This window comes from Marinobacterium sp. MBR-109 (assembly GCF_040547565.1).
Lineage (GTDB): Bacteria > Pseudomonadota > Gammaproteobacteria > Pseudomonadales > Balneatricaceae > Marinobacterium.
This window is the reverse complement of sequence record NZ_JBEPPZ010000004.1, coordinates 230,687-288,357: the sequence shown is the minus strand read 5'-3', so window position 1 is coordinate 288,357 and position 57,671 is coordinate 230,687. Positions and strand designations below refer to the sequence as shown.

The 57,671-nt window shown below is 56.8% G+C and carries 43 protein-coding genes (2 of these 43 running past the window's edge); 27 read left to right on the top strand and 16 right to left on the bottom strand.

Annotation, left to right across the window (positions count from 1 at the left end; all coding sequences use genetic code 11):
* Positions 1–408: the beginning of a BatD family protein gene (locus tag ABIE60_RS07870; RefSeq protein ID WP_354468888.1), read on the bottom strand. It extends 1,254 nt beyond the left edge of the window; the window shows 408 of its 1,662 coding nt (coding positions 1–408); the start codon lies at positions 406–408; its stop codon lies off the left edge, out of view.
* 203 nt (positions 409–611) lie between these two features.
* On the opposite strand from ABIE60_RS07870, the gene ABIE60_RS07865 reads away from it, so the two are divergent.
* From ABIE60_RS07865 to ABIE60_RS07855, 3 genes are all read left to right on the top strand, one after another.
* Positions 612–5,471 carry an NAD-glutamate dehydrogenase gene (locus ABIE60_RS07865; RefSeq protein ID WP_354468887.1) on the top strand — a complete coding sequence of 1,620 codons (4,860 nt, stop codon included), beginning with the start codon at positions 612–614 and terminating at the stop codon, positions 5,469–5,471.
* Positions 5,472–5,693 (top strand): DUF2835 domain-containing protein, encoded by a 222-nt coding sequence (locus ABIE60_RS07860; RefSeq protein ID WP_354405890.1) that lies wholly within the window; start codon positions 5,472–5,474, stop codon positions 5,691–5,693.
* Positions 5,694–5,760: 67 nt separating this feature from the next.
* On the top strand, positions 5,761–6,789 hold the full coding sequence (locus ABIE60_RS07855) for a quinone-dependent dihydroorotate dehydrogenase (RefSeq protein ID WP_354468886.1): 1,029 nt from the start codon (positions 5,761–5,763) through the stop codon (positions 6,787–6,789).
* Between the two features lie 59 nt (positions 6,790–6,848).
* Here the strand turns inward: ABIE60_RS07855 and rmf are convergent, their stop codons facing one another.
* The gene (rmf, locus tag ABIE60_RS07850) at positions 6,849–7,055 is read right to left on the bottom strand and encodes a ribosome modulation factor (RefSeq protein WP_091823749.1); all 207 of its coding nucleotides are present in this window, start codon (positions 7,053–7,055) and stop codon (positions 6,849–6,851) included.
* Positions 7,056–7,382: 327 nt separating this feature from the next.
* On the opposite strand from rmf, the gene rlmKL reads away from it, so the two are divergent.
* Positions 7,383–9,536: a bifunctional 23S rRNA (guanine(2069)-N(7))-methyltransferase RlmK/23S rRNA (guanine(2445)-N(2))-methyltransferase RlmL gene (gene rlmKL, locus ABIE60_RS07845; RefSeq protein ID WP_354468885.1), complete on the top strand. Its 2,154-nt coding sequence runs from the start codon at positions 7,383–7,385 to the stop codon at positions 9,534–9,536.
* Positions 9,537–9,767: 231 nt separating this feature from the next.
* A complete protein-coding gene (locus tag ABIE60_RS07840; RefSeq protein ID WP_354468884.1) occupies positions 9,768–10,979 on the top strand; it encodes an ammonium transporter in 1,212 nt (403 codons plus the stop codon).
* Positions 10,980–11,036: 57 nt separating this feature from the next.
* Here the strand turns inward: ABIE60_RS07840 and ABIE60_RS07835 are convergent, their stop codons facing one another.
* The gene (locus ABIE60_RS07835; protein ID WP_354468883.1) at positions 11,037–11,519 is read right to left on the bottom strand and encodes an FKBP-type peptidyl-prolyl cis-trans isomerase; all 483 of its coding nucleotides are present in this window, start codon (positions 11,517–11,519) and stop codon (positions 11,037–11,039) included.
* 229 nt (positions 11,520–11,748) lie between these two features.
* Here ABIE60_RS07835 and ABIE60_RS07830 point away from each other — a divergent pair, with 229 nt between their 5' ends.
* The 6 genes from ABIE60_RS07830 to ABIE60_RS07805 all read left to right on the top strand — a co-directional run bounded on the left by ABIE60_RS07830 (position 11,749) and on the right by ABIE60_RS07805 (position 19,304).
* Entirely contained in the window at positions 11,749–12,738 is a 990-nt protein-coding gene (locus ABIE60_RS07830) for an NAD(P)/FAD-dependent oxidoreductase (protein ID WP_354468882.1), read from the top strand.
* A gap of 63 nt (positions 12,739–12,801) precedes the next feature.
* Positions 12,802–13,734 carry an AAA family ATPase gene (locus ABIE60_RS07825; protein ID WP_354468881.1) on the top strand — a complete coding sequence of 311 codons (933 nt, stop codon included), beginning with the start codon at positions 12,802–12,804 and terminating at the stop codon, positions 13,732–13,734.
* Positions 13,727–14,695 carry a DUF58 domain-containing protein gene (locus tag ABIE60_RS07820; RefSeq protein WP_354468880.1) on the top strand — a complete coding sequence of 323 codons (969 nt, stop codon included), beginning with the start codon at positions 13,727–13,729 and terminating at the stop codon, positions 14,693–14,695. The genes ABIE60_RS07825 and ABIE60_RS07820 overlap by 8 nt, the downstream gene beginning before the upstream one ends.
* On the top strand, positions 14,692–16,680 hold the full coding sequence (locus ABIE60_RS07815) for a transglutaminase TgpA family protein (RefSeq protein WP_354468879.1): 1,989 nt from the start codon (positions 14,692–14,694) through the stop codon (positions 16,678–16,680). Before ABIE60_RS07820 ends, ABIE60_RS07815 begins: the two co-directional genes overlap by 4 nt.
* Complete coding sequence (locus ABIE60_RS07810; RefSeq protein WP_354468878.1) at positions 16,677–17,369, top strand: M48 family metallopeptidase; 693 nt, start codon at positions 16,677–16,679, stop codon at positions 17,367–17,369. Before ABIE60_RS07815 ends, ABIE60_RS07810 begins: the two co-directional genes overlap by 4 nt.
* Positions 17,370–17,489: 120 nt before the next feature.
* Complete coding sequence (locus ABIE60_RS07805) at positions 17,490–19,304, top strand: methyl-accepting chemotaxis protein (RefSeq protein ID WP_354468877.1); 1,815 nt, start codon at positions 17,490–17,492, stop codon at positions 19,302–19,304.
* A 3-nt stretch (positions 19,305–19,307) separates the two neighbouring features.
* On the opposite strand, the gene ABIE60_RS07800 is transcribed toward ABIE60_RS07805, so the two are convergent.
* The gene (locus ABIE60_RS07800) at positions 19,308–20,111 is read right to left on the bottom strand and encodes a response regulator (RefSeq protein ID WP_354468876.1); all 804 of its coding nucleotides are present in this window, start codon (positions 20,109–20,111) and stop codon (positions 19,308–19,310) included.
* A 239-nt stretch (positions 20,112–20,350) separates the two neighbouring features.
* On the opposite strand from ABIE60_RS07800, the gene ABIE60_RS07795 reads away from it, so the two are divergent.
* A complete protein-coding gene (locus tag ABIE60_RS07795) occupies positions 20,351–21,538 on the top strand; it encodes an MFS transporter (RefSeq protein ID WP_354468875.1) in 1,188 nt (395 codons plus the stop codon).
* A gap of 3 nt (positions 21,539–21,541) precedes the next feature.
* Positions 21,542–22,381, top strand: coding sequence for a class II glutamine amidotransferase (locus ABIE60_RS07790; RefSeq protein ID WP_354468874.1), 840 nt, complete (start codon positions 21,542–21,544; stop codon positions 22,379–22,381).
* Between the two features lie 18 nt (positions 22,382–22,399).
* On the opposite strand, the gene ABIE60_RS07785 is transcribed toward ABIE60_RS07790, so the two are convergent.
* Both ABIE60_RS07785 and ABIE60_RS07780 read right to left on the bottom strand, forming a co-directional pair.
* On the bottom strand, positions 22,400–24,382 hold the full coding sequence (locus ABIE60_RS07785) for a flavohemoglobin expression-modulating QEGLA motif protein (RefSeq protein WP_354468873.1): 1,983 nt from the start codon (positions 24,380–24,382) through the stop codon (positions 22,400–22,402).
* On the bottom strand, positions 24,366–25,403 hold the full coding sequence (locus tag ABIE60_RS07780; protein ID WP_354468872.1) for a glutathione synthetase: 1,038 nt from the start codon (positions 25,401–25,403) through the stop codon (positions 24,366–24,368). Before ABIE60_RS07780 ends, ABIE60_RS07785 begins: the two co-directional genes overlap by 17 nt.
* A gap of 328 nt (positions 25,404–25,731) precedes the next feature.
* On the opposite strand from ABIE60_RS07780, the gene ABIE60_RS07775 reads away from it, so the two are divergent.
* Positions 25,732–26,637, top strand: coding sequence for an ATP-grasp domain-containing protein (locus ABIE60_RS07775; RefSeq protein WP_354468871.1), 906 nt, complete (start codon positions 25,732–25,734; stop codon positions 26,635–26,637).
* Position 26,638: 1 nt separating this feature from the next.
* Here the strand turns inward: ABIE60_RS07775 and ptsP are convergent, their stop codons facing one another.
* On the bottom strand, positions 26,639–28,954 hold the full coding sequence (gene ptsP, locus ABIE60_RS07770; protein WP_354468870.1) for a phosphoenolpyruvate--protein phosphotransferase: 2,316 nt from the start codon (positions 28,952–28,954) through the stop codon (positions 26,639–26,641).
* Between the two features lie 170 nt (positions 28,955–29,124).
* Here ptsP and ABIE60_RS07765 point away from each other — a divergent pair, with 170 nt between their 5' ends.
* Positions 29,125–31,671, top strand: a complete 2,547-nt coding sequence (locus ABIE60_RS07765) for an EAL domain-containing protein (protein ID WP_354468869.1) — start codon at positions 29,125–29,127, stop codon at positions 31,669–31,671.
* 34 nt (positions 31,672–31,705) lie between these two features.
* Positions 31,706–31,912, top strand: a complete 207-nt coding sequence (locus ABIE60_RS07760; protein ID WP_354468868.1) for a hypothetical protein — start codon at positions 31,706–31,708, stop codon at positions 31,910–31,912.
* Here ABIE60_RS07760 and ABIE60_RS07755 read toward each other — a convergent pair.
* Positions 31,909–32,481 carry a TIGR04211 family SH3 domain-containing protein gene (locus tag ABIE60_RS07755; protein WP_354468867.1) on the bottom strand — a complete coding sequence of 191 codons (573 nt, stop codon included), beginning with the start codon at positions 32,479–32,481 and terminating at the stop codon, positions 31,909–31,911. The two genes, ABIE60_RS07760 and ABIE60_RS07755, sit on opposite strands and share 4 nt — an antisense overlap.
* Before the next feature lie 129 nt (positions 32,482–32,610).
* Here ABIE60_RS07755 and ABIE60_RS07750 point away from each other — a divergent pair, with 129 nt between their 5' ends.
* A complete protein-coding gene (locus ABIE60_RS07750) occupies positions 32,611–33,420 on the top strand; it encodes a mechanosensitive ion channel family protein (RefSeq protein ID WP_354468866.1) in 810 nt (269 codons plus the stop codon).
* A gap of 28 nt (positions 33,421–33,448) precedes the next feature.
* On the opposite strand, the gene ABIE60_RS07745 is transcribed toward ABIE60_RS07750, so the two are convergent.
* The 4 genes from ABIE60_RS07745 to ABIE60_RS07730 all read right to left on the bottom strand — a co-directional run bounded on the left by ABIE60_RS07745 (position 33,449) and on the right by ABIE60_RS07730 (position 39,328).
* The gene (locus tag ABIE60_RS07745) at positions 33,449–35,632 is read right to left on the bottom strand and encodes a hypothetical protein (RefSeq protein ID WP_354468865.1); all 2,184 of its coding nucleotides are present in this window, start codon (positions 35,630–35,632) and stop codon (positions 33,449–33,451) included.
* Positions 35,633–35,656: 24 nt separating this feature from the next.
* Positions 35,657–35,956 carry a membrane protein insertion efficiency factor YidD gene (gene yidD / locus ABIE60_RS07740; protein ID WP_354468864.1) on the bottom strand — a complete coding sequence of 100 codons (300 nt, stop codon included), beginning with the start codon at positions 35,954–35,956 and terminating at the stop codon, positions 35,657–35,659.
* A 99-nt stretch (positions 35,957–36,055) separates the two neighbouring features.
* Positions 36,056–37,546 carry a malate dehydrogenase (quinone) gene (gene mqo, locus ABIE60_RS07735; RefSeq protein WP_354468863.1) on the bottom strand — a complete coding sequence of 497 codons (1,491 nt, stop codon included), beginning with the start codon at positions 37,544–37,546 and terminating at the stop codon, positions 36,056–36,058.
* Between the two features lie 393 nt (positions 37,547–37,939).
* Positions 37,940–39,328: a PhoH family protein gene (locus ABIE60_RS07730; RefSeq protein ID WP_354468862.1), complete on the bottom strand. Its 1,389-nt coding sequence runs from the start codon at positions 39,326–39,328 to the stop codon at positions 37,940–37,942.
* 217 nt (positions 39,329–39,545) lie between these two features.
* On the opposite strand from ABIE60_RS07730, the gene ppnN reads away from it, so the two are divergent.
* Positions 39,546–40,937, top strand: a complete 1,392-nt coding sequence (gene ppnN / locus ABIE60_RS07725) for a nucleotide 5'-monophosphate nucleosidase PpnN (RefSeq protein WP_354468861.1) — start codon at positions 39,546–39,548, stop codon at positions 40,935–40,937.
* On the opposite strand, the gene ABIE60_RS07720 is transcribed toward ppnN, so the two are convergent.
* A complete protein-coding gene (locus tag ABIE60_RS07720; protein WP_354468860.1) occupies positions 40,938–43,301 on the bottom strand; it encodes a proline dehydrogenase family protein in 2,364 nt (787 codons plus the stop codon).
* A gap of 156 nt (positions 43,302–43,457) precedes the next feature.
* Between ABIE60_RS07720 and ABIE60_RS07715 the strand changes: the two genes are divergently transcribed.
* The 9 genes from ABIE60_RS07715 (at position 43,458) to ABIE60_RS07675 (ending at position 55,219) form a co-directional block, all read left to right on the top strand.
* On the top strand, positions 43,458–44,393 hold the full coding sequence (locus ABIE60_RS07715) for a M23 family metallopeptidase (RefSeq protein WP_354468859.1): 936 nt from the start codon (positions 43,458–43,460) through the stop codon (positions 44,391–44,393).
* On the top strand, positions 44,342–44,809 hold the full coding sequence (locus ABIE60_RS07710; RefSeq protein WP_354468858.1) for a bactofilin family protein: 468 nt from the start codon (positions 44,342–44,344) through the stop codon (positions 44,807–44,809). The genes ABIE60_RS07715 and ABIE60_RS07710 overlap by 52 nt, the downstream gene beginning before the upstream one ends.
* 3 nt (positions 44,810–44,812) lie before the next feature.
* A complete protein-coding gene (locus ABIE60_RS07705) occupies positions 44,813–45,601 on the top strand; it encodes a class II glutamine amidotransferase (RefSeq protein WP_354468857.1) in 789 nt (262 codons plus the stop codon).
* Positions 45,601–47,259 (top strand): AMP-binding protein, encoded by a 1,659-nt coding sequence (locus ABIE60_RS07700; RefSeq protein ID WP_354468856.1) that lies wholly within the window; start codon positions 45,601–45,603, stop codon positions 47,257–47,259. Before ABIE60_RS07705 ends, ABIE60_RS07700 begins: the two co-directional genes overlap by 1 nt.
* A gap of 34 nt (positions 47,260–47,293) precedes the next feature.
* Positions 47,294–51,208, top strand: coding sequence for an ATP-dependent RNA helicase HrpA (hrpA, locus tag ABIE60_RS07695; protein WP_354468855.1), 3,915 nt, complete (start codon positions 47,294–47,296; stop codon positions 51,206–51,208).
* A gap of 322 nt (positions 51,209–51,530) precedes the next feature.
* Positions 51,531–52,592 (top strand): porin, encoded by a 1,062-nt coding sequence (locus tag ABIE60_RS07690; protein ID WP_354405927.1) that lies wholly within the window; start codon positions 51,531–51,533, stop codon positions 52,590–52,592.
* A 199-nt stretch (positions 52,593–52,791) separates the two neighbouring features.
* Complete coding sequence (locus ABIE60_RS07685) at positions 52,792–53,496, top strand: MlaA family lipoprotein (RefSeq protein ID WP_354468854.1); 705 nt, start codon at positions 52,792–52,794, stop codon at positions 53,494–53,496.
* Positions 53,497–53,567: 71 nt separating this feature from the next.
* Positions 53,568–54,737, top strand: coding sequence for a PP2C family protein-serine/threonine phosphatase (locus ABIE60_RS07680; protein WP_354468853.1), 1,170 nt, complete (start codon positions 53,568–53,570; stop codon positions 54,735–54,737).
* Complete coding sequence (locus ABIE60_RS07675) at positions 54,734–55,219, top strand: STAS domain-containing protein (RefSeq protein ID WP_354468852.1); 486 nt, start codon at positions 54,734–54,736, stop codon at positions 55,217–55,219. Before ABIE60_RS07680 ends, ABIE60_RS07675 begins: the two co-directional genes overlap by 4 nt.
* Positions 55,220–55,238: 19 nt before the next feature.
* Here the strand turns inward: ABIE60_RS07675 and tal are convergent, their stop codons facing one another.
* The 3 genes from tal to ABIE60_RS07660 all read right to left on the bottom strand — a co-directional run.
* On the bottom strand, positions 55,239–56,186 hold the full coding sequence (tal, locus tag ABIE60_RS07670; protein WP_354468851.1) for a transaldolase: 948 nt from the start codon (positions 56,184–56,186) through the stop codon (positions 55,239–55,241).
* Positions 56,187–56,223: 37 nt separating this feature from the next.
* Positions 56,224–57,255, bottom strand: coding sequence for a tRNA dihydrouridine(20/20a) synthase DusA (dusA, locus tag ABIE60_RS07665; RefSeq protein ID WP_354468850.1), 1,032 nt, complete (start codon positions 57,253–57,255; stop codon positions 56,224–56,226).
* 164 nt (positions 57,256–57,419) lie between these two features.
* A protein-coding gene (locus ABIE60_RS07660; RefSeq protein WP_354468849.1) for an OprD family outer membrane porin crosses the window boundary here: on the bottom strand, positions 57,420–57,671 show its 3' portion. Its footprint extends 963 nt past the window's final position; 252 of the gene's 1,215 nt are visible here — the last part of the coding sequence; its start codon lies beyond the right edge, outside the window; it ends in the stop codon at positions 57,420–57,422.

Genomic DNA, 57,671 nt, shown 5'->3' with positions numbered 1-57,671 from the left:
ATCCTGACTTAACAGACTATCCATGAACAGGCTGTCACGGTTTCGCACGGGACTCAGGTTACCGGTTACCTCAATCTCAATCGCCTGGCTCAGCTGATCACCCAGGCGCAACGGGGGGATTCTGAGCTTGCCGGTACTGCGAGAGCGCAGCTGCAGCTCCCAGCGGGTACGTACGGCACGGCTGGCGGAAGAGTGGCTCGAAATGATGACTTTGCGGCTGCTCAGAACACGAAAGTCACTTTCCAGCGCGGTCAGGTCAGGTCGCTGCTCCAGCTGGTCAGTTGCCTCCAGTGTGAGTGTCAGCATATCGGCAGCCGTCATGGTGTAACGGTCGAGAGAGGCGCGTACCTCTGCAAGGGCTGGCAACGAGCAGCTCAGCAGTAACAGCAATGCCAGCAATGAACGCATCCGCAGCTCCATTCCGGTGCAGAAAGAATTTAACAAATTCAGGTCATTATCAGTCATCGTCTCGGTCAGATCAATTTCATGACCGCTTACCTTCGGCAGAGAAGAAGTTTGCCATCAGGCGGGATGACTTCGGACGGGCTTTAACTATACTGCTGAAAACAAAGCGCTTTCACTCAGGACGAATTCAGAATAAGAGGATGCTTATGTCCCGGCAACGTGCAGACAGCAAAACCGAACTCATGCAGCAGCTCAAGGCGACCATTCGACAGCGGCTGCCCAAGGAGCGGGCTGCGCCTCTTGGAAGCTTTGTAGATCACTTTTTTGCCCATGCGGCAGATCAGGATCTTGGCAGCTGGCGCCTTGATGACCTTTATGGCGCTACGCTGGCGGTCTGGCACTTTCTGCAGCAGCGGTCGGCAAAAGAGGAGATCAAGGTACGGGTGTTCAATCCTGACTTTGAACGCCATGGCTGGCAGTCGACCCACACCGTGATCGAAGTGGTGCAACCGGATATGCCGTTTATCGTTGACTCACTGAGGATGGAGCTGAATCGGCGCAACCTCACCATCCACGCGATCATCAACACGGTGTTCAGCATTCGCCGGGACAGGAAGAAGGGCGAGTTGCAGGAGTTGCAGCCGCGTAATGTGGCCTGTAAAGGGGGGGAGCCCGAGTCGCTGGTTGTAATCGAAGTGGATCGTCATACTGACCCGGAACAGTTGGAGGAGCTGCGCAAGGGGCTGCTCAATGTACTGGCGGAGGTCAAGGCTGCCGTGACGGACTTTGATGCCATGCTGGCCAAGGCTGATGAACTGCTCGAAGATTATCACCAGGTGCCGGAGGGGCTGGAGGAAGAGGATGTTGTCGAAGCCCGTGACTTCATCAGCTGGCTGAAGAGCCATTTTACCTTTCTTGGTTACGATGAGCTTGCCCTGACCGGCGAGGGGAAAAGCCGCCAGCTGGAGCCTGTGTGCGACAGCTGTCTCGGGCTATTCAAGCAGCAGGATGGCAGCTGCTATCCGGGTGTGCTTGCGTCAGGTGATCGTGATGATGGCGGGTTTACGCTGATCCCTGAGTTGATGTCATTTACCAAGTCATCCCGACGCTCTCGTGTGCATCGACCGGCGTATCCCGATTATATCAGCATCAAACGATTTGATGCCGAGGGACAGCTGGTTGGCGAATCGCGTTTTCTGGGACTTTATACTTCAGCGGTCTATCTGCATGGCGCGACCGATATCCCCATCGTGCGGCGCAAGATCAACGCGGTCATGGAGCGCTCCGGCCTGCACCGGGAGGGGCACGACTGGAAAGAGCTGAAGCAGATCCTTGAGATTCACCCACGGGATGACCTGTTTCAGGCAAGCGTTGAAGAGCTGTTTGATACCGCGATGGGGATTCTGCAGATTCATGAGCGGCGCCAGATCAGGCTGTTTCTGCGGCGTGATTATTATGGCCAGTTTTTCTCTGCGCTGGTATATGCCCCGCGCGAGGTGTACAGCACCGACTTCAGACAGCGTGTTGAACGCATTCTGCAGCAGCAGCTGGGCTGTGATCAGGCCGAATTCACCACCTATTTTTCGGAATCCGTACTGGCGCGTACCCAATTCATTCTACGGACCAGCGACCATCAGGAAGTCACCCGCGAATTTGATGTAACCGATCTGGAGCGGCGTATTTCTCAGGCAGCCAGCAGCTGGAATGAAGAGTTGTATGCCGCCCTGGTGGAAAGCCTGGGTGAAGAGAAAGGCATCAAAACCTACAACCACTTCTGCGGCGGCTTCTCGGCCGGGTACCGGTCGGACTTTGCACCGCGTGCGGCAGTGGTCGATATCCAGTATATCCGCCGGCTGACAAAGGCCGAGCCGATCGCATTGAGCTTTTATGAAGCACTTGAGCGTGAGCCTGAGGAGCTGAACTTCAAGCTCTATCATCTTGGGCAGGCGCTGCCGCTGTCGGATGTGCTGCCCGTATTGGAAAATCTGGGTCTCAGGGTGATCGATGAGCACCCCTATCAGGTGGAAACGGATGGGCGCTGCATCTGGATTCACGACTTCAACCTGCGCTACACCGGCAAACAGCAGGTCACGGCCGAAACCATGCAGAATCTGTTTGAGGATGCGTTCCTCAACATCTGGAAGGGTCATGCCGGCAATGATGACTTCAACAAGCTGGTGCTTGGGGCTCAACTGCACTGGCGTCAGGTTGCGTTGCTGCGGGCCTATGCCGGCTACATGAAGCAGATTCGCTTCCCGATCAGCCAGGAGGCAATCAGCCTCGCGCTCAAGCATCATGTAGGGCTGGCGCGCCTGCTGGTAGAGCTGTTTGCAGCACGCTTCGATCCTGACAATGCCGACCCCAAGCGAGAGGACAAGCTGGAAACGGATATTATACAGGGGCTTGAAGAGGTCGCCAGCCTGAACGAGGATCAGGCGATCCGTCAGTATCTGGCGCTGATACGTGCCACATTAAGAACCAACTTCTACCAGCAACTTGACGGTCAGCCCAAGCCCTACCTGTCATTAAAGCTTTCGCCGCGCGATATTCCCCAAGTGCCTGAACCGCGTCCCCTGTTTGAAATTTATGTGCATTCACCACGGGTAGAAGGTGTGCATCTGCGTGGCGGCAAAGTGGCCCGTGGAGGGTTACGCTGGTCCGATCGTCTGGAGGACTTCCGCACCGAAGTACTGGGGCTGGTCAAGGCGCAGCAGGTAAAGAATGCGGTCATCGTTCCTGTCGGTGCCAAGGGTGGCTTCGTGGCGCGACGTCTGCACTCGGACATGAGCCGTGAAGCCTGGATGGAAGAGGGTGTAAGCTGCTATCGCACTTTCATCCGGGCGCTGTTGGATATCACCGACAATCTGCTTGAAGGTGAGGTGGTGCCGCCCAAGGCGGTCGTGCGCCACGATGAAGACGACACCTATCTGGTTGTGGCCGCAGACAAGGGCACTGCAACTTTTTCCGATATTGCGAACGAAATTGCCGCAGAGTACAACTTCTGGTTGGGGGATGCCTTTGCTTCCGGTGGCAGTCAGGGATATGACCACAAGAAGATGGGCATTACCGCCCGCGGTGCCTGGGTATCGGTGGAGCGCCATTTCCGCGAGCTGGGGCTTAATACGGCAAAAGAGCCGTTCACATGCGTTGGGATCGGCGACATGTCGGGTGATGTGTTCGGTAACGGCATGTTGCGCTCGGACCAGATCAAGCTGGTGGCCGCGTTCAATCATCTGCATATTTTCATAGACCCTGACCCGGACCCTGCGGCTTCATTCAAGGAGCGTCAGCGCTTGTTTGAACTGCCGCGCTCAGGCTGGGGGGACTATGACACCAAGCTTATTTCCAAGGGGGGCGGTGTCTTTAACCGCAGTGCCAAGTCGATCAGTCTGACGCCGGAAATCAAGCGGTTGACCGGTTTGACATCCAGCCGCGTACCGCCGAATGAGCTGATCTCGGCCCTGCTCTGTGCCGAGGTGGACCTGATCTGGAACGGTGGCATCGGGACCTACATCAAGGCCTGCGATGAAACCCAGGCCGATGTAGGTGACAAGGCCAACGATGGCTTGCGAGTGGATGCGCCGCAGGTCCGTGCCCGTGTGATCGGGGAAGGGGGTAATCTGGGGCTGACCCAGCGTGCACGCATGGAGCTGGCCCAGAGTGGCTGCCGTCTTAATACCGATTTCATCGACAACGCCGGTGGCGTTGACTGCTCTGACCATGAAGTCAACATCAAGATTCTGCTCAATCAGCTGGTGGCCAATGGTGATATGACGGCCCGCCAGCGCAACAGGCTGCTCAGCGATATGACCGATGATGTAGCTGAGCTTGTGCTGCAAAACAACTACCGTCAGGTCCAGGCAATTTCACTGGCGGAAGCACGTTCAGCCAGTTCAATGGCCGAATACAGACGCTTCATCAATGCGCTGGAGTCCCAGGGCAAGCTCAAGCGCAAGCTGGAGTTCCTGCCTGCGGATGAGCAGTTGGCCGACCGGCAGAACAATCGTCAGGGCTTCACACGGCCGGAACTGTCGGTGCTGGTCTCCTACAGCAAGGCCGACCTCAAGGAGCTGTTGCTGGCATCCACGGTGCCGGATGACGCCTATCTGGCTCAGGAGCTGGTCACGGCTTTTCCTGAACGTATCTGCAAAAACTATGCTGATGCACTGAAACAGCACAGATTGCGCCGCGAGATTATCTCCACCCAGATTGCCAACCAGATGGTTAACTTGATGGGCATCAACTTTGTTGATCGTCTGTTGACTTCGACGGGGGCCGATATTGAACATGTGGTACGGGCCTATGTTCTGGCGCGGGATATTTTCAGTCTGCGACCGTTGTGGGAGGAAATCGAAGCGCTCGACTACCAGGTGGAGGCCGGTATTCAGCAGGAGATGATGCATGATCTGCAGCACCTGATTCGGCGCGTAACGCGCTGGTTTGTTCGCAACCGTCAGGGCACGCTCGATTGTGCCAATGAAGCCGAACATTTCAGCCCCTGTCTGGTCAAGCTGGTACCTGAGCTGGGCAAGCTGTTGAGAGGGCAGCCGTTGGAGGTATGGCAAAGTGCGCATGACCGTTATATCGATTCGGGTGTTCCCGAGAAGTTGGCGCAGCGCGTTGCCGGATCAAGGGCGCTGTATCCGCTGCTGGGTATCATAGAGGTGGCACACGACTCCAAGGTGTCGGTCGAGCTTGCAGCAAAAGCGCATTTCAGTCTGAGTGAAACGCTTGAGCTGCAGTGGTTCAGCACTCAGCTTAACGACCTGGATGTGAACAGCTACTGGCAGGCGCTGGCGCGAGACAGTTTCCGCGATGATCTGGATACTCAGCAGCGTGCCCTGATTGCGACCCTGTTCGCCGCCAAAGGCAAGCTGGATCAGGCCGGCCTGGAGCAGCGCATGGAGACCTGGGTGGAACAGAACCAGCCACATGTGGAGCGTTGGCTCAACATACTGACCGAGCTGAAAAATGCCAATGTTCAGGATTACGCAATGTATACTGTCGCCACACGCGAGCTGGCCGACCTGGCCCGCTGCAGTAGCTTGACGGAATCCAGTGGCTAGATGAACGAAATAATTGTTGATCTGCGGATCAGCAGTGAAGAGTTTTTAAAAGTGTATCGAGGTCCGTCCCGGGTGGTGTCAACCCGTGCCCGGGACGGCCGTCGGGTACAGTTCCCGGCCAATATTCTGCGCCCTTGGCTGCTGCATGACGGCATCAGGGGCACCTTTCGCATCCGCTTCAGCGATGCAGGCAAACTGGAGGATATCCAGCGCTTGAGTTGAGTGGTGTTCATAACCCGGCCGCTCGCCTATAATGTGGCCTCAGTTTATAACCACCTCAGTGACTCTCATGCTCTACGACCTCGCACGCGCACTCATGTTCAGGCTGGACGCCGAAACCTCGCACGAACTGGCATTGGGCAGTATGAACCTCGCTGCCTCTCTGGGGTTGCCCCGGTTGCTGGGTGCCCAGCAGATTTCGCTGCCAACCAAGGTGATGGGCATTCGCTTCCCCAACCCGGTTGGACTTGCGGCTGGTCTGGACAAAAACGGTACCGCCGTCGATGGCCTGGCTGCCATGGGATTCGGTTTTATCGAGGTGGGCACGGTGACCCCCAGGCCTCAGCCTGGCAATCCCAAGCCTCGCCTGTTCCGGATTCCGGAACATGACGCCATTATCAATCGCATGGGGTTCAACAACGCGGGCGTCGATCAGCTGTTGAAGAACCTTGAGCGCAGCCGCTACAAGGGCATTCTGGGCATCAATATCGGCAAGAACAAGGATACTCCGAACGAGCAGGCGGATCAGGACTATCTGGTTTGCATGCGCAAGGTGTACTCCCATGCCAGCTACATCACCGTCAACGTTTCATCGCCCAACACACCGGGCCTGCGTACACTGCAGTTCGGTGACTCGCTGAACAGCCTGCTGGATGCCCTGAAGACCGAACAGGCCAAGCAGGCCAGTCTGCATGGTCGTTATGTACCGATTGCGGTGAAGATTGCGCCGGATATGAACGATGAGGAGCTGGGGCTGGTGGCCACTGCTCTCAAAACCTACGAGATGGATGGGGTGATCGCCACCAACACGACGCTGTCACGCGAAGGGGTTGAGGACAGCCCACTGGCGGATGAAGCGGGTGGTTTGAGTGGCGCGCCGGTTCGCAGCCGTTCCACTGCGGTCATCAGGGCACTGGCTTCACATCTGGATGGTGCACTGCCGATCATCGGTGTGGGGGGGATTACCGAAGGCTTCGATGCCGCCGAGAAGATCGAGGCGGGCGCAAGCCTGGTGCAGATCTATACCGGCTTCATCTACCGTGGGCCGTCACTGGTACGGGATTCGCTCGAGGCGATTGAGCAGCTCAAGCGCGGTTGAACACAACGACAGGCCTGCGTGCAGGCCTGTCGTTCAGATTTAAGAGGTGAGTTGCACCGTCAGTGCATTGAAGGGTTGTGTTGGATAGCAGAAACGCCGGACATTCCACTCCAGTGCGCTTCACGTCCTTCGCGCCAGCCACTCATCCAGTGACTGCGCAGCTCAACTGTCTGGACTGGACATTCCTCACGGGAACGCCCGTTGATGCCAGCCATGAATCCACGATTAAACAGAGTAGAGGTACGATCCCGTTTCTGTTTCTTCATACTTTGCGCCTCACATATTCTGATTATACTGTCCCCGACGTTAAGGTAACTGCATGGAACGGGGATGCGCTTTACGGTTTTCTGTCGTGACGTCACACCCCTATTGATATCTGAAAAAACAGGCTGTGGCGATTTAAATAAACTATGTTGTTACAGTGTTGTAATAAAATTTATCCGAGCGCATCTGCAGCATCGGTCATCAAATCAAGTGCTTAATCAGAATTGCTGCAGTTGCGGCGCTTGAATGAATATTTTTCACTTTCATGACAGGTCGTTACCTGCAGACAGTAAAACATCGTCATGATCAGGTCGGAGCTACTCCAGACAATGCAACTCTTCATCACCTGTCCCAAGGGGCTGGAAATTCTGTTACAGGACGAGCTGATTCAGCTGGGCGCTGCAGAGGTACGTCAGACCGTCGCAGGCGTGTCCTGTGATGCCGAACTTGAAACCGCTTACCGCATCTGCCTCTGGTCTCGGCTCGGCAACCGAGTCCTGATGCCGCTGGCAGAAGGTGAGGTGCCGGATGCAGACACACTGTATCAGCTGGTACAGACCGTGGACTGGCTTGAGCATCTGCGCCCCTCCGGGACACTGACTGTGGATTTCAACGGCCGTTCCGATGCGATCAACAACACCCACTTCGGTGCCCTCAAGGTCAAGGATGCGATCGTGGACCAGATTCGCTCGGCAACCGGGCAGCGTCCGAGTGTCGAACGCAATCAGCCCGATCTGCGCATCAACGTTCACCTGCACCGCAACCGGGTCACGGTAGCGCTGGACCTCTCCGGGGACAGCCTGCACCGGCGTGGCTACCGTCTCAAGGCCGGTGCGGCGCCGATGAAAGAGAATCTGGCCGCTGCTGTGCTGATCCGGGCAGGCTGGCCTGCCGCTGAGCTTGATACATTGCTGGACCCCATGTGCGGTTCAGGCACTTTGCTCACGGAAGCGGTTTTGATGAGTGCCGACATCGCACCGGGTCTGTTCCGACAGACGTTCGGGTTCAGCCGCTGGCCGGGGCATGATTCCCGCCTGTGGCAGCAACTGCTTGAAGAGGCCCGCCAGCGTCGGGAAGCCGGTCTGGCAAAGGTGCAGGCGCGTTTTTACGGTTTTGATGCCGATGCCAGCGTGTTGTCGCGGGCCGAGGAAAACGCTCGCCGTGCCGGTATTGCTGAACTGATCCGGTTTGAGCGCCGGCCACTGGATCAGCTGCAGCGGCCTGAGGGGTGTGAGAGGGGCCTGCTGATCACCAATCCGCCCTACGGTGAGCGACTTGGTGAAACCCAGGAACTGATGTTTCTTTACCGTTTGTTGGGCGAACGGCTGAAGCAGAATTTTGCCAACTGGCAGGCGGCTGTATTTACCGGCAATCCTGATCTGTGCAAGGTGATGAAACTCCGCGCGGAGAAACAGTACCGGCTGTTCAACGGTGCCATCGACAGCAAACTGCTGCTGTTTACGGTACATGAGCAATCGGAAGAGCAGCGTCAGGAGGCCCGGCAACGGCTGGAGCAGGGTGGTGAGACCGTCGCCCTGTCCGAGCAGGCGCAGATGTTTGCCAACCGCCTGAAAAAGAATCTGAAACAGCTGTCGCGTTGGGTGAAGCGCGAATCGATCAGCTGCTACCGGGCCTACGATGCTGACATGCCCGAATATGCCGTCGCCGTGGATATCTATCCAGACCACGCCGTGGTTCAGGAGTATGCACCACCGGCCTCCATTGATCCGGTTAAGGCGTTCTCGCGGCTTCAGGATGTGATGCTTGCCGTTCCGCAGGTGCTTGAGCTGCCGCCGGAGCGGGTGATCCTGAAGCAGCGTAAGCGCCAACAGGGCCAGCAGCAGTATGAGCGTCAGGATCAGACTGGTCATTTCATGACAGTCATTGAGCACGGCTGCAAACTGCAGGTCAATTTGCACGACTATCTCGATACCGGTCTGTTTCTTGACCACCGCCCGGCGCGACTCAAGGTGCAGCAGCTGGCGGCGGGCAAGGACATGCTCAACCTGTTCTGCTACACCGCCAGTGCCAGCGTGCATGCTGGTGTGGGCGGGGCGCGCAGTACCACCAGTGTGGACCTGTCTCAGACCTATCTGGACTGGGCTCGGCGCAACCTGGAGCTCAATGGCCTGCCGAAGGCGCAACATCAGCTGATACGTTCGGACTGCCTGCAGTGGCTGCAGCAGCCGCACCAGAATCGCTATGATCTGATCTTCATGGACCCGCCCACCTTCTCCAACTCCAAACGGATGGACGATGTGCTGGATGTGCAGCGTGATCATGTTCAACTGATCAAGGGTGCGATGCAGCTGCTGCGTGCTGATGGTCTACTGATTTTCTCCAACAACTACCGCCGTTTCAGTATCGACCGTGAAGCGCTGGCTGACTTTGAGATCCGGGATATCACGGCCCAAACACTTGATCCGGATTTCAAGCGCAACGCCAGAATTCACAGCTGCTTCGAAATCCGCCATCGTCACTGATGCACTGCGGCAGGGCCTTTCTGCGCTGTTTGCACTGAACTGGCACAAAACCTGCTTAATTTTGCACCAACGCTCTGCACGGCGCTGGTGCAAACACTGCAAATTGGTGCGCAGTACCTGTCACCACGCCGTTTGAGCGATTTAACCCATCCGGGTGTCGATCAAGGGCGTGCTGTATTGCGGTGCAGATGCCTCTTGATGGTGCGCCCGTCAACAGACGGAGGAGATCGAGTGGAATCCATCAGCAGTGCAATCTCGCAGCTGTCGCAGAGTGCCAATACCCTGTTTATCCTGTTGGGCGCCGTCATGGTGTTTGCCATGCATGCCGGCTTCGCATTTCTTGAAGTGGGCACGGTGCGTCGCAAAAACCAGGTCAATGCACTGGCCAAGATCATGAGTGATTTCGGCTTTTCAGCCTTGGCCTACCTGTTCGTAGGCTACTGGCTGGCCTATGGCATCACCTTTTATGACAGCGCCGCCGTGCTCTCCCGCGATAGCGGCTATGAGCTGGTAAAATTCTTCTTTCTCATGACCTTTGCTGCCGCAATTCCCGCCATTATCTCCGGTGGAATTGCCGAGCGTGGTCGCTTCTGGCCGTTTCTGATCGCTTCAGCGCTGGTGGTTGGTCTGGTGTACCCGCTGTTCGAAGGCATCGCCTGGAATGGCAATTTCGGTGTTCAGGCCTGGCTGGAAGAGCGCTTTGGTGCGCCGTTCCATGATTTTGCCGGCTCTGTTGTGGTGCACGGTGTTGGTGGCTGGCTGGCACTGGTTGCAGTGGTACTGCTGGGCATACGTCATGGACGCTACAAAGGTGGGCGATTGGTCGCATTCCCGCCATCGAATATTCCGTTTCTGGCGCTGGGTGCCTGGATATTGTGCATCGGCTGGTTCGGTTTTAACGTCATGTCTGCGCAGACACTGGATGGTGTGTCAGGCCTGGTGGCAATGAACAGCCTGATGGCGATGGTAGGGGGTATCATAACGGCCCTGATCGTTGGTCGTAACGACCCGGGCTTTATTCATAACGGCCCCCTGGCCGGGCTGGTGGCCGTCTGTGCCGGCTCTGACCTGATGCATCCACTGGGTTCGCTGGTGGTGGGCGGTGTGGCCGGTGCCCTGTTTGTCTGGACCTTTACACTGGTGCAGAACCGCTGGAAGATCGATGATGTGCTGGGTGTTTGGCCGCTGCACGGCCTGTGTGGCGTCTGGGGGGGCGTTGCCGCCGGTATTTTTGGCAGTGAAGCCCTGGGTGGACTGGGCGGTATCAGCCTGGCCTCGCAGCTGCTCGGAACTCTTCTCGGTGTTGTGATTGCGGTGTTGGGTGGCCTGCTGGTCTATGGAGCAATCAAGGCGGTAGTGGGGCTGCGTCTGTCGGCCGAGGAAGAGTTCAATGGCGCGGATCTGAGCATTCATCAGATTGAAGCAACATCCGACGACCGTTGAAAACAAAGATGCCCGGTATCACCGGGCATCTTGATCGATCAGCGCTGAGTGTCGAGCTCAGTGCTGGTGTCCACCGGCACCGTGAACATGACCGTGTTCGAGCTCTTCTTCGGACGCTTCACGCACTTCAACCACTTCCACGTCAAAGCTCAGGGTCTGGCCAGCCAACGGATGGTTGCCATCCAGAGTGATGCTCTCGCCTTCAACCTTGACGACAGTAACCGGCTGCTCACCCCAGGGGGTCTGCGCCATGAACTGCATGCCGACCTGTACATCATCGATACCGGCAAAAGCGCTGCGGTCAACGTCCTGAACCAGCTCTTCACGCACCGGGCCGTAGCCTTCTTCCGGCTCAACGGTTACCTTCAGGCTATCACCTGTGGTCTTGCCCAGCAGTGCATTTTCCAGTCCCGGGATGATGTTGCTGGCGCCGTGCAGATAGGCAAGCGGTTCCTGGCCATTGGAGCTGTCCAACACATTGCCTTCAGCGTTGGTCAGAGTGTAGTGGATGGATACAACGGATTTGTCAGCGATCTGCATCAGGGTCTCTCCTGGTGATGCGGAGATGCGTCGATGCACAGGCTCCCGGTCGATCAACCCCTGCCAGTGATGACACAGGGCTCAGCGAGCCGAAAACAGGGCAGCTTGGCAGGGCTCCCGGTTGGTTTGGGACAACATGCTAACGGCCCTGCAGGGCAGGCGCAACCCGCAACGGCCTTCAGGCATGATCTCAACGGAGCAAAATGGCGTAGTATGAAAAATTTTGCAGATGATCAGGGGGCATGAGCCGGTGAAGCAGGGAGAACGGGTAGCAGTAATAGGTGCGGGACTTGCCGGTACACTGGTTGCGGAAGGGCTGCACCGCCTTGAGGCAGAGGTAATCGTTTTTGACAAAAGCCGAGGCACCGGTGGTCGTCTGGCGGCTGCGCGATTGGGAGAGTTGAGCGTGGATCTGGGTGCGCCCGGTCTCAATCGGTCGCAACGCAGTGCACTGGAAGCACTGTTGCCCGAAACCTCAATGCCGGCGCTGTCCCTCTGGCTGCCCGGCGCTGCGAATTTCAACCTGAAACCTGTTTCGGGACCACAGCTCTGGATGGCGCGACCGCGCAGCAGTGGCCTGACCCGCGCTCTGCTGAATGGGATCGAGCTTAATACCCGTGTGCGCATTGCCCGGCTCATCCATGAGGATGAGGCGTCGTACCGGCTGGAAGATGAGACTGGCATCGTTCAAGGTCGGTTCGACAGAGTCGTGATCGCCGCACCGGCCCCTCAAGCGGTATCTCTGCTGGAGTGCGTACCTGAGCTGCAGCAGGCTGTACGGAAAGTGGAAATGGAGCCCCGCTGGATATTGTTGCTGCAGCTCGAGCAGCGACCAGATCGGCTGGCACAGCTGGAATGGCTGGAAGGTGAACACCCTGTGCTGCAGCGCGTCTGGAGCGATGGCAGCAAGCCCGGTCGCAGTGGTGAAACCTGGGCCATTGAAGCCCGTACCGACTGGAGCCGGCAGCATGTCGGTGACAGCCCCGAGCAGGTTCAGTCCGCGCTGTTGCAGGCGTTTGCAGCACTGTGCACACAGCCGATCAAACCTGTTCAGCAACGCATCCATCGCTGGCTTTATGCAGATGCCGGGCGGCAGTCACTGCCCGTGTTCTGCAGCGATGATGCCCGAGTGCTGGTCTGTGGCGATTGGGTGGCCGGCGGCGGGATTGACGGTGCCATTCTCAGTGCCCGTCAGCTTCTGGAGCGGGTCAGTCCCTGACCCATACTGGTTCAGGTGGCGGGTCTGCAGTTACACTGTGGCTATGGCAGGGAGGAGATAACCGTGACTGATCAATTGCGACACAAAGTGGAAGAGGCTCTCAGTACGCTGGGGCAGGTACTGTTGGGCAAAAAGGAGCAGTTGCGTCTGGCGCTGACCTGCCTGCTGGCAGAGGGTCACCTGTTGATCGAAGACCTGCCCGGCATGGGGAAAACCACGCTTGCCCATGCGCTGGCCCGCGTGCTGGGACTGGATGACAAGCGGATTCAGTTCACCAGCGACATGCTGCCGGCCGACATCCTCGGTGTGAGTGTATTCGAGCCCGGCAAGGGCAGTTTCCGCTTTCATCCCGGCCCTGTCTTTACCCAGCTGTTGTTGGCGGACGAGATCAACCGCAGTACCCCCAAAACCCAGTCGGCACTGCTGGAAGCGATGGAAGAGGGGCAGGTGAGCATTGAAGGGGAGCGTTATCCACTGCCGGAGCCTTTCTTTGTCATCGCGACCCAGAACCCGTCTACCCAATACGGCACCTTTCCGTTGCCCGAGTCTCAGCTTGATCGCTTTCTGATGCGCATAGCCTTGGGCTACCCGGCTCCTGATGTTGAGCGGCGCTTGCTGACGGGTGGGGATACACGCCAGCACCTCGGCGCTCTGCCGCAATGCCTGACCCCGGCCGAGCTGGCGCAGGCGCAGGCGGCGTGCCGAGGGGTGCATGCCTCGTCCAGTCTGATCGACTATGTTCAACGTCTGCTGCAGTACACCCGCGATGCGGCCGGCTTCAGTTATGGCGTTTCGCCCCGCGGCGGGTTGGCCCTGTTGCGTTGCGCACGATGCTGGGCCTGGCTGGACGGGCGAGATCATCTGGTTCCGGAGGATGTGCAGGCTGTGCTCGAAGCCGTGGTGGGGCATCGTGTGCGGGCAGCGGAAGATGTGGCGGGTCATGAAAGCCGTCGGCTGGTGGCTGAGCTGATGGCGGAGGTGGACGTTCTTGGCTGACACTCTGCGAACACGGCTGCAGGGACGTGTCCGGCGCTGGGCGCTGAAGCGTTACCCGCGCAGTCGCAGCGTGACCCTGACCCAGAACCGCATTTTTATCCTGCCCACCCGTGCCGGTGCCGGTTTCATGCTGCTGCTGATTCTGTTGCTGCTGATGGGTGTTAACTACGAAAACAACTTGATCTACGCCATCACCTTTCTGGCCGCCGGGGTGTTTCTTGTCTCTTGCCTGCACACCTACAGTAACTTGGCAGGCATAAGGTTACAGGCACTACGCGGCAACAGCTGCTTTGCCGGTGAGCAGGCCGGTTTCGAACTTGAGCTGGATCATCAGGCTGGGCGTAAGCCCGAACAGATACGGCTGCAGTTTGAACAGGGAACCCCTCTGCTTGTTGATCTGGAGCAGAGCAGTCAGCGTCTGGAGCTTTTCTGTGTGGCGCCTGCGCGTGGCTGGCTGCAACCCGGTGGACTGAAGCTTGAAACCTGTTTCCCGCTGGGGCTGTTCAGAGCCTGGACCTGGGTAAACCTGGAGCTGCAGGCGCTGGTATATCCCCGACCTCTCGCTGGCGAACTTCCAGCCCCGGAGGGGGGTGGCCAGTCAGGAGAAGCCAGCCTGCAGCAGCGCGATGGCACCGACGACTTCACCGGCCTTGAGCGATTTCAGCCGGGCATGTCGTTGCGTCAGATTGACTGGAAAAGCTATGCCCGCGGACTGGGTCTTCAGGCCAAGCAGTTTGGGGATCAGCAGAGCCCGGATATTTGGCTCGACCTTGAGGTCTGCGCGGGTAATCTTGAGCAGCGTCTGTCACGCCTGACCTACTGGGTACTGGAGCTGTCCAAACGAGAGCAACGTTTTGGTCTCAGGCTCGGGGCGCTGGAGCTGCCCCCGGAACAGGGCGAGAATCATCGCTATGAAGCTCTGAAGCGACTGGCGCTTTATGGTCGTGGAGGTCAAGCATGAACCGAGTGCAGATCAGCCGAAGCGCCGTGATCCTGCAGCTGGCAACGTTTATCGCCGTACTGCTGCCTCACCTGAGCTGGCTGCCAGTCTGGATTCCTCTGCTGGCTCTGGCCATGGTGGGGGTGCGGCTGATGATCCATACCGGTCGCTGGCCCTTTCCCCACTGGCTCATCAAGCTGGTGCTGATTGCCGCCAGTAGCGTTGGTCTGATTATCAGTTTTGGTGGCAATGCGGGTCCTGAAGCGATGGTCGCTCTGCTGGTTCTGGGACTGGCACTCAAGCTGATCGAGATCTATCACCGCCGTGATGCACTGATTCTGCTGTTTGTGTCTCTGTTCGTACTGGCGACGGTGTTTCTGTTTCATGAAAGCGTATGGGTGGCCGTGTATGTATTGCTGGTGGTCTGGCTGTTGCTGGCCGCCCTGTGTGCCATTCATCAACGACCGGGGCGCACGGCATGGCTGCCACCCTTCAAGCGTGCCTTTGCGTTGCTGCTGCCGGCACTGCCGCTGATGCTGGTGCTGTTTCTGTTATTCCCGCGGCTTGAGCCCTTCTGGTCAGTGGAGATCAGCTCTCCACGGGCAACCACTGGCCTGTCGGACAGCATGAGTCCGGGGGATGTGAGTGATCTGGCGCTGTCAGATGCACTGGCATTCAGGGTTAGCTTTGATAACGATCAACCACCCGTTCCGGTACAGCGCTACTGGCGAGCGTTGGTGCTGAGCCAGTTTGATGGCCGCAGCTGGCGTCAGGCTTCGCCGGATCAGCGCAATCGATTGCGAGAGGAAAAACTGATTACGGAGGCTGAACCACAGGGCTATGAAATCGTGATGGAGCCCAGTGGCATGCCCTGGCTGATGGCACTGGATCTGCCGGTGGCTCAGGCACAGGGGCAACGGATGACGCCGTTCAGAACGCTGGTGAGCAGCGCTCCCCTGGAACGACGCACCCAGTATCGACTGGAGTCGGTGCAGGATTATCAGCTCCAGCCCCTGCTGACACAGCAGGAGCAACAGCACTACCTGCAGTTGCCACAACAGGGTAATGATCGCAGCCGGGCACTGGCCAGACAGTGGCAACAGGACAGCGATGGTCAGCCAGAGCGGTTTGTCCGTCAACTGATGAACCATTTCAACCGTGAGTTTGAATACACCCTGTCGCCAGGTGTGTTGGGCCGTGACGGTATCGATCAGTTCATGTTCCAGACGCGTCGCGGTTATTGTGAGCACTTCGCTGGTGCCAGTGTCTTTCTGCTGCGCTCGGCCGGAATTCCGGCCCGGGTCGTCACCGGTTATCAGGGGGGGGAGTGGAACCCTTACGAGAACTACCTGCAGCTGCGCCAGTACGATGCCCATGCCTGGTCTGAGGTGTGGCTGGAAGGGCAGGGTTGGGTACGGCTTGACCCGACTGCTGCAGTGGCACCGGAGCGAATCGAATCCTCCGCGGTACAGTATTTTCAGCGGCGGGGCGATACCGCATTCAGCGGCGGGCGTGGTTTCAGGCTGCAGGCTGATTGGGCTCGCCAGCTGCAGCAACGCTATGAAGCCTTCAATTTTGCCTGGCATCGCTGGGTGCTGAACTATCAGAGTCAGCAAACGGATCTGCTTAAGGACTGGCTGGGCGGGCTGGACTACTGGCGCATGATTCTGGCTCTGATGCTGCCCGCTACCGCGGTTGTGGCGGCTGTTATTGGCTGGCAGTTGCGCCAGCGCCTGAAGGCTGTGCGCAGAGACCCCTTTGAGCGCAGGCTGCAGCGGTTGCAGGCTGTACTGGGACAGCAGTTTGAAGAGCGCCAGCCCAGTCAGTCCATGACTGGCTGGCTTCGAGCTCTGGCCCTGCAATGGCCGGAGCAGCAGGCACGACTTGAGCAGCTGGCCCGGCTGGATGAGCAGCAACGCTATGCTCGTGATGCCGATCAGCAGTTGCGTCGGCAAATGTTGCCCCTGCTGGATCAGTTGCTGCGTGCGGCGCGGGAGCGGCGGTGACACAGACACACGCCTACCAGCTTATCCGCAGTCGCAAGCGCAAAACCCTGGGTATTCGCATCCGTGATGCTGAAGTTCAGGTGCGTGCGCCAGTGGGGGTCAGCCGGGATGAGGTTGATCGATTTGTACTCAGTCGCAGTGACTGGATCAACCGCCATCTGAACCGTCAGCAGGAGCAGGTCAGTCGTTACCAGGCCCGGATCTGTCAGGGGGGGCGTGTCCTGCTGAATGGGCACTGGTTGCTGCTGGAGTGGCAGCGTGCAGCCCGCAGCGAAGTGCGCCAATTGCCGCAACAGCTGAAGCTGACCCTCTCGGCTCGGGTGCGCCGGGATGAAAATGAGGCGGTACGCGCTCTTTTGCAGCAATGGTTTCGGGCTGAGGCTGAAGCATGCCTGATTCGGCGCTGCCGACAGTTGGCCGAGATCACCGGGCTGATACCGGCGAGCATCAATATCGGCAGTTGGCGAGCCCGCTGGGGACAGTGCTCCTCAAAGGGTGAAGTCGGTCTCAACTGGCGTCTGTTGCAGCTTGACCCCACACTTCAGGATTACGTCATCCTGCATGAGCTGTGTCACCTGCAGCAGATGAATCATGGCCCGCGTTTTCATGCGCTGCTGGCGCGACATTGCCCCGCCCACATTCGGCTAAGAGCTGAGCTGGCTCAATATACTGTCTGTTTGAACTGGTAGTCTTGATACCTAAGGAGAATGGTACCTCACCGGTATCTGTGGCCAAAATAGATCACTTCGTCGCAGGAGGCCGCGAAGCGATTTGTCCCCTATACCTATAACGATAAGAAAGAGTGTCTGATGAGTCTCTATACAGCTATCGAGAAGGCCGCTTTCAATACATTGACCAAAAAAATCGTGGGCAATGTCATCTTCCTGCTGTTACCCCATCTGGTTCTGATTCTGGTTGGCATCTATCACGCTGCAGATCTGCGCCAGCTGCTTCACAGCCTTGATCTGAATGCGTCACAGCTGGACGCGATCGAAAGCAGCCTCACGGCCCTGATGTTTGCAACCGGTACAACCGTAACGCTGGCGTTGCTGGCCGGTATATTCACCATCTTCTTCATGCGTCATCTGTTTTTGCGCCCCATACGTGAAATCACATCGGTGCTGCGTGCGATCAAGGAGAAGGATGGTGATATCTCCGCGACCTTGCCGGAGTATACCCATGATGAAATCTCTGAAATGGCCGCGGCCTACAACGAGTTTTCGGCCAGCCTCAAGCGGATGATCGCCGAGAGCCAGCGCCGCTCGGTGAGTGTTGCGCTTTGCGCAACGCGGCTGCAGAAGGTGGTGATCCAGGCACATGCCTCGGCGGAACGTCAGGAGGGTCAGGCCCAGCTGGTGTTCCAGTCCAGTCAGGAGTCGACCCAGGCGATTGACGAGATCGCCCAGAGCACGCTCACCATCAGCGAACAGAACAACAGCAACATGCAGGAGGTGCATGGCTCCAGCGAAGAACTCAAACGGGTGCAGGAACAGGTTAAGGCCGTGTGTGATCTGGCGGTAGGGTTCCAGCAGACGGTGGACAAGCTGAGTCAGAACTCCGGTAATATCACCAGCATTCTGTCCATGGTGAAGGATTTTTCCGACCAGACCAATCTGTTGGCCCTCAATGCATCTATAGAGGCTGCCCGTGCCGGCGAGGCAGGCCGCGGTTTTGCCGTGGTGGCGGATGAGGTGCGCAACCTGTCGCAAAAAGTCAGTGCCGCTACCCAGCAGATCGACAGGAACATCAGCGAAATGGCTGACCTGGTCGAGAGCACTCGCAGCAGTGCCCACAATATTCTGGATTACGTCGAGAATACGGATCAGTTCATCGTCAGTACCAATGAGCAGTTTGCTCGCATGGTGCATGACTTTGAAGAGGTTAACGCGCAGCTGACCGGTATCAGCGCAGCCATAGACGAGCTGTCACACACCAACCGGGAATCACATAATCACGTGCGTGAGATTACCGAGCTGTCCGGTGGCATCCGTGATGAAATGGCGCAGTCGCGGACCTATTCGGAAGAGCTTGAAATATCGACGGAAGAAACTCAGGAGCTGCTGTCGCGTTTCATCATCGGCTATGGTGGCTTTGAACGCATGATCCAGACCGGCAAGCACTGGGCGCAGGAAACGCTTGATGCGATGCAGAGACTGCAGGCAGAAGGGGTAAATCTGTTTGATCACAACTACCGCTGTACCAACAAGGGACAGAAGCCGGAGAAATTTGACTGCAGCTATACCAGTCGCTTTGAGCAGACCCTGCAGCCCTTGTTTGACCGTTTCATCGCCGAGCGACCCGAGTTTATCTATGCCATTGCGGTGGACAAGAACGGCTATGCTCCTGCGCATCACGCAAAGGTTTCAAAGCCGCTGACGGGCAACTTTGAAGTCGATAACCTGCAAAGTCGTAACCGCCGCATTTTCAATGGTAACCGTGCCGAGAAACGCCGTGCCTCTCATACCTCGCCTTTCCTGCTGCAGACCTTTGTGCGTGATACCGGTGAGGTGCTGAACGACCTGTCGATACCGATCTTTCTGAACGGGCAGCACTGGGGTGCGCTGATCATGGGCTTTAACCCGGAACAGCTGTTGCGTGATACGGAAGAGAAGGTGGTGAACTGATCGTTACAGATCAGTTCCCGCCACCAGCTGGCGTACCAGCTGCTTGAGCATATCGTAGTTGAGGGGTTTGTTGCAGATGGCGGAAACCCCTGCGCTTTGAACGGCGGCCAGACGGCTCTGGTTCTGTTCAGAGGTGATCATCATCACCGGAACCGTCGGCTGGTCGCTGTAGTGACGGATATGTTCTACCAGCTCCAGGCCATCGATGTTCGGCATGTTGTAGTCTGAGATCACCAGATCAAAGCGCTGCTGTTTCATGATCTGCAGTGCTTCGGCTCCATCCTTGGCTTCGATGACATTATTGATCCCGATGGCGCCCATGCTGCGACGGACAAACTTGCGTGACATGACGCTGTCATCCACCACCAGTACCTGCATGTCTTCCAGCTCATCGTTATCCAGCGGCTCGGTTTCCTGAGTATCGCGGATATAGTGCATGGTGTTGCGCAGGGCCACTTCCAACTCTTCGCGCCGAAACGGCTTCGGCAAGATGGCGATGGAGCCGGCCTGGCGAATCGGTTCCAGATAGCGGTAGTGGGTTTCCGAAGAGATCAACAGAAAGGTCACATCGATCAGCTCGGCGCTGGCACGCATGCGGGTTACCAGCTCGGTGCCTGTCATGTCAGGCAGATGCATGGAAGAGACAACGATATCCGGCACCACATGTCGCATCCGCTCAAGCGCGGGACCGGCTTCTTCAAATGGCTCGATCTCGCGTAGCCCGACATCCTTGAGCATGTCGATGATGATATGCCGCTGAAGCCGTGAGGGCTCAATTACCAGTACCAGAAGTTCGTCGAGGTTCATATCAGTTCAATCCATTCTGACTTGAATCAGTCCCAGACCCCGGTCGTGAGTCTGATGTTCAGCTTTTATCTACAGTATACAGGGGGAAATACCTGTGTTTAGTGTCTCAGATTATCAACATTAGTGCCGCCTTTTCCGTATTTTTTTGCCTTGGTCTGGCTTGAGGGCGTGTTGTGGCTTGCATCCGAGTGAGTGATCGCCGTTAAATAGCCGGTTTCAGTCTTATACGGAATGAGTATATGAATCGCCACGTCTGGTTATTGGCGCTCTGTCAGGCACTGTTGAATACCGGAAATGTGCTGCTGGTATCGGTCAATGCACTGATCGGGCTTCAGCTGGCACCAGCCAGTGAATGGATTACGCTGCCGGTGGCGTTTCAGTTCATCGGCCTGATGTTGGCTACTATTCCCGCCTCGCTCATCATGCAGCGCATCGGGCGGCGTAATGGCTTCTTTCTGGGTAATGTCATCGGTTTTGCTGGTGCGTTGCTCTGCCTGCTGGCCTTGCAGCGCAGCTCCTTTGTGCTGTTCTGTACCGGTACAGCCCTGCTGGGTATCGGTATCGGCTTCGGCATGCTGTATCGCTTCGCGGCCGTTGAAGTATGCAACAAGGGCTATGAAAGTCGCGCCATTTCCATGGTGATGGTTGGTGGGGTGATCGCGGCTATCCTTGGGCCCAATCTTGCCGTGTACAGCCGTGATTTCGAGATTGGAGCCGATTTCAGTGGTGCCTTTGCCGTATTGGCCGGGCTGTACCTGCTGGCACTTGTCCTGCTGACGCAGATTCGGATTCCACCTATGCAGCAGGGGGTCAGGGGCGAGGTCAGGCCTCTGCGAGTGATCCTGCTGCAGCCACGATTTTTGCTGGCGGTCATTGTTGGCATGACCAGCTATGCGGTGATGAACCTGCTGATGACGGCCACGCCGCTGGCGATGGACCGCTGTGGCTATGCTTTCTCCAGTGCAGCCAATGTCATTGAGTGGCATGTGCTGGGCATGTACCTGCCTTCCTTCTTTACCGGCCAGCTGATTCGACGCTTCGGTGAGGTCAGGCTGATGTTCTCGGGGGCCGTGATTATGCTGGTGTGTATCGGTATCAACTTGCATGGCGTGAGTGAGTGGCATTTCTGGAGTGCGCTGTTCCTGCTGGGGTTGGGCTGGAACTGGATGTTCATCTGTGCGACATCCTTTTTGACCAGGGCCTATCGACCGGCGGAAAAGGCGCGCACTCAGGCAGCCAACGAATTTCTGGTGTTTGGCACCGTCACCTTCTCGGCACTGGGGGCCGGCTGGCTGGAATCCAGTGTGGGCTGGCAGGCGATGAATGCCTTGATGATCCCGGTGGTGGGCTTTACCCTGTTGGCAATCCTGCTGTTGGAACCCCTGCGCCGTCAGCAGGAGGCCCCGCAACCGGCTGGAGTATCCTGAGTCATGTGTGAGCTGCTGGCGATCTCAACCGCCGAACCGGTACATCTGTCACTGTCGCTGGAGCGCTTTGCTCGTCATGGTGGGCTGGAAGGTCCTCATGGTGATGGCTGGGGGTTCGCCTGGTATGAGGGGCACGATGTACAGCTGATTCGTGAAGCTGCTGCCTGTGCTCACAGTGAAACGGCGCACTGGTTGCGTGAGCGACACCGTCCCTCCAGCCTGTTTGTCGGTCATATACGACATGCGACCCAGGGTGAGCTGGCGCTGCGCAATACCCAGCCGTTTCAGCGTGAAGCCGCAGGGCGTATGCACCTGTTTGCGCATAATGGTGATCTTAATCAGTTCATTCACAACCCCAAGCGTTTTCCTGTCGGTGGCTACCGCCCCGTGGGTGAAACCGATTCCGAGCGTGCCTTCTGTGTACTGATGAGCCGCATCAGTGCCATTTGGCAGGATGGGCGTCCCGATCCGGAAGTACGATTGGCGGTGGTGGCCGATTTTGCGGCACGCATGCGCCAGCTCGGTACGGCCAACTTTCTCTATTCAGACGGTGAACTGCTGTTTGCCCACAGTGACCGCAGGCGCCAGGCTGATGGCACTGTTTCGGCGCCAGGCTTGCATCTGCTGGAGTGTGACGAGAGTGGTAGCGGTCATATCGATGGCATCGAGATTGAGCCGCTGCGTAACAACCCCGGTGTAATGCTGGCAAGCGTGCCTCTGGATGGACGCAACTGGCAGCCGTTGCCTGAAGGGGAAGTAATGATGTTTCGCGATGGCGTGCTGCTGGATCAGTGCCCGCGCCTCTCTCTCTGGAGTGAGGCGCGGGAACAGCTGGAATACTGAACGGCCGGTTGTCGCGATTCAGCGGATACAGTTCACCAGATAGGTGATTTCGGGACTGCAGTTTTGTGGATTGACCAGGCTGTCCGGCAGGTAAGCGGGCGGCTCCACCAGACCGCGTGCCAGCAGTTCGTTGATCAGCGGCAGGTAGCTGAAGCCGGTCTTGCCGATGTACAGCCCCTTGATGTCGCCCTCGCGCCAGAGTTTGAGTGCCTGACTGAAGCCGCTCAGGTAGAGGTGATCCTTGGTGAAACCGCCGCCACGATGAACTCGAGCGGTGATTTTGAACGCCTCTTCCTGTGGGCAAGAATGATCCTCCACCAGGGTGCGCCAGGTGCGGCAGAAATCGTTGTAGCGGATCATCTGGTCGACCGCGATCACGCGCAATGCCAGCGTCTTGAGCCGTTTCAGCGTCAGGTGGCCACACAGGTACTCGCTAAGAATTGCCAGCCCCTCCTGTGCATGAGTGTTGCCGGGCAAGCCCAGCGTAAACACCTTGAGCGGTTGAGCGGCTGCATTGAGCGACGTGCTCATGTGCACCCCCAGCTCATGATGTGCCAATGCGTGCAGCTCGGCTTCGCTGGCACGGGCGCTGCGCTTCACCAGCAGTGCCTTGCGGCCGTTGTTTACCATCGCCTGCGCCAGCAATCGATCCGACAGCTCAACCTTGCACTCCAGCCCCCACTCCTGTGCTTTCTGTTCGAAAAACGGGATCATCTCTTCGGCACTGTAGCGTACGCCATTATGCTCCTCCGGCCGTTCGGCGGCATGCAGCAGGAAGCGGGCGTTGGCCAGATCTTCCGTGGTGGGTTCACCGTAATAGCGCAGCGAGTTATACAGGAAGCGGTCACTGCCGATACTGACCAGCAGATCGATCCGTTCGGCAAGGGCATCAATTACCTCTCGGTAGAGCTGACGCAGCGCTGGGTCTCGGATGCGATCCACCGGCAGGCGGTACAGCTTTTCGCGGTGCACATAGGGGTCGATGCGCAGCTGACGATAGCGGAACTGCGGCTGGTAGCGTCCACTGTTACGCATGAACAGTCGCTCTTCCCGCGCAATATTGATCGGGTTGATGTACAGCAGCGTCTCCAGCCCCTTGGCCAGTTTCTTCAGTGCACGGTCGACGCGCAGCACTTCGCCCGGCAGTTCGCTGGGCATGAGGTCGTGGCCACGAATGCGCTGGCCGGAGCTTTGCCGGGCCAGAATGGCGGCGGCCTCGTACAGGCTGTGGTGCATGCCGGTACAGAGTGCGTCCACCACCAGTGGATAGAGGGTACCGCTGCTGTCGCGGAACACCGGATCGACCTGCAGGGGAATGGTCAGCGTCTGCTCATGGCGGGTATTGACATGAGCACCCAGATATTCTCCCTGATGTACCGGTTCGCCGGTCGAGACACTGACATTCTGGTTGGGCAGACTGATCTGGTCCAGCTGCTTGAGCAGACCATTGACTACCGTTTCACCTTCCGGCAGCCGTACCTGGCTGGCAATGACATGAAAGATTCCACTGTCGGAATCAGCCTCGCGTGGATGGCTGTGTAGATCGACCAGCAGGCAGTGGCCATGATCTTCTTCCAGTGCATCCAGCAGCGCATCCAACAGATGGTAGAAACGTTGATGCTGACGATGGGCACGCTGCTGCATCTGCTTGGTGGGTGGACGCTGCCACAGGCTGCGACCATCGATCCGCTTGCGCAGGCACTGTGACAACGGGAAGTTCAAGTCACAGGCCAGACGGGATTCTTCCACGATCAGCGTGATCGGCAGCAGGGCCGCCAGTTGCTCGGTGCCGGCGGTTTCAAAGCGGCGCCGCTGCTCTTCGTTGATCGCGAGGCGAGAGGCTATCTCCGGTCGCATGCTGGTGCCGGCATGTAAAACGGTGCATACCAGCGGCACATACTCATCAATACGAATTGTCAGCCCGGCGTTACGCAGCCGGGCGTTAACCGGCTGGCGTGCTTCAATCAGGCTGACAATCTGGGTTTCAGACAGCGTCTGCATCTTCGATCACCTGGCGGAAAGCGGTTTTGCGCTGCTCGACCATGTTGCGCGCCTCGACCACATTCTCGACAAAGTCGATCACCTGACGCTGCAGGCGTACCCGATTAAGCTTGTTGATACGCACGATACCGCCCGGTGCCATGACATTCACTTCCAGCAATTTGCCGTTGATCACATCCAGACCGGTGAAATACAGGCCATCTCGCACCAGCCTGGGGCCGAAGCTGCGGCACAGTTCCAGCTCCTGCTTGCTGAGGGTGTGTTTTACCACGCGACCACCGGCATGGACGTTGGAGCGCATGTCATTTTCAGCCGGAATGCGGCGCATCGCGCCAATCGGCTCGCCGTTGAGCATCAGGATGCGGACATCGCCGTTCTCGGCACCCTCGATGTATTCCTGCAGGATCACATAGTTACTGTTGCTGCCGCTGCCGATGTAGAAGTCGAGCAGGGAGCGGAAGCTCTGGCGTGCGCTTTTCTCGATCACGATCACACCCTTGCCGCCAAAGCCGTTCAGCGGCTTGAGGATCATGCGCTCGCCGGGAGATTCATCCAGTGCCTTTTCCAGATAGTCCTTGTTCTTGGACACGTGGGTCACCGGGAGATACTGGGCAGCCGGACCGTTGAATGCAGCGGTATACAGCTTGTTGTTGCCGATGCGCAGGCCATCGAGGCCGTTCATGATGAACACTTCACCGTGTACCGAATCGAGGAAGTTGAGCACGATGGTGTCCAGCGGCGGGTTCAGACGCACGATGATGGCATCGAAGCCGGCTAGCGGCAGCCGGCTGCGGCGGAATTCGGCGTGACGGTAAAAGGATGGAATGTTATCTGACACCTTGCTGCCCTTGCGCAACACGTTGCAGAACGCACTGCTGATGTTGTCACGAATGGTCAGATTGGCGGGTGAAGTGATCGCCACGGTGTGGCCGCGCAGGGCCGCTTCATGCACCATGCGCAGCGTGGTGTCGGTGTCCGGTTTGATTTGTTCCCAGGGGTACATCAGAAAGCAGATCTTCATGTCTTTCTCCTGCAGACAGACAGGCGTACCGGGCAGTGCATCTGCCGGAATCGGGAAGCTGTCAGTGTGTCAGATATAGGGGGTGGAAAAGGGCCGGTGTTCAGATCTGAATACCGGGCGACAAGTGCGCGCATTGGACGCCATAACGGAGCTGGAAACAATACTTTTCACCCCGTCCATCATGGATTTTTTTCATCAATCGGCTTGAGTATAGTGTACGGGGCTCATGTTGTGGCTGGCGTGATCAATCTTTTTGCGCCAGACTCTGGCACAGCTGCATTGGCAGGCTTAATATCGCCGCTCACACCCTTCGGAGTAGCCCCGACAGATGCTTGGCTGGATTCTTTACAAATCGGACAGCACCCTGGTTAAACAGGAAACCTACGAGCTTGAGCGGCTGGTCGAGCGTGCCCCTGCGCACGGTATCGATATCCGCGTGTATCAGCCCGAGGATTTTGATCTCACAGTCACCCGTGACGATCGCAACAGTGTCATGATCAATGGCGAGTCCACACCGCTGCCGGATTTCTTTCTGCCGCGTATGGGGGCTGGAACCAACTACTTCGCACTGGCCGTCATTCGGCACCTGGAACGCCTGGGCGTACACAGTTTCAATTCGGCCGAAAGCATCGATACGGTGAAGGATAAACTGTACAGCCATCAGATACTGGCTCAGAACGGGCTGCCGGTGCCGAAAACCATGCTGGTGAAGTTTCCGGTCAATCCGGAGCTGGTGAAGAAGCAGATCGGTTTCCCGGTGGTGGTGAAAACACTGTCCGGCTCCCAGGGCAGTGGCGTGTTTCTGTGTGAGACGCTGAGCCACTTCGAAGACCTGATGCAGATGGTGGAGTTGACCAACCCCAAGGCCAACATCATTCTGCAGGAGTTTATTGCCGACAGCCGCGGCCGCGACCTGCGCGTCATCGTGATCGGCGGGCGGGCGGTGGCGTGCATGGAGCGGGTGGCGGAAGAGGGCAGTTTCAAGGCCAACTTTTCCCGTGGGGCTTCGGTACGGCCCTATCCCATGACCCCCGAAATCGAATGGCTGGCGATTGAAACCGCCAGAGTACTCGGGCTGGAGATTGCCGGGGTGGATCTGCTGTTCGCCGGCGACCACTACAAGGTGTGTGAAGCCAACTCATCCCCCGGCTTTGAGGGCGTGGAAAGTTGCTGCGAGGTGGATGTCGTGAATGAGATCTACAACTTTCTGTGTATCCGCCTCGGTAACTTCTGAGTCATGAGTAACCCGTCTGCGAGCGGTCTGAATCATTCAGCTGGGGGCGCGGCTCACGTCCCCAACCATACTGTTCCAGCACCGGCAGCAACAATGCGCGCACTTCCGCTTCGCTGTTGCAGCCTCTGGCCTGTTCCAGGACCGGCAGCAGCTCTTCGCGATTGATCGAGCGGATCAGCAGTTTGATGCGGGGAATGTTATAGGCACTCAGACTCAGGCAGTCATAGCCCATGGCGGTCAGTATCAATACTGCTGCCGGGTCTGAGGCCATTTCACCACAGATGGACACCGGCAGCGACAGTGTGTGGCACTGCTGCAGAATATACTCCAGCGCTACCAGTACCGCCGGGTGAAGGTGATCAAACAGCGCCGACACTCGCGGGTTGTTGCGATCCACTGCCAGCAAATACTGAGTCAGATCATTGGAGCCGATCGAGACATAGTCGATATAGGGTGCCAGTTTCGGCAGCAGCAGCATGGAGGAGGGGACCTCGACCATCATGCCGATCGGCGGCATTTTTACCTGATGCCCCTCGCGCAGCAGCGAGTCCACCGCTTTTTCCACATACTGGCGAAACGCCTGCATCTCATCCACCCGGCCAACCATCGGCACCAGCAGCTTCAGGTTGTCGGTGTCGACATTGGCCCTCAGCATGGCGCGCACCTGGCTGATCAGCAGCTGCGCGTTATCAAGGGTAAAGCGGATACCACGCCAGCCCAGATAGGGGTTGCTCTCGCTGATGTCGAAATAGGGCAGCTGCTTGTCGCCACCGATATCCAGGGTACGCATGGTCACGGGCCGGGGCGCATAGGCCTTGAGTACCTTTTGATAGAGGGTGAACTGCTCCTGCTCGGTGGGAAAGCTGTCATGGATCATGAACGGAATTTCAGAGCGGTACAGGCCCACCCCCTCGGCACCGCGCTGCAGGCCGGGAGTTGCGTCCGCCAGCAGTCCTGTATTGGTCAGCAGTGTGACACGGAAACCATCCTGGGTAACGGCCGGTTCATCACGCAGTTTCTCCAGCCCTTCCATGAAACGTTTTTCTTCCGCGATCATCCGTTTGTATTCCGCCAGCAGCGGTGGTGGCGGATTGAGCACGGCCTCGGCCCGGTTGCCGTCAACAATGACCCGAGCGCCACGGTGATGCTCCGGTTCCAGTTGTTCCAGCCCCATCACAGCGGGAATCCCGAGCGCATTGGCCACAATGGCGGTATGGGACAGGGTGGAGCCCTGAGTGCACAGAATGCCGCGGATCTGTTGCAGCGGAAAATCCGCCAGATCGGCGATGCTCACCAGCTCACCGGCCAGCACCAGCTCTTCATCCGGGGTTTCGATTACGGGACGTTCGCGCGATAAAAGCTGATTCAGTACCCGCTGGCCGATGTTGGCGATATCCTCACCACGGGCGCGCAGATAGGGGTCTTCCGACTGATGGAACTGGTCGGCCATCTGCTCAATCGTCTGCCGCAACGCCCAGGCGGCGTTGTCACCGGCCTCGATCAGTGCCAGTGTCTGCTGAGTCAATTCCGGGCTGTGCAGCATCATCTGATAGACGCTGAACAGGGCGTGCACATCGCCGGGCAGGTGATTGCCCAGATGGCCGGAGCCTGATTCCAGTTCGTCACTGACGGTGGCAATGGCCGCCAGCAACTCGTCGCGCTCCTGCACCGGGTCGCTGTTGATGCCGGGCTGAACCTGATCCAGTGACATGTGCGGCTTGACCAGCCAGAGTCGTCCCAGGCCAAGCCCCGGAGCCCCCTTGAGCCCGACATGTCGACGGTAAACGCCACGATTGCTGCGTGGGCGCTGCTCGTACCAGTCACCACGACTTTGCAGAGCATGCAGGCTGCCGGCCAGCTGGGAAGCGATGGTAATCAGGAAGGCCTCGACCTCCTGCGAAAAAGGCTCCCGCTCTCGCCCCTGTACTACCAGTACTCCCACCAGCCGGCGCAGGTGGATCAGTGGTACGCCAAGAAAGCGGTGGTAGGGCATTTCGTGGGTTTCGGGAATGAAGACGAAACGATCATCTGCAGGTGCGTCGCCCAGGTTCAGTGTGCTCAGTGAAGAGGCAATATGACCCACCAGCCCCTCGTCAAGTTTCAGCCGTGCCTTGCCAACGGCCTCTCTGGACAGACCCTCGGTGGCGGCAAGGATCAGGTGCTCCTGATCAGGTGTGCATAGATAAAGGCTGCACACATCGACCTGCATCAGCTGACACAAGCGTTGAACGATGGTGCTCATCATCGCTTCAGGATCGCCGGTACGCGCAATCTGTTCAACAATGGCGGTGAGGGCGCTCAGAGAGGGTTGTTGCATGACGGTAGTTCCGAAAATGAGTTCCGACAGAGGATTCCGGCAATCGGCAGGTAATTTATGGATGCTGTCACAGCTGTGGCAGCAGAGCAATGCTTTGACACGAATCAAATATTCTGTCACTGATAGACTACAATTAGCGCAAAGAACGAAGTGTGGTAATCTCGCAGTTCATGAATACACATCCCCGACACCTGCCGGCAATCAAGGTAGCAGCGATCTGCCAGGCTGAAATCATCAGTATCGAACTCGGTGCCCCCCTGTCACAGGCGGTTGCCTCGATGGCGAGGCACCATATTGGCTCGGTGCTGGTGGAAGACGCGACACGCCCGGTGGGGCTGTTGACGCGCAGCAGAGCGATGCAGCTCGTGTTGCAGCAAAGCTCTGACAGCACCCTGATTGAAGCGGGCATGCTGGCGCCTGTGCTGCAGGTGGATGCCAATCTGAGCGTGGATGAGCTTGGCCTTGAGTTCATCAGTCAAAGCGCGGCCCATGCAGTCGTTGTCGGCGCGGCCGGTCAATGGGTCGGCATTGTCAGTCAGAGCGATATCGTCAACAGTCAGGGGCTTGAGCATGACCTGTTTCTCAAGTCGCTGGAAGAAATTACCAACTTCAATGTACTCAGATTGAGCCCGGACTGCAGCCTGAGGCGGGCGATCGAACGTCTGCGCAGCGTCAATTACACCGCCATGCTGGTAGGTGATGATGCACAGGGCTGGCAGATCATGACCGAAACCGATGTGATCCGCCTGCTGGCAGAAGCCGTCGATCTGGATCAACCACTGGCCAACCTGGCGCTGCCGCGGCTGATCTCCGTTGACAGCCGCCTGAGCCTTTACAACGTACGGCGTTATTTCCGTGAACACAACTGCCGCCATATTGGGGTCGAAGATCACAGCGGGACGGTGATCGGCCTGGCCTCTTACGGTGACATTCTGCGCAGCGTTGAGCTGGACTACATCTATCGGCTGCGAGAACTGCTGCATGATAAAAGTCGGGCTCTGCAACAATCACAACATAACCTGCGCCTGATTGAGCGGGTGATCAATGCATCCCGTGAGGGTATTGTGATCACCGATGGCAATGGCAACATTCAGAGCGTCAACCCGGCGTTTACCGCCATCACCGGTTACGAAGCCTGGGAAGCGCTGGGGCGTAACCCCAGCATGCTCAGTTCAGGGCGCCATGACCGCCAGTTCTACCGCCAGCTGTGGCAAACCCTGGAGCGGGACGGGCGCTGGCAGGGCGAGATCTGGAACCGCCGCAAGGATGGCAGTGTCTATCCCGAGTGGCTCAGCATCACGGCCATCGAGAATGATGACGGCAAGATCACACAGTATGCCGCCATCTTCCATGACTTGACCGAAGCCAAACGCTCGGAAGCGCGCATGCAGCAGCTGTCATGGTTTGACAGCGTGACCGGGTTGGCCAATCGACGACTGTTCCATGACCGCCTGCAAATGGCGCTGGGTTTTGCCCGCGAGCAGCAGACGCCACTTGCTTTGCTGGCGCTGGACCTGGATATGTTCAAGCAGATCAATGATCGCTTTGGTCACAGTGGTGGTGACAGGGTACTGAAGCAGATTGCCGAGCGGATCGAGTCTGCCCTGCAGGATTGCGGTACCGCTGCAAGACCGTCCGGGGACGAGTTTTATATTATGCTGACAGAGCTGAAGGACGAGACCTGCATCACCGCCTGTCTTGATCGGATCAGTCGTGCCTTGTCACTGCCGATCCTGATTGATGATCGTGAAGTGCGTGTACGTGGCAGCATGGGTGTGGCGGTCTTTCCGGCTGATGCCGATGAGCCGGGGCAGCTGGTGCGGGCTGCCGAGGTGGCGCTGCAGCACTCCAAGGAGCGGGGACGCAACAATATCTGCTTCTTCTCGCCAGCTCTGCACGAACAGACACTGAGTCGTTATCGCATTAACAGTTTTTTGCATCAGGCACTGGAGCGCGAAGAGTTCAGTCTGGTGTATCAGCCGCAGATCTGCCTTCGCAGCGGAACTCTGCTGGGTGTCGAAGCGTTGATTCGCTGGGACAGCTCTGAGCTGGGCCGCGTAGCGCCGGATGATTTCATACCCGTGGCCGAAGATACCGGCCTGATCGAATCGATCGGTGCCTGGGTGCTGGATCAGTCGGTACGTGATGCAGCAGGCTGGCTGGCTCAGGGCCTGACGCTGAAAATGTCGGTTAACTTCTCCGCCCGTCAGTTTCAGCGTACTGAAGTGGCCGATCAGGTCCTCAGGGCACTGCATACCCACCAGTTACCGGCTGACCAGTTTGTGGTTGAGTTGACCGAAACCAGTTTTCTGCACAGTGCCGAACGCACTGAACGTGAAATCTGTCGTCTGCGCAATCAGGGTGTGCGTATCGCCATTGATGATTTTGGTACCGGTTATTCCAGCCTCAGTTATATCCGCCAGATGTCACTGGATATGCTCAAGATTGATCGCAGCTTCATCAGTGGGGTGCGCGCCGGCAGTACCGATGCACGGCTGGTACATGCCATGATCGACATGAGTCATGCGATGGAACTGACGGTGGTCGCGGAAGGTATCGAGACCGATCGGGATCTGCGGGTGTTGCGTGAGCTTGGCTGTGATCAGGCGCAGGGGTACCATATCGCCCGACCGATGCGGGCAGAAGAGTTGGTGAAGTGGGCCAGGCGCTATCAGGCCAGTTCCCTGCTGCCGCCGGATGACTCGGCTCAGTTGTGAACCGATCACCTGAGACTTCAGCTGGAGTGAATGCGTGAAAAGCTACATTTTTGCCACCGACAATGAGCGCGGTGGCGTAATACTCTGTGACATAGACACGCTGGAAGAGGCGGTCGAATACCTGCAACAACGCTTTGACGGCGTTATCAGGGTAGAGCAGGGGCGGCATTACTGGGCCAGAGGCGAAGGCTTTGCCGAGCTGGAACCCTTGCCCCCGTCCCTGGGGCATGCAAGCGCCTAGAACCAGTCGTCTCGGCGCTTGCGCTTGCGCGGCATGTAGGGCATCACCAGCCCCAGAATGACACCGCCGAAAGCGATCAAGCCCCCATAGGTCAGCCAGCGCATCATGTTGCTCTGGTCCATGTTGGCAATCTGTGACTGCAGATCCCGAATCTCGGTGTTGAGTGTTCGGATCTGGTCATCATAGGTGCCGTTTTCACTTTTCAGCTGGTTGAGGCTGGCATTGAGCTGTTCAATGGTGTCTGCCTGCTCGCTGATGGTCGCCTGGCTTTGCTCCAGAGACTGTTCAAGTTTGGGCAGCTCAATCAGCTTGCTGTCACCCGTTGCGACAAACTGATCCGGCACCCAGCCTGTCCGCCCCCCTTCCGTTTGAATCTGAACATAGCCGGTACCGTTGTTGCGTCCCAGAATCTCAACGGGTTCGCCACTGTTGACCCGGCCAGTGATACGGTACTCATTGCTTGGCCCGCCGTGAAAAAATACGTACACATCATCGGCAATATGACCTTTTTCAGCCAGAACCGGTAACGAGAAGCTGAGCAGGGCGGTGAACAGGACTATTTTTCTCATCGTTTTCCCATCTGCGTAATCAACAAAAACATGATTTTACACTACAAACACTTTATCGTTTAGGAGCTGTCCCGTACATGAACGACAGCGAAACTGATCAATGTGCCGGAATTATTAAGGGGAGCACAAATGGAAGCCTTTTCTCAGGAGTATATTCTGCCCTGGGTGATTAATATCGCCTTGGCAATCGCGATCTTCTATGTGGGTCGTCTGGTTGTGAAGTTGTTGATGAATGTGGTCGGGCGGCTGCTGCGCAAGAGCAAAATGGATGTAATGCTGATCAACTTCATCAGCTCCATCGCGCATGCCTTGCTGCTGCTGTTCGTTATCATTGCTGCACTGGGTCAGCTGGGGGTCGATACCACTTCACTGATTGCACTGATCGGTGCGGCAGGCTTGGCGATCGGCCTGTCACTGCAGGATTCGCTGAAAAACTTTGCTGCCGGCGTGATGCTGATCGTGTTTCGTCCATTCAAGGCCGGTGACTTCGTTGAAGCCGGTGGCGTAAGCGGTATTGTGGAACATATCACCATCTTCAACTCCGTATTTCGCACCGGCGATAACCGCGAAATCATTATCCCCAATGGCAAAATCTATGCTGACAACATCACCAACTATTCCAAACGCGAGACACGCCGTGTGGATATGGTGTTCGGCATTGGTTACGGCGATGACCTGCTGAAAGCCAAGCAGATTCTGGTTGATATTCTTGCTCAGGATGAGCGTGTGCTGAAAGAGCCTGAGCCGGTTGTGAATGTGGCGGCTCTGGCCGACAGCAGTGTTAACTTCAACGTGCGTCCCTGGGTCAAAAATGCCGACTACTGGCCGGTACTCTGGGATACCACAGAAAAGGTAAAGCTGGAGTTTGACCGTCAGGGGATCAGCATTCCCTTCCCGCAGATGGACGTCCATTTCCATCGCGAGGAGTCGGCCGACTGAGCCGGCTCAGTCTCTGCGGTTGCTGCACCTAGCCTTCCTGCTGGGGTTCCTGCAGCAGCTGCTGACGCAGCGTCTCGTTCTCATGACGCAGGCGCTGCGCTTCCACCCGGTAGTCAAAAATTTCCTGATAGCGCTGCTCCAGTCGTAACTCCAACTGTTCAATCTGGTTTTTCTGCTGGTCAACCTTCAATTGCAGGCGTTCAAGCTGGTTTTGCAGATCATCCAGTGCCTCGAAACTGTGGCTGTGCGGTTCTTGAGCCTTGTCCGGATGAAAGCGATAGGACCCCTGCAGCTCATTCACGATATGACTGTAAATGGCGGTGAGGTCTGAACGCTCCCGGTCGGTATAGCGAATGCTTTCCTCGATGGCGGTATGTGCGCTGGCTGCACCGATGGAGCCTGCCAGAACCTGCTCCAGCATACGGTGAAACTCCATCAGCTCCACCACCGAAATGTGACTCTTGTCGTAGACCTGCAGATCATCGGCGATGCGGTTCACGCTGTGCTGCGATTTCTCTTCACCCAGATAGCGCTTGAGCAATTGTTCTGCTTCCACCAGTTTGGGCGCCAGTTCGATATAGGCGTTGAGTCCGGTAGGGCGTGTCTTCTCCTGTGTGCGCAGCGCGCGCGTGGTATAGAGAAATTCGGTGGTGAGGGTGCGCTCCTGCTTCTGCGGATGGTAGAACCAGGACCCCAGCAGGTAGAACAGGATGTTGGCCAGCAGTGACCAGAACACGGCGTGGGGTACCTGAGGCAGGTCCAGGCCAAACAGCATTTCCGGTCGCAGCCACTCAATACCCAAAGGCCCGTCACTGAGCAGGCTGGCCGATACCCAGCCTTCATCTACCCAGGCGGGGATGATCAGTGTCCAGCCCCAGAGTGCGAAACCGACCAGCATGCCGAGAAAAGCGCCCATACTGTTGCCGCGTGACCAGAACAGGCCGATAAAAGTGGCCGGGGCCAGCTGCAGGGCGGCCACAAACGAAATCAGGCCCACAGCAACCAGCATGTGTGTATCGCTCAGCAGGCGGGCCAGGGCAAAACTGCCGAACAGAATCAGTGCCACCAGTACCCAGCGTACTTGCAGCAGCCAGGTACGCATCCAGCGCAGGTTTTCGAACTTTTCACACACCGGCAACAGCAGGTGGTTGGAGACCATGGTGGCCAGTGTCATGGTGGTAATGATGACCATGCCGCTGGCGGCCGAAAAGCCCCCAATAAAGGCGAGCAGCGCCAGCAGTGGCTGCCCCAGTGCCTGGGGAACCATCAGCATGAAATAGTCAGCACGGGCTTCCGGCAGGCCCAGAATCATGCCCGCGGCCGCGATGGGCACCACAAAGGCCGTGATCAGCAGGGTATAGAGCGGGAACATCCAGAGTGCTCGTCCCAAATGACGGGGTGATACGTTCTCGACTACGGCAACATGGAACTGGCGTGGCAGCAGTTGTACGCCCACGAAGCTGAGTACAATGAGGGTCAGCCATTGAATGCCGGCATCATCACCACCAAGCCCGATCAGGTGATGGAAGCCGTTGATCTGAATCTGCTGATATACATCCGTTGGGCCATCAAAAAAATACCATGTGATGAAGCCGCCCAGAATCAAAAAGGCAACCAGTTTGACCACGCACTCTGCCGCCAGTGCCAGCATCATGCCCTGATGGCGCTCTGTGGGATCCAGTCGGCGGACCCCAAACAGAATCGTGAACATGACCATCATCAGTGTGATCAGCAGCCCGGATGAGGTCCAGTGGATGCCATCCGCTTCCTCGATGGTGATCAGGCGGAAGGAGCGCACCACGGCTTCAAGCTGCAGGCTGATGTAGGGCAACAGGCCAAGAAAGGCGATCAGGGTCACCAGCGCCGCAATGCGTTGTGAGCGTCGGTAGCGGGTTGAGATCAGGTCGGCGATACTGGTAATGCGGAAGGTCTCCTTTACCGCAATCATCCGCCTCAGCGTCAGGTGCCAGAAAAAGACAGACAGCAGTGAGCCTGCGTATATGCCAAGGTACAACAGCCCGGACTGAGTGGCGAAACCGATGCTGCCGTAGAACGTCCAGGTGGTGAAGTAAACCCCCAGCGACAGGGCATAAAGCGTAGCCGAGTTGAATGGCTGGCCACGGCGGGTGCGTTGCTCGCCCCACTGGGCAAGCCCGAACAGCAGGGCAATGTAGACAACGACAACCAGAATGACACTCAGCGGTGAGAACATCTTTGCTCCTGCAGTCGATGGTGGTCAGTGATTCTTTTCAGTGTAGTCAGAACGGGACGATGCGTGTGGCTTCGACTCGGTGCAGCCGCAGCGGGGCGGGACCGGGTCCAGTCCGCCATCATGATAGGGATGGCAGCGCAGAATGCGCCGTGTACCGAGCCAAAGCCCTTTCAGCACGCCATGGACTTCGATCGCTTCGATCATGTAGCTGGAACAGCTGGGATAGAAACGGCAATTGTTGCCGAGAAAGGGGCTGAGCAGCAGCTGATAGCCTCGCACCAGCAGAATAAGCACTTTTTTCAGCCATTGGGTCAGTCGATGCATGGGAACCTCGAAACCATCTGTTGCAGATGATAGCCCGTGCAGCTGGCAACAGCCAGTGAAGAGAAACGGGAGGGGCCGAACAGACCCCTCCGCAAGCGGTCAGGACTGACGATCCAGTTCCAGCACTGACAGTGTACGCTCGCGCACCTGCAGCAACAGTTCCGTATTGTCGGTCAGATTCTGGCCGTAGGAAGGCACCAGCTCGGTGATCTTCTGTTTCCAGCTGTCTTCCTTCATGCGCTCTGCAAAGCAGCGCTCAACAATGCTCAGCATGGCGCTGACGGCGGTGGAGGCACCCGGCGATGCGCCCAGCAGCGCAGCCAGTGAGCCGTCAGCAGAGGTGATCACCTCGGTACCGAACTCCAGCTTGCCGGCGCGTTCCGTACCGGGCTTGATGATCTGCACACGCTGACCGGCATAGGACAGTTCCCAGTCTTCCTCTTTGGCATCGGGGAAGAAATTGCGCAGAGACGCCACGCGGGAGCTGTGTGACTGGCGCACTTCGCTGATCAGGTAGCGAGTCAGGTCCATGTTGTGCATCGCCACTGACATCATCGGAGCCAGGTTGCTCTGACGGATGCTCAGTGGCAGGTCCAGAAATGAGCCCTGCTTGAGAAACTTGGTGGTGAAGCCGGCGAAGGGGCCAAACAGCAGCGCCTTCTTGCCATCGATCACGCGGGTATCCAGATGTGGAACCGACATGGGGGGCGCACCGATCGGCGCCATGCCATAGACCTTGGCCTGATGCTGCTCAATGATTTCGGGGCGTTTGCAGACCAGCCACATGCCACTGACCGGGAAACCGCCGTAACCCCGACCTTCTTCGATTGCAGATTTCTGCAGCAGTGGCAGTGCGCCGCCGCCGGCACCGAGAAACACGAAGCGGCTGCGAACGGTTTCAGAACTGCCGTTGCTGCTGTTTTTCAGTACCACATCCCAGCTGCCGTCACTGTTCTTGTTCAGATCCTTGACGTTGTGGCTGAGCAGCAGGTCGAAGCCATCCTGTTGTTCCAGGTTGCTGACCAGGTTGCGTGCCAGGGCACCGAAGTTGACGTCGGAGCCGTAACGCACGCGGGTGCCGGCGACCTTGTCGGACGGATCGCGGTTCTGCATTACCAGCGGCATCCACTCGCGCAGCACGGCGTGGTCTTCACTGTACTCCATGTCCTTGAAGCAGGGGTGCTGGCTCAGAGCGGCGTAGCGCTTGCGCAGGAACTCCACATTTTTTTCGCCCCAGACAAAACTCTGGTGCGGAGTCGAATTGATGAACTCACGCGGTGAAGGCAGGTTGCCCTGTTCCACAAGGTAGGACCAGAACTGCAGGCTGACCTCGAATGAGGTGTTAATGGCGAACGCCTTGGTGGTGTTGATGCTGCCATCAGGTTGTTCGGGGGTGTAGTTCAGCTCGCAATAGGCGGCGTGGCCAGTGCCTGCATTATTCCAGGCATCGGTACTCTCACGCGCAACATGGTCAAGACGCTCGACCATACAGATCTTCAGGGCGGGGTCCAGCTGCTTGAGTATCATCCCGAGGGTGGTACTCATGGCACCGGCACCGACAAGCAGCACATCTACAGTTTTAGTGGTCATATGAGTTCGCCATTTGATCGTAAACAATGGGATTCAGGAAACCGGGAGGAGGGCTTTTGGCACACCTGATCGGACCCGTGCTGTCGGGCACAAAACCGGTCAGGACCTCCGGGTCTCACTGCAGCGGCTACCGGCTGATGCTCGGTCCCGCGCGCAGATTGCATGATTATTTACGCTGAATACGTTGGTGCGGTGCATTATATGCAACTGTCGACAGAATAAAACTCGCGGCTAGGGTCCCGGGGGTGGCGGGGGTGGTGTCATCAGGCTGTAACCCGCGTGATATATGGCGTTGCGGAGGTTTTTAGACTTTGGTCTCGCGATTGTCGCGGTTTTGAATTCCACTGTTGCAGCGAACCGTTTGGTTCGCTGCAACTGCGCAGGCTGACGCTGTTAGAGGTGTTCTTCGGCGTACTCGGCCAGGCGTGAGCGGAAGATGCCTTCAAAGTGAACGCTGGCCGAACCTTCAAAGTCACGGAAGCGTTCGACAATGTAGGTCAGGCCCGAGGTCAGCGCCGTGAGGTAATTGGAATCGATCTGCGCCAGGTTGCCCAGGCATACCATCTTGGTGCCCTTGCCGCAGCGCGTCAGAATGGTTTTGAGCTGTTGGGGTGTCAGGTTCTGGGCCTCATCAATCAGTACGATCGCATTCTGAATGCTTCGACCACGAATGAAGTTGAGTGACTTGAACTGGATATTGGCCTTCTCGATGGCGTACTTGACGCTGCTCTGGGGGCGCTCGTCCTGCTCGTGCATCGCTTCCAGGTTATCGTTGATCGAGCTCATCCAGGGTGTCATCTTCTCCTCTTCGGTGCCGGGCAGGAAGCCTATGTCCTCAGCAACCGGAGGTGTTGAGCGGGTGACGATGATTTTGTTGAAGCGCTGTTCTTCAATCACCATCTCAAGTGCACAGGCCAGTGCAATCAGGGTTTTGCCGGAGCCGGCCGCCCCCAACAGAATACTGAGGTCGATCTCCGGGTCCATCAGCGACTGCATCGCAAATGCCTGCTGCAGGTTGATCGGCTGGATTCCCCAGCAGGTTTGCTGCATCAGGCGGTCATAGCCAAGATCGAGCAGGGTGACAGTGGTTTCATCCACCTTGACGGTGCGCGCAGAGAAATCCTTGCTGTCATCATAGATGTATTCGTTGGGGTAGGTGTCAGGCAACAGGCTGCGATCCACCCGGTGGTAGGTGCGTCCATCTTCCTGAAAGCTGTCGACCTTGTCGACGCCTTCCCAGAAGGGCGCATCCAGATGATGGTGTCCGGCCGGCAGCATGTCGATGTCGGATACCAACTGGTCGGTACGGTAGTCTTCCACCCGCTGCAATCCGGCACCAAGCGCCTTGAGGCGCATGTTGATGTCCTTGGTTACCAGAATGATCTGTCGGTGTGGAAAGGTAGCCTGCAGGTGCAGCGCACAGTTGATGATACGGTTGTCCTTGTTGCTCACATCCGGCAGAAAGCCCTGACGGCTGGTCAGTTCATGATCCGGGAAGATCGACAGTTTGCCCAGCTTCTGCTCGCGCTCCTTGCCTTCAATCAGAATGCGCACACCCTTGGTGATCTGGCCCGAGTTGGTGGCGCTGGAGAGAATGTTGTCGATCACGCGAATGGCATGGCGTGCCTCCGCGGCTACGTTCTGCTTGCGGTCCTTGATTGAATCAAGCTCTTCCAGCACGGTCATCGGGATGGTGACATCCTGCTCCTTGAACTGGAACAGACATTTGGGATCATGCAGCAGAACGTTGGTATCGAGGATATACAGTTTTGATGCAGACATCGGCAGGCTTCCTTGTACGACAGTGTATGGTTTCAAACTAATTCAAGGTGAGACCAATTACAACGCGTTCGGATGGGCTTTTGTGGCGTATCAGCGTTGCTGCGTGCTGTAACAGGGTTGACATCGGATAGTAGTAAATCTGTCCGGCAGCGTTCATAGTTAAAGTCACACGCAGGTATCGGCGTGTGTCAAAGCAGTAGCGAACAAGGAGGTCAGTATGATGACCGAGCATTACATTACCTCCAGCGTAACACCGCTGGACAATCTTGACGTTCTCTCACCCTATGAAGTGGCCCGTCTACAGGACAAAAGCCAGAGCGGCCTGTACAACCTGTTCCGCCAGTGTGCCTTGGCGGTGTTGAACTGTGGCAGCGAGATGGACAGTACCCGTCTGGTGCTGAATCGCTTTCGTGAGTTTGATGTGCAGATCAGCCAGAAACATCGCGGCGTACAGCTCGATTTGATCAACGCCCCTGCGGCGGCGTTTGTTGATGGTGAGCTGATTCAGGGTATTCATGAGCACCTGTTTGCGGTGCTGCGTGATCTGCTCTATGTCAGTGACAAGATCGAAGGCTGCTGCGAAGGGCTGGACCTGTCTGGCACCATCTCCAATCAGGTGTTCAATACCCTGCGTCATGCCAATGCCCTGCGACCCCATGTGAAGCCCAATATGGTGGTGTGCTGGGGTGGGCATTCGATCAATCAGATCGAATACGACTACACCAAGCGGGTGGGCTACGAGATGGGCCTGCGCGGCATGAACATCTGTACCGGTTGCGGCCCGGGTGCCATGAAGGGCCCCATGAAGGGCGCGACGATCGCTCATGCCAAGCAGCGTATTCACGATGGCCGCTATGTGGGTATTTCCGAGCCGGGCATTATTGCGGCCGAGTCACCCAATCCGATTGTGAACGAACTCATCATCATGCCCGATATCGAGCGTCGGCTGGAGGCATTTGTTCGTCTGGGGCATGGCTTTGTGGTATTTCCGGGAGGGGTTGGTACAGCGGAAGAGATCCTGTACATCCTGGGTATTCTGTTGCAACAGGACAATGCCGAGCAGCCGTTTCCGCTTATATTCACCGGTCCCGCCGGCAGCGAGGCCTACTTTGATACGGTGGATCGCTTTATCCGCAATACTTTGGGTGAGCGTGCAGCAAGCTGTTACGAAATCATTGTGGATGATCCGCATGAGGTAGCCGAACGGATGCGGGCAGGGCTTGAGGCCGTGACCTCACATCGCAAGGTCACGGGTGAGGCGTATCATTTCAACTGGCAAATGCGAATCCCGCTATCGTTACAGCAGACCTTTGAACCGACTCACGCCAACATGCGTGGGCTCAACCTGTCGCGCAGGCAAGAGGATCACGAGCTGGCGGCCCAGCTGCGCTGTGCCTTGTCCGGTATCGTGGCCGGTAATGTCAAGGAGCCTGGCATTCGGGCCATTGAACAGCACGGGCCGTTCGAGCTGCATGGCGAGCCTGAGGTGATCGAGGCGCTGGATGAATTGCTGGAATCCTTCGTGTCACAGCGCCGCATGAAGATCAATCATGACGATTACCAGCCCTGTTTCCGGCTGGCGCGAAACAATCGCGCCTCGGCCGGTTGATCAGAGCTGGCGTGAGATGGTGCGCTCGCGCACGAATGAAGTGAGGTAGTTGGGGCCGCCATAGAGCGGCCCGGTACCGGATGTACCCGCGCCACCGGCAGGCCTGACGCCGGCTGACAGGTCGGCCAGGCCGCGATTGATCATCAAGCTTCCTGCCTGCAGCTGTTGGCGCACCCGAGCGATCAGTTCTTCATCATCCGTATGGATGCCGAATGCCTGTCCCTGGCAGTAGCGGTTGATCTCGTCGATCACGCGCTGCAGGTTTTCCCTGTTATAACGGATCAGATGCAGGATGGGGCCGTTCACACAGTCCTGCAGCTCATCAAGGGTATACAGCCGCAGCAGGGTTGGCGGTACGAAAAAGCCACTGTCATGACGACTGTCCAGCGGCAGCTGTGCCAGCAGTCGGTCGCGCATGCGCAGGCGTTCAACGTGGTGATAGACCCGGTCCATCTGCTGGCGGCTGACCAACGGGCCAATATCAGTGTCCGGGTGTGCAGGGTCACCCAGATGCAAAAGCTGCAGGCTGCCGATCAATTGAGCTTCCAGCTGGTCGGCTATCGATTCCTCAATATAGAGCATGCCCAGCGAGGCACGTCGCTGGCCGGCAAAGCTGAAGGCGCTGTGCAGTAGTTCACGTACTTCACGGTTGTCCAGCGGTCTGTCAACCAGCTGGGTGCCGGGCAGGCTGCTGTGCGTCAGGGGCGGTACCAGCGGAGCCCCTGAGCGGTTACTGATCATCGCATTCAGTGCCGTGGCCTCACTGGCATCACCAAAAAACACGGCGCCTGCCAGTCGGTAGTCTTCCGCCATCCAGGCCGAAACCCGTTCGGCCGGGCCCGGCAGCAGTGCGACCAGCGACTCGGGCAAACCGGTTTCCAGCAGCAGCTCGATCAGTCGGGTTGCGCTGAACACGGTGGCGCTGCCTGTATTGACCAGAACGGCATTGCCGCTGACCAGAATGGCAGCCAGCTGGCCCACCAGAGTGGCCAGTGGGTCGTTGTCATCCGTGATGCAGATATAGACACCACGGCCGTGCAGCTCCAGCTGGTTCATCTCACCGGGCAGGCCGTGCAAGGGTCGTGTCTGCAGCTGTGTTCGGGCCTGGGCGCTGTAGTAATAGCAGAGGTTGATGGCGGTGCGCAGATCCCCCAGTGCATCATTCAGCCCAAGTCCTGACTCGCGTACGCACAGCGCCGCCAGTGCATTCAGCTCCTGTTGCAGCCGCTGGCCCCAGCGCAGAATCAGATCGGCGCGATGGGAGACAGGCACGGAATTCCAGTCAGGCTGCGCTTCCACGGCCAGCTGAAATGCTTCACGTACCTGTGTTTCGGTACAGTCGCACACTTCGCCGATGGTTTCTTCGACTTGAGCCGGGTTAAAACGCTCCCTGGCCAGCGTATCGGCGCAGCTTTCGCCTGCAATCAGGGGGCAGGCAATCAAGTGCTCGCGCTGTACCCGTTGCAGTGCCTCCTGCAGCGCCTGTTCGCTCAGCCATTGGCCGCGCATGGCGCCGGTGGCGTTGAGTCGCGCCGGCAGGTAGATATCGGTTGGCGCCACTGGAGCGGAGTAGCCGGCAGGGAAGGGTTGGGGGGCGGTTATGCGCGTACGCAGACAGGTGTTGTTGGTGCTGAGCAGAAAGCTGTTGCACAGTTCAAGCGCAATGCTGCAATGCGCAGGATCGGTCATGACCGGGTACTGGGGGTATCCGTGGTGCTGAGCATTGCTGATTTCGGCAGGCTCCGGTGCCCCGGTCAACAGCAGGACCGGAATCTGCAACTTGAACGCGCGTCCAAGATGCTCCAGATAACCCAGTGTCGGCAGTGCACGTTTTGAGCCTGCAGAAAGGCAGATGCCGAAATGGTTCCAGCCTTCAAGACCGGGCAGGGCAAGGGTGCTGGTAAAAATGCCCAGTGTCAGTTCGAGTGTCTCTTCTGAAGGTGAACGTAACAGCACTTCGCGCCCCTGTTCGCGCGCGGCCAGTGCAATCACTTGTAACCGTTTGCTGACGCCTTCGCTGATACGGTCGCTCAGAAGTGGTTCGAAACGGGGGTGCAGATCGGCGGGGTTGACGATTAGAGGGCTGTTGTGCGGCGCAGATGAATCCAGATACCGGTTGAAGCGCTGATTGGACTCTTCAATATTCAGCGGTGGAGGCAGTCGTGCCGGCAGACTGATGTCCAGGCAGTCCTGTACCTGATCGTATCCGGGCTGCCATACGTCTGGAGTCAGCGTTTTCAGCTCCTGCCAGGCGCTGACCAGCAGCTGGTCCGGAACCGTAAAATACTGACTTATGCCTCGCTGCAGCTGGGTTCGGCTCAATAGCCTGAATTCATCCGAAATATAGAGTGCCAGCGGTAACATCCATCTACTCCGCACAATGAGTGGTCGTGACCCAGTCTACCTTAAAAAACGCTCCAGAAACTCCCTTTTGCCAGCGGCATTGATCAGGGTCGTGTTACTGGTGGCATGGGGGTACTCGGGTTATAGTAGCTGGATTTGAGCGTATGAGTATCCCGTTTGCGACGTAAGCTGATTCTGACACTGACCACCGTGCGTGGCTCCCGGCAGTATTCCCTTCACCGGGTATTGGGCTATTTGATGCTGATGTTCCTGCTGGTGTCAGCGCTGAGCTTTTTTGTATCCAATTGGTTATTGATGAAGACCCACGATAATCTGACGGATCTGGAACGTGACCATCAAAGTTTGAACGAGCAGTATGAAATGTTACTGGGTACCCAGCAGCTCTACATATCCGAGCTGGGGGAGTTGGGTGCAACCCTGTCCAGTCTGTCAGAAGAACGTGAGCAACTCGCGTTGGAAAATCATCAATTCAGTACTGCTCTGGATGATCTGGAATCGATGCTGGGGCTTTTGGCTGAAGACAGCGCTGCCGATAATGCTGAGCAAAGGCTGGAACTCGCTCGGCTGGCCGCTCGTCAGCGTTTGTTCCTGCTGCACAGTATTCCCAACGGGGTGCCGATTCAGGCGGAGCAGGTGAATGATAGCTACGGCATGCGTTTCCATCCAGTGCTCAAAACCCGCAAAATGCACAATGGTACTGACTTTAAGGCGGATACAGGCACACCCGTGTATGCCACAGCAGATGGTGTGGTTGAGTATGCCGGCTATCGCAAGGGCAGCGGCTTTGGCAATCTGATCATTCTGCAGCATAATTTCGGTTTCAAGACCTATTATGCGCATCTGCACAAGGTGCAGGTCAAAAGCGGCAGCTTTGTCTACAAGGGGCAGCAGATCGGACTGAGTGGCAACACCGGTCGCTCCACCGGTGCTCATCTACACTACGAGGTTCGACATCTGTATCGGCCTCTGGACCCGGAGCCCTTTGTACAGTGGGGGCTGGATAATTTCGACTCCCTGTTCAGTCGTGTCGAGGAGGTACCTTGGGAATCATTAAACGCGATGTATCCGCTAAATCAGGCCGGTCTGCAGTAACCATCATCGCTCAGGGCAATCACTTCAAGGGTGATACCCAGGTGTCCGGCAAGATGCATGTGGATGGTCTGTTTGAGGGCAATATCGATTCGTCCGAGGATATCTCAATCGGGCGCCATGGCTGTGTTCGTGGCCGCATCAGGGCGCGTAATGTAACGGTCAGTGGTGTGCTGGAAGGTGAGCTGGTCTGTGATCAACTGCATATCGAGCGTGGCGGCCAGGTACGCGCCACCGTCTACAGTGATAATCTGAGCATTGACTCGCAGGGTTGTTTTGTCGGCGAGCGCCGGCTTCAGATTACGCCACAGCTGGAATATCACCCTGAAGAGGCAGTGCGTGAAAAGAGTGGAAGTATCGACTACAGTCTGATCGACTCGCTGCCGGACCGTATCACCCTCAGCACCAAGGGAAGCTAGGTCATGTGTGAATTGCTTGGCATGAGTGCCAATGTGCCGACGGATATCTGTTTCAGCTTTACCGGTCTGATGCAGCGAGGTGGTCGCACCGGTCCACATCGGGATGGTTGGGGCATCGCCTTTTATGAGGGCAAGGGGCTGCGCTGCTTTCATGATCCCAAGCCCAGTGCAGACTCGCGCATTGCGAATCTGGTCGCGGATTACTCGATCAAGAGCAGGGTAGTGATCAGCCATATTCGTCAGGCCAATGTCGGCCAGGTTTGCCTGGAGAATACCCACCCGTTCAGTCGTGAGCTGTGGGGCTACAGCTGGACCTATGCCCATAACGGTCAGCTTGACCCAAAGCTGTTCGACTGGCCATTGAAGTTTTATCATCCGGTGGGCACAACCGACAGCGAATATGCCTTCTGCTGGCTGCTGGATCAGATCCGCAATCGCTACCCCGAACGTCCAACTGACCTGCATGAGCTGGAGCGCTTTACTCACCAGTGCTGTGAGAGACTGCGCGGGCTTGGCGTGTTCAACATGCTGTTGAGTGAGTCTACCCATCTGTTCTGTTATTGCAGTACCAAGCTGGCCTGGATTACACGGAGAGCGCCTTTTGGCGAGGCTCGGCTGAAAGACTGCGAGATGAGCGTGGACTTTGGCGCTGAAACAACACCGAATGACGTGGTTACTGTGATTGCCACCGAACCGCTCACGGATAATGAACAGTGGCAGCGGCTGCAGGCGGGTGAGCTGGTTGTATTCAATGACGGCGAAGTTGTGTGCAGCTTGCCGGAGGCGTCCTGATGCAGGTGCCCGGACCGCAGTTCGACAGCCTGTCCGACATGCTGCAGTTGCTGGCGCGCCGTTTTGATGAACGTCCGGCCTTTGGGCATATGGGAGCCAGTATCAGCTTTGCTGATCTGGATCGCCTGTCACGCCGCTTTGCCGCCTGGGTGCAGCATGAAACCGATTTGCAGCCGGGCGACCGAATCGCATTACAACTCCCCAATCTGATGCAATACCCGGTGGTGCTGTTTGGGGCTCGCCGAGCGGGACTGGTGGTGGTGAATACCAATCCCCTTTACTGCTGTGAAGAGCTGTGTCAGCACTTGAAAGACTCGGGTGCGCGTGCGCTGGTTGCCTTTGCGCCGCTGCAGGCGCAGGTGTGTCAACAGCTTGCCGGCACCGAAGTCGAATATCTGGTCACCACCGAGCTGGGTGATTTGCATCCTCTGCGCAAGCGCTGGGTGCTGAATCTGGCCGCCCGCTTTAAACGAGGCGGTGCGACTCAGTTGCTCCAGCCGGTACCTCAATTATCAGGTATACAATGCATGCGCTTGACCCAAGTGATGCAAAAGGGCGGCGGCTTGATCTGGCAGCCGCCGGAGCGGTTCGGCCAACAGGAGTCGTTGGCATTGCTGCAGTACACCGGTGGAACGACAGGGCCTGCCAAGGGTGCCATGCTGAGTGAAAAGGCACTGCTGGCGAATCTGGCCCAGATTCGTGCCTTGCTTGACCACTATTGTGAGCCGGGTCAGGAAAAACTGCTGCAACCCTTGCCGCTGTATCATATCTACTCGTTCATGTTGACGCTGGTCATGTTGAGCATTGGCAGCTGTATTGAGCTGGTACCGGACCCGCGTCGTATCCGGACTCTGGTCAAATGCTGGGATCGTTTCGATCCGACTGTAGTGGCCGGAATCAACCCTCTGTTCATCTTTCTGTGTCAGCAACCGGAGTTTCAGAGCCTGGACTTTGGTCGCTTGAAGTTGACCATTTCAGGCGGTATGGCGCTCACCCAATCGGTCGCACAACGCTGGCAGCAAGTGACGGGCAACGCTATTTGTGAAGGTTACGGCCTGACCGAGTGTTCACCGGTGGTGAGTGTGAACCGGCCCGATGATATTCATCTGGGCAGTGTCGGTTGTCCGTTGCCGGATACAGAGGTTCGTATCATTGGTGAGCAGGACCAGAGATTGCCCGATGGCGAGATTGGTTCCATTTTCGTGCGCGGGCCACAATTGATGCAGGGCTATTGGCATCAGCATGGCGAAACACAGCAAGCATTTCATGAAGGCTGGCTGGATACAGGGGATATCGGCCTGATCGATACACAGGGCTATCTGCGTATCATTGACCGTCGCAAGGAGGTGATCAATGTATCAGGCTTCAAAGTGTATCCCAGTGAGCTGGAAGATATTATTGCGTGCCACCCGGATATTCTGGAATGCGCTGTGATAGGGCTACCGGACAGCTGCAGTGGTGAGCAGATCAAGCTTTACGTGGTGCCTGCCAGTCAACAACTGACCATCAAGGCAGTACGCGACTATTGCCGTGAACGGCTGACACCCTATAAGGTGCCGCGCTTGGTAGAGTTCTGTCAGCAGTTGCCGCGCACCTCGATCGGCAAGGTCTCGCGCCGTGCGTTGCGCGAGCAGGCGCTGGGGCGCCGCACTCTCTGAATACATTCATTTACCCGCAACAGGTTGTATCGGTTTGTCTGACTCCATTATTAGCTTGAAACAGAGGCTGCAGCAGGTTCGCCTCGTGGACCGCTTCCGCTTGCAGCGAGATCTCAACCGTTTGCAGCGTAATACTCAAACGCTGGATCCGGATCTCCTGCAACGCCTGAATGAACAGATTGACGCTTCAGTGGCTCAGGTCGAGCGTTTGAAAGCCTTACCTGCAAAGCCTGAATACCCTGACCTGCCGGTATCGGAGCGTCGTGAGGAACTGCTCAAGGCCATTGCTGAGCACCAGGTGGTTGTGATCGCTGGCGAGACCGGTTCCGGAAAGACCACCCAGATACCCAAGCTCTGCCTTGAGTTGGGGCTGGGTTGCCGCGGCCTGATTGGCCATACCCAGCCACGCCGATTGGCGGCGCGTACCGTTGCTGCTCGTATTGCCGAAGAACTGAAAACTTCGCTGGGCGAGCGTGTGGGGTATCAGGTGCGGTTCCATGATCAGGTAAGTGACAATACCCAGATCAAGCTGATGACCGACGGTATTCTGCTTGCTGAAACCCAGCATGATCGTTTTCTTGATAAGTACGAAGTATTGATTATCGATGAAGCCCATGAGCGCAGTCTCAACATCGATTTTCTGCTTGGTTACGTCAAGCGTCTGTTGCCGCGGCGACCTGACCTCAAGCTCATTATCACCTCAGCCACCATTGATCTGGAGCGTTTCTCAAAGCACTTTGATGATGCACCGGTGATCGAAGTATCCGGTCGCACCTATCCTGTTGATGTTCTTTACCGCCCGTTGCATGAAATGGAGGGTGAGGATGAGAAGGCGTTGGACCTGCAGCAGGGAATTCTGGCAGCGGTGGATGAGCTGGTCGAAATTGATCGCGCCAAGCGAAATGGAGGCCCCGGTGATATTCTGGTATTTCTGCCGGGTGAGCGTGAAATTCGTGAAACCGCCGACCTGTTGCGTAAGGCTCAACTGCGTGACACTGAAATCATTCCACTCTATGCGCGTTTGTCACTCGCGGAACAAAACAGGGTGTTTCATGGCGGTCGGGCTGCGGGGCGTCGCATTGTACTTTCGACCAATGTGGCGGAAACATCGCTGACTGTGCCGGGTATCCGTTATGTAATTGATCCCGGTCTGGCGCGTATCTCTCGCTACAGCTATCGCTCCAAAGTGCAGCGACTTCCGGTTGAGGCCGTATCCCAGGCCAGCGCCAATCAGCGCGCTGGTCGTTGTGGTCGTGTGGCGCCGGGTGTTTGTGTCCGCCTCTATTTCGAGGAAGACTTTCTCGGTAGACCCGAGTTTACTGACGCCGAGATTCGGCGCACCAATCTGGCAGCTGTTATCTTGCAGATGTTGCAGCTCAAGTTGGGTGATGTCCGAGACTTCCCGTTTGTTGATCCGCCCGACAGTCGCATGGTCAATGATGGTTACAAGCTGCTGGAGGAACTGGGCGCTGTCGACAGTTCACGCAACCTGACACCGATTGGGCGGCAGCTGGCAAGGCTGCCCGTGGACCCGCGCATCGCACGCATGGTGATCGAGGCCGGCCGGCTGGATGCGTTGCGTGAGGTGATCATAGTTGCCAGTGCACTCAGCGTACAGGATCCGCGTGAGCGCCCGCATGACAAACGCCAGGCTGCAGACCAGAAGCACAAGGAACACAGTGATGAGGAGTCTGATTTCGTCTCGCTGGTCAATCTGTGGGATCTGTACAATGAACAGCGCGAAGCGCTCAGCCAGAGCCAGTTGCGGCGCTGGTGTCAGAAAAGCTTTCTTTCTTTTATGCGTCTGCGTGAGTGGCGTGATGTACACCGCCAGCTGCACCTGAGCATCCGTGAGTTGGGCCTGAAGGAAAATACCGAGCCAGCGGATTACAAGGCGATGCATTGTTCCCTGCTGGCTGGGCTGCTAAGCCAGATCGGTTTCAAACAGGAGAAAGGCGAGTATCTGGGTGCGCGTAACCGTCGCTTCAAGATATTTCCGGCTTCGGGGGTGTTCAAGAAAGCTCCCAAGTGGGTCATGGCGGCAGAGTTGCTGGAAACCAGTCAGCTGTTTGCACATCAGGTGGCGCGGATTGAACCTGAATGGGTGGAAGCCCCGGCTCGGCATCTGATCAAGAAAACATGGATGGAACCGCACTGGGAGAAAAAGCGTGCTCAGGTTGTGGCGACTGAGCAGGTCAGCCTGTTCGGGTTGATCATTGTGCCCAAGCGCAAGGTCAACTATGGCGCCATCGATCCGGTTGCCTCCCATGAAATATTCATTCGCGCGGCGCTGGTAGAAGGTGAGTATCAAACGAGTGCCGCCTTCTTCCAGCATAACCGTGAACTGCTGGCCAGTGTCGAGGCGCTGGAGGACAAGTCACGCCGCCGCGACCTCTTGGTTGACGAGGAGCAGTTGTACGCTTTCTATGCCCAGCGCTTTGAGGAGTTGAAGGGCACTCATGTCGTCAACGGCAAGGGCTTTGAGCACTGGCGCAAACAGGTTGAGCAGGATAACCCCGAAGCGCTGTTTATGCGTGTAGAGGATATCCTGCAGCGTGAAGCAGCTCATGTAACAGCACGCCAATACCCGGATCATCTGGATTTGGAGGGAGCCCGGCTTAAACTCAGCTACCAGTTTGAGCCAGGTGCCGAGGATGACGGCGTGACGTTGGAGCTGCCCCTGGCACTGCTGCGTATCGCACCGCTGCAACGGCTGGAGTGGCTGGTGCCGGGGATGCTCGCGGACAAGGTGACAGCGATTCTGAAGGGGCTGCCCAAGTCATTGCGCAAGCACTATGTACCTGTACCCAATTATGTTGAAGCCTTTTGTGCTGCAGTGGTGTTTGCAGAGGGTGACCTGTACGAAGCATTGGCGCTTCAGCTGCTGCGCATGACCGGTATACGAATTGATGCCGATACCCTGCGTGATGTAGAGCTGGAGCCGCATCATCGATTCAACCTGCGCCTGCGTGACGAAAAGGATCGGGTCGTGGGGGAGGGGCGTGACTGGGACGCGCTTAACCGTCGCTTCGGTGACAAGGCTGAAGCGGCACTGCAGGCAGGGCCGTCACAACAATGGGGCAAAATCGGTATTACCGGTTGGGATTTTGGTGAGTTGCCTGCGTCATTGCGACTGCGTCAGGCAGGTGGTATCGAAGTCGAAGTCTGGCCTGCCCTGATTGATCGGCAGGACAGTATTGAACTTAAAGTAATGCCTTCTCCCGATCTGGCTCAGCAGGAAAGCCTGCTGGGCATCTGCCGACTGTTGCTGTTGTCACTGCCGGCACAACAACTCAAATACCTGCGCCGCGATATCCCGCAGCTGAACCAGAGCCTGATCCTGACCGGAAAGCTGTTTGAGCGCAAAAGGCTGGAAGATGAGGTTCTGCTGCTGGCGGCACGGCGTGCGTCCGGGCTTGACCCCGACAATCTGCCGCGTGATGAAAATCGCTTTGATGCCCTGCGTGAACAGATGCGAGGCAGTATTGCCGATGAAGTGGCGCAGATTGGTCAGTTTGTGCTGCAGTGTCATCAATCAGTGCACCGTATTAACAAACAACTGGGTGGCCGTATTAACCTGCAGGCTGTGCCTGTCCTGAATGATATTAAGCAGCAGTTGGCGGAACTGATGCATCCGCACTACCTTAGTCGTACAGAAGAGGAGTGGTTGCAACAGTATCCGCGCTATCTGCAGGCGATTGAAATCCGGCTGGAAAAATATCAGCGCGATCTCCGCCAGCAATGCCTGCTGTCAGATCAATTAAGCCAATTCTGGCAGCAATATAAAAAAAAGGAGCAGGAGTACCGTGCCCGGCACGAGCTGCCCGAGGCGCTCGGGCGCTTCCGTTGGCTGCTGGAAGAGTATCGGGTATCCCTGTTTGCCCAGCAGCTGGGCACAAAACTGACGGTATCCGAGAAGCGCCTGAAGCAGGCATTGGCCGAGCTTTGAGGTGCTGCCCTGATGCCGGTCAAAAAAGCACGCACTGAACCGGTGCAGGGACTGAAAATGTTGAAACGCGGCATCAGTTGTGCTGTAATGCCGCCAATTTAGGTAGTTGCTCAGCCGGACGCGAGCCTTTCTCAGCAGAGAACCTTGCAAGGGATGTGCAGTTACCAGGCAACATCGGACCAGTAAAAGTATAAAGTTACGGAACTTTTTGCTTTCATTGGTTTGCAATAATCTGGATTTATAGTATTTTTGCTGATAGCACTAATAGTGCTGAGAAAAACTAGAATTCACTACTAGTATGTTGAATGAAGGGGAAATGTTGATGAAAAAGTCACTGATTGCTCTGGCTGTTGCTGGTGCTCTGACTGCTCCGATGGTCGCTCAGGCTGATGCTACTCTGTACGGTTCTTTCCGTATGGGTCTGGTAGGTGCTGACGGCGCTGATATGGACCTGCGTGATGAATCCACCCGTATCGGTATCAAAGGTGATGTAGATCTTGGTCTGGAAAATACCAAAGGTCTCTTCAACTGGGAAGCTAACGTTGCAACTGTTGATAACGGTGGCGACATGTTCAAGGCTCGTTTGGCTCTGATGGGTCTGACGGGCGATTGGGGTACTGCATTGGTAGGTCGCCAGTACCACCCGTATTACACTATGGTTAACAGCCATACAAACATTTTCCAGGGTGCTGATGCTGATTTCGGCGAGGCTTTTGCGCTGGGTAACCAGTGGCACAAGCGTACCGACAACACTCTGGCTTATGCTTCTCCGGTAATGGGTGGCTTTCAGGTTGTAGCTGGTGCAGTTATTGCTAGCACTGGTAGCGACAGCGATAACAACTTCGACGATGACGTAGACGGATACAACCTTGGTGCCCAGTACACTGGCGTCGAAGGCCTCCGCGTTTCTGCTTCTTACGGTAATGTTGAGAATGGTGCATATGAGTCTGAAATTTGGGGCTTGGGTGCTACTTACAAGATCGCTGACCTGACTCTTTCTGCTAAATATGAAGAGCGTGAAGACAAGGCTGCTACCTATGCTTCTTACCAGAATGCCTACACGTTTGCAGGCGATTCTGAGTTGACAGTTTGGGAACTGGCGGCACAGTACCAGATCGGTGCAACAGCTCTTAAAGCTCGTTACGGTAACATTGAAGCTGATCTGAATGGTGCACTGTCTACCCCTTACGGTTCTGGTCTTGTTAATGATTCAGACGATGGAGATCAGTGGGGTATTGAGGTTGAGCAGAAGCTGGGTAACCGTGGCTATGCATGGGTTGGTTACACTGACTTCGACGAAGAAGCTGCTGCAATTTCATCTACTTTGAGTGGCAAGCGTGTTGCTGAAGATCTGTGGATGATCGGCTACCGTCTGGACTTCTAATATCGCTTGATATTAGTTCCTTGCGAAAAAGGCTCCTTCGGGAGCCTTTTTGCGTTATTAGAGATATTATCAATCCAATGTTATTGGGTATATTTGGTTGAATAGCTGTTACTTGGCTTAGTTTAAGTGAGCTCATTTACTCTGTTTGCCCCCCGAGATAGAATTGCCACATTCTCATGTCAGCTTTTAAGGATCGAGCATGCTGAAATCTGCACTGCGTACAGGGCTTCTGGTAACCGGTTTTTCACTGGCGGCTATTGCTGCCCCTTTGTCGGCGAACAGCGAAGTTGACCCTTGGGAAGGCTTTAATCGCCCGGTATTCAACTTCAATGAAGGCGTGGACAAGTATGCGTTGAAGCCGCTGGCGCAGGGATACCGTTATGTCACGCCTGACATTGCCGAAAAGGGCGTCAGTAATTTCTTCGATAACCTGAGCGATGTGCGCAATCTGCTGAACAATCTTCTGCAGTTCAAGCTTGAAGCGGCCGGTCAGAGCTTTGCTCGCCTTACGTTCAACTCAACCTTCGGTCTGTTTGGTCTGATTGATGTGGCAACACCGATGGGAATAGCCCAGAAGCCTGAAGACTTCGGTCAGACGCTGGGTTACTGGGGCATGCCTTCGGGGCCTTATCTTGTGCTGCCGCTGCTGGGGCCAAGTAACCCGCGTGACGGTATTTCACTGCTCGCGGATAGTGCTGTCGACCCTGTACGCCAGGTCGGTGACACGTCAGACCGCAATGCGCTTTACGGTTTGCGCCTGATTGATACTCGCAGCCGGTTGCTTCAGGCTGAGCAGATCATCAGTGGCGACAAATACAGTTTTATTCGTGATGCGTATATGCAACGTCGTGAATATCAGATTAACGATAAGACTGTTAGTGTCGATTACGAAACTGACTTCTGATTCAGTTGCAACCGGGCTCTGTTGTGGCTACTGTTGAGACTCTGAAATTCGAGTCTCTGAATGGCTGATTAATGGGTTTACACCACCAGCGGGTGCTGCTGCTCTCAGCCAGCACCCATACCATCGACCGTATCTTCGACCTTTGTGAGCAGTGTGATCACCAACGCCTGCGTCTTATCGTTTGTCGCGATACGGAAGAGGCTGATCAACAGCTCGATCACTACGATATCTCCCTGATTATTTTTGATCTGGCCTCGGTAGGCAGCAGTCTGCTGATGGATCGAATAGCGCAGCGACTTAATCCCAAACCGCTTATTGCTCTGATTAATGAAGGCACCGCCGAAAATCTGGTGGCGGCACTGCGCAGCGGTGCTGATGATGTCTATGTGTCGGGTGAGCTGGATCTGCACCCCGAGCTGTTTGTTCACTCGGTTGAGCGACAGCTGAAGCGAGCGCGCTACATCGAAGAGGTTGGCAGTCTGCGCGACAGTCTTGAGCGCAGCCTGGATGAGCTGCGTGAAGATCAGCATGCTGCCCAGCAGGTACAGCAGAATCTGTTGCCGCCTCGGCAGCAGGAGATCAACGGTATCGAATATGAATATGTACTGCAGCCATCCCTGCTGCTCAGCGGCGATTTTGTTGACGCTTTTGCGATCAGTGACAAGCTGAGCCTGTTCTACCTGGCGGATGTGTCCGGGCACGGTGCTTCCTCTGCGCTGGTGACGGTGTTGCTGAAAAACATGACGCATCGGTTGCTGCGTAACTATCGCCGTAATTCAAGCTTTGACATTCTGTCCCCCTCTGCCACGCTGCACCGCATCAATCGTGAGATGCTGCTGACGTCACTGGGTAAGCATCTGACCATGTTTGTAGGCCTGATCAACCATGAAACGCAAACCTTGAGCTATGCTGTAGGTGGTCATCATCCACTGCCGATTCTGCAGCAGGGTGGGCAGATACGTTATCTGGAGGGCCGGGGAATGCCGCTCGGGCTGTTTGAAGAGCCTGTGTTCGATGAGCTGGACTGTGTACTTGACAGCCATTTTTCCCTGACCCTTTTTTCCGATGGCGTGCTTGAAGTGCTCGATGGTGAGACACTTGAAGAAAAAGAACGGACGCTGCTGGGTATGTGCAGTGCAAAATATGGGTCGCCAGCCGAGTTTTTGCAGAGTATGATGCCGGCCGGGCGGGGACACCCCGATGATGTGGCGATCATGACTGTACGCAGAGAGTCTTTATGAGTGATGGGGCGATCTATTACGCGTGCCGCGACGGGCACTACGTTCTCAAATTTGTTGGCGACGTTCGCCTGACCCTTTGTTCGACCATTGAGCGGCACCTTGAAGCTGTGCTTGAGCGCGAGGATGTCTCGGATACGCTGGTTGATCTGACCGAGACGGATAACATCGACAGTACTTCCCTCGGATTGATAGCAAAGCTGGCCATCAAGGCGAGAGAAAAGGGCATGCCGCTGCCAACACTGGTCTCAACCAATGGGGATATCACCCGTATCCTTTATAGTATGGGATTTGATCGTGTGTTTGTGCTGCTTGAAGAGTTGCCTACCAGTCGATGCGATCTGAAGCAGGTGCCCTTTGTGCAGGAATCAGAGGATGAAGTGCGTGAGCGCATTCTCGATGCGCACAAGGTATTAATTGACCTGAACGACTCCAATCGCAACGCATTTAAGGACCTGGTGGCAACACTGGAGAGCTGTCGCTAGGACTGCTCTCCTTCGTGGTTCAGTGTCCGGCCAGTAACTGTTCCAGTCTGATCTGATCCTTGGCAAAGTTTCGAATCCCTTCTGCCAGCTTTTCCTGTGCCATCACGTCTTCGTTCATATCCCAGCGGAAGTCGCTTTCGTTCAGTTGCAGGCGCGGATCATCACTGCTGCTGTCGGCTGACAGAGCACGGTGCAGCGGGGTTTCGGTGTCCGCCAGCTCCTGCATCAGCGTGGGGCTTATGGTGAGGCGATCGCAACCCGCCAGCGATTGAATCTCACCAATGTTGCGGAAGCTCGCCCCCATCACCACGGTGTCGTAATTGTACGCCTTGTAGTAATGGTAGATTCGGCTTACGGACTGTACGCCGGGGTCGCGTTGCAGGCTGAAATCCGCTTCGGGCTCCCGTGCCCTGTGCCAGTCCAGAATGCGGCCGACAAAAGGTGAAATCAGATAGATGCCGGCATCGGCGCAGGCTCGGGCCTGGGCAAATCCGAACAGCAGGGTCAGGTTGCAGTTGATTCCTTCCTGTTCGAGCTGTCGACCGGCTTCAATGCCTTCCCATGTGGAGGCGATCTTGATCAGTACCCGCGCGCGCGGAATATCCAGTGCTTCGTACATGCTGATCAGCTCACGGGCCTTCGCAACGGTGGCGTTTGTATCGAATGACAGGCGTGCATCCACCTCAGTGGAGATGCGTCCTGGTACCAGCTGGGTAATTTCGCGACCGATCAGTACGGCGAAACGATCCGTCATCAGCGAGAGTTGTTCTGAAGTGCTGGCGTCATGCTGGCTGGCCCATTGGCGTGCCTGATCCAGCAGGGGGGCATATTTTGTATCCTGTGCAGCCTTCAGCAGCAGTGAGGGGTTGGTGGTGGCATCCACGGGCGCAAAGCGGCGAATCGCGTCGATATCGCCGGTATCGGCCACTACTGTGGTCATCTGTTTCAGTTGTTCAAGCTGGTTCATCGGAAGTTTCCTGTGAAAGCGATATACATTCGGTGGTTCAGTCGCGGCTGACCAGCGCCAAAGCGGCCTGAAAGGTTTTGACGCCGGCTTCGCGGGCATGGCCGTTTTCACTCAGGTAGCGGCGGAACTGCTTGCCCCCCCTTTGGCCATGGAAAAGTCCAAGCAAGTGTTTGGTAACGGCATACAGGGGAGCGCCTGCAGCCAGGCGCTGCTCCAGATAGGGAATGAATGCTTCGGCAATATCCATACGGCTGCGTACCGGGTGGCAGCTGCCGAAATAGCGCTGATCAACTTCACTGAGCAGTGGCCAGGGGTTCTGGTAGGCCTCACGGCCGATCATTACGCCGTCAACCTTCTCAAGGTGGTGGTCACACTCGGCAAGTGTTTTGATGCCGCCGTTGATGATGATCTCCAACTCAGGATATAGGGCCTTTATGCGGTAAACATGGTCGTAGATCAGTGGTGGGATATCGCGATTTTCCTTGGGGCTCAAGCCCTGAAGGATCGCCTTGCGTGCATGTATGGTAAAGCTGGTGCAGCCGCTTTGGCGGACGGTTTCAACAAAGCGGTGCAGGTGCTCGAAACTGTCCAGGTCGTCAATGCCCAGTCGATGTTTGACTGTAACCGGGATACGCACTGCGGCCTGCATTTCGCCCAGACATTCCGCCACCAGTTGCGGGTGAGCCATCAGACAGGCGCCGATCATGTTGTTCTGTACCCGGTCGCTGGGGCAGCCCACATTGAGGTTCACTTCGTCATAACCCCGCTCTTCCGCCATGCGGGCGCATTGAGCAAGTTCGGCTGGATGGCTGCCGCCCAGCTGCAGCGCGACTGGATGCTCACTGGCGTGATAGTCAAGATGGCGTGCGGCGTCACCATGGATCAGCGCGCCTGTCGTTACCATTTCGGTGTACAGCAGAGCGTGGTCTGAGATCAGGCGATGAAAGACTCTGCAATCGGATGTTGTCCAATCCATCATCGGCGCAACAGAGAACCGCCGGCGGACACTGTCGTGTATGAAGGAATGACCGGAAACGTAGTGTGTGTGTAGTGCCTGATCTGCGTTCATTACTGCCTGTTCTGTTCGATTCAAGTCGCTGACGCTTTGGAAGGGCCCTGTTCTGGGGCGCGGCGTTCAAGGCGGCTACTATAGCACAGCTGGCAGGATGATTCGGCGGGGCGCAGAGACAAAACAGGCCCCAAAAGGGGCCTGTAGAGAGGTCAAAGAGGTGGTCAGAAAGCGCTGAAACCATAGTTGGCGATCAGGCGTACTTCGTCAACGTTGTCGAACTGCTCGCTTTCAATATGGGCAATGCGGGCACGCAGGGACAGGCCCTCCAGTGAGCTGCCCTGAAACACATACTGCGCTTCCAGATCTGTTTCGCTTTCTTTGGCGTTGGTCTGGGTAGCGGTATCAATATCCCAGCCTTCGGTATGACGTGCCATCAGGCTCAGGCCCGGCAAGGCAGCCACGTTGTAGTCGGC

Excerpts from the sequence above, each read along its gene's own strand:
- ABIE60_RS07865 (WP_354468887.1), top strand. The coding sequence starts at position 612 with ATGTCCCGGCAACGTGCAGACAGCAAAACCGAACTCATGCAGCAGCTC.
- ABIE60_RS07860 (WP_354405890.1), top strand. The coding sequence starts at position 5,472 with ATGAACGAAATAATTGTTGATCTGCGGATCAGCAGTGAAGAGTTTTTA.
- ABIE60_RS07855 (WP_354468886.1), top strand. The coding sequence starts at position 5,761 with ATGCTCTACGACCTCGCACGCGCACTCATGTTCAGGCTGGACGCCGAA.
- rmf (WP_091823749.1), bottom strand. The coding sequence starts at position 7,055 with ATGAAGAAACAGAAACGGGATCGTACCTCTACTCTGTTTAATCGTGGA.
- rlmKL (WP_354468885.1), top strand. The coding sequence starts at position 7,383 with ATGCAACTCTTCATCACCTGTCCCAAGGGGCTGGAAATTCTGTTACAG.
- ABIE60_RS07835 (WP_354468883.1), bottom strand. The coding sequence starts at position 11,519 with ATGCAGATCGCTGACAAATCCGTTGTATCCATCCACTACACTCTGACC.
- ABIE60_RS07830 (WP_354468882.1), top strand. The coding sequence starts at position 11,749 with ATGATCAGGGGGCATGAGCCGGTGAAGCAGGGAGAACGGGTAGCAGTA.
- ABIE60_RS07815 (WP_354468879.1), top strand. The coding sequence starts at position 14,692 with ATGAACCGAGTGCAGATCAGCCGAAGCGCCGTGATCCTGCAGCTGGCA.
- ABIE60_RS07805 (WP_354468877.1), top strand. The coding sequence starts at position 17,490 with ATGAGTCTCTATACAGCTATCGAGAAGGCCGCTTTCAATACATTGACC.
- ABIE60_RS07800 (WP_354468876.1), bottom strand. The coding sequence starts at position 20,111 with ATGAACCTCGACGAACTTCTGGTACTGGTAATTGAGCCCTCACGGCTT.
- ABIE60_RS07795 (WP_354468875.1), top strand. The coding sequence starts at position 20,351 with ATGAATCGCCACGTCTGGTTATTGGCGCTCTGTCAGGCACTGTTGAAT.
- ABIE60_RS07790 (WP_354468874.1), top strand. The coding sequence starts at position 21,542 with ATGTGTGAGCTGCTGGCGATCTCAACCGCCGAACCGGTACATCTGTCA.
- ABIE60_RS07785 (WP_354468873.1), bottom strand. The coding sequence starts at position 24,382 with ATGCAGACGCTGTCTGAAACCCAGATTGTCAGCCTGATTGAAGCACGC.
- ABIE60_RS07780 (WP_354468872.1), bottom strand. The coding sequence starts at position 25,403 with ATGAAGATCTGCTTTCTGATGTACCCCTGGGAACAAATCAAACCGGAC.
- ABIE60_RS07775 (WP_354468871.1), top strand. The coding sequence starts at position 25,732 with ATGCTTGGCTGGATTCTTTACAAATCGGACAGCACCCTGGTTAAACAG.
- ptsP (WP_354468870.1), bottom strand. The coding sequence starts at position 28,954 with ATGCAACAACCCTCTCTGAGCGCCCTCACCGCCATTGTTGAACAGATT.
- ABIE60_RS07765 (WP_354468869.1), top strand. The coding sequence starts at position 29,125 with ATGAATACACATCCCCGACACCTGCCGGCAATCAAGGTAGCAGCGATC.
- ABIE60_RS07755 (WP_354468867.1), bottom strand. The coding sequence starts at position 32,481 with ATGAGAAAAATAGTCCTGTTCACCGCCCTGCTCAGCTTCTCGTTACCG.
- ABIE60_RS07750 (WP_354468866.1), top strand. The coding sequence starts at position 32,611 with ATGGAAGCCTTTTCTCAGGAGTATATTCTGCCCTGGGTGATTAATATC.
- ABIE60_RS07745 (WP_354468865.1), bottom strand. The coding sequence starts at position 35,632 with ATGTTCTCACCGCTGAGTGTCATTCTGGTTGTCGTTGTCTACATTGCC.
- yidD (WP_354468864.1), bottom strand. The coding sequence starts at position 35,956 with ATGCATCGACTGACCCAATGGCTGAAAAAAGTGCTTATTCTGCTGGTG.
- mqo (WP_354468863.1), bottom strand. The coding sequence starts at position 37,546 with ATGACCACTAAAACTGTAGATGTGCTGCTTGTCGGTGCCGGTGCCATG.
- ABIE60_RS07730 (WP_354468862.1), bottom strand. The coding sequence starts at position 39,328 with ATGTCTGCATCAAAACTGTATATCCTCGATACCAACGTTCTGCTGCAT.
- ppnN (WP_354468861.1), top strand. The coding sequence starts at position 39,546 with ATGATGACCGAGCATTACATTACCTCCAGCGTAACACCGCTGGACAAT.
- ABIE60_RS07720 (WP_354468860.1), bottom strand. The coding sequence starts at position 43,301 with ATGTTACCGCTGGCACTCTATATTTCGGATGAATTCAGGCTATTGAGC.
- ABIE60_RS07705 (WP_354468857.1), top strand. The coding sequence starts at position 44,813 with ATGTGTGAATTGCTTGGCATGAGTGCCAATGTGCCGACGGATATCTGT.
- ABIE60_RS07700 (WP_354468856.1), top strand. The coding sequence starts at position 45,601 with ATGCAGGTGCCCGGACCGCAGTTCGACAGCCTGTCCGACATGCTGCAG.
- ABIE60_RS07690 (WP_354405927.1), top strand. The coding sequence starts at position 51,531 with ATGAAAAAGTCACTGATTGCTCTGGCTGTTGCTGGTGCTCTGACTGCT.
- ABIE60_RS07685 (WP_354468854.1), top strand. The coding sequence starts at position 52,792 with ATGCTGAAATCTGCACTGCGTACAGGGCTTCTGGTAACCGGTTTTTCA.
- ABIE60_RS07680 (WP_354468853.1), top strand. The coding sequence starts at position 53,568 with ATGGGTTTACACCACCAGCGGGTGCTGCTGCTCTCAGCCAGCACCCAT.
- ABIE60_RS07675 (WP_354468852.1), top strand. The coding sequence starts at position 54,734 with ATGAGTGATGGGGCGATCTATTACGCGTGCCGCGACGGGCACTACGTT.
- tal (WP_354468851.1), bottom strand. The coding sequence starts at position 56,186 with ATGAACCAGCTTGAACAACTGAAACAGATGACCACAGTAGTGGCCGAT.
- dusA (WP_354468850.1), bottom strand. The coding sequence starts at position 57,255 with ATGAACGCAGATCAGGCACTACACACACACTACGTTTCCGGTCATTCC.